This is a genomic window from Pseudomonas cavernicola (assembly GCF_003596405.1).
Taxonomy (GTDB): Bacteria; Pseudomonadota; Gammaproteobacteria; order Pseudomonadales; family Pseudomonadaceae; genus Aquipseudomonas; species Aquipseudomonas cavernicola.
Window position 1 is genome coordinate 2565590 of record NZ_QYUR01000002.1, and the last position, 55351, is coordinate 2620940.

The following is a 55351-nucleotide window of genomic DNA, read 5'->3' on the forward strand; positions in this document are numbered from 1 at the left end:
TTGCTCGGCAGTTTGCTCATCAGCAACCGGCTGGGGAGCGACGGCAACCTGCGATTTCGGCGAGTGGCCGGCGCAAGCGACCAGGAAGAACGAGAGTGCGAGAGGCACGAGGGGTGCGAAGCGTTTTAGCATGGGCACGGCCGTGTCGGATTTTTATGAAGCCGCGACTATGCCTTCCACAACCCTTAGATGCAAATTTAATTAGCCGCAATGTGACCTAGCAACTCCGGCAAAACATCTAAGGCCCTACCCCGCAAATGCACATCCACCACCCGACTGAGGTCACTGTTCATCGGGTTGATTTCGGCAATAAAGCCGCCAGCCTGGCGGGTGCGCATGACCGGTTCGACAATGTACGGGAAGCTCGCCGTGGTTCCCACCGCCAGCACCACATCGAAGCCTTTGCGCAGCTCGGCGTAGAGCGTATCGATGGCCTTTTCCGGTAGCATTTCCTCGAACAGCACTACGGGCGGTCGCAGAATACCACCGCACTGCACGCATTTTGGCGGCAGAGGGCGCTGTAGATGCTGCGCCAAATCAGGGCTCTCGGCGCCACATGATTGGCAGAACAGCGGCGCCAGCTCACCATGAATCTCGATCAGCCGTCCCGCCGGGCTACCTGCCGCGCGGTGATAACCGTCGATATTCTGGGTCAGTACCCAGCAGCCGGATTTGCGCCGTTGCAGCTCGGCGATAGCGTAATGACCAGCATTCGGTTTGGCGCCCAGGCAGGCTTTGCCCAGTTCGGCGAGGTATTTCCAGCACAGGGCAGGGTCGCGTTGCAGCATCGGCCCAGAGAGCGCCGCCTCGATCGGCAACCCTTCTTCGGTCGTGCCGTTATACAAGCCACCGAGACCGCGATAGGTCGGCAAACCGGAATCCGCGGAAAGGCCCGCACCGCTGATGATCAAGATGCGTTCGGCGCTCTGAAGGGCCTGAGCGACTCGCTGAACTGAAGCGTCCATCGGGGCCTCCTCTATCCTTTAAGGGCGAGTGCCGAGCCTCGCGATCAGTGATTAACCGTATGCGCCAACATCACCGAAAGCTGGCACAAGGGCCGACCGCTTTCCGCGTGCCACTGATTGAACGCGGCTTGCACTGCGGCAAGTTCCTTCAGGCTGGTTGGGGCCTTTTCGATGATCTCCTGCGCCTTCAGCGCCGCGACCATATCGTCGGTCGGAATAAAAGTATCTTTGCCAACCATGCGCAGCAAGCGTGGCGCCGATAGCCCACCGAGCTGACTGCCGTGCTTGGCCAGGTACTTCCACAGGCCAACAATATCGGTCACCGGCCAATCGGCGACCAGCGCGCCGAAACTGCCCTGCTGCTTCGCCACATCGAGGACAAACTGCGCGTTACGCGGCACGCTTTTCAGCTTGCCAAGGTGACGGATCAGCCGCGCATCCTGCATCAGCCGCTCCAGATGTTCGCCACCCATCAGCACGACTTTCTCCGGAGCGAAACCGAAGAAGACCTCCTCGAAGGCCGGCCACTTGGCATCCACTAAGCTGTGCTTGAGGCCGGCGCGAAAGACCCGCAGGGCGATCAACGACAGGTAACGGTCATCACCGATCTTGCGCAACTCAGCCGCCGATTTTGGCATCGGCAGCCGGGCTTCCAACGCCGCCTTGGAGCCAAAGCGATTGAGACAATACTCATTGAGCCATTTGTAGTCGCGCATCCATTCTCCTCAGGCTGTCCTGGCTGGTTTCAAGATCAGAGATTCATCACATCGACAAAGCGCGGTGTGGCGTTTTCATCGATGCGCAGATTGGTGAAGTCGAACAGATTGCGGTCGGCCAGCTGTGAGGGCATCACGTTCTGCAGAGCGCGGAACATGATCTCGGTGCGTCCGGGCGTCTTGCGCTCCCAATCCAGCAGCATTTCCTTGACCACCTTACGCTGCAGATTCTCCTGCGAGCCGCAGAGGTTGCAGGGGATGATCGGGAACCCTTTGAGCTCAGAGTAGGCCTCGATGTCCTTCTCGCTGCAGTAGGCCAGCGGCCGGATCACCACATTACGCCCGTCGTCGGCGCGCAGTTTCGGCGGCATGGCCTTGAGCGTGCCGCCGTAGAACATGTTGAGGAAAAAAGTCTCGAGAATGTCGTCGCGGTGGTGGCCGAGCGCCATTTTGGTCGCGCCAATCTCGTCGGCGAAGGTATAGAGGGTGCCGCGGCGCAGACGGGAACAGAGCGAGCAGGTGGTTTTACCTTCCGGAATTTTCTCCATCACCACCGAATAGGTATCTTTTTCGACGATGTGATAGTCGACGCCGATGCTCTTGAGGTACTCCGGCAGCACGTGCTCGGGGAAGCCCGGCTGCTTCTGATCCATATTGACCGCGACGATCTCGAACTTGATCGGCGCGACCTTCTGCAGATGCAGCAGGACATCGAGCATGGTGTAGCTGTCCTTGCCGCCGGACAGGCAGACCATGACTTTGTCACCGTCTTCGATCATGTTGAAGTCGGTAACGGCCTCGCCAGCCAGGCGGCGCAAGCGTTTCTGCAGTTTGCTTTGATTAACCGAAAGGGTGCCCATGGTGCGCTGAAGTCCGGGGATTGACGAAAATGGGGGGTAGCGAAAATTAGCTATTTTACCCAGAAAGCGCCTACAGCCCTACCCCACCCATCTTCAGCAGGGCGGTGAAAAGGTAGCGTGCGAAGCCCGCGGTAGTTTTTCAGTGATCTGTTAGGGCTGGTTGAGATTCCAGTCATACCGATAGCGGGTCTTGCCGGTAAAGGCTTTCAGCTGCTGCGCCAAGGCTGGCTCGGCGTAGTGGATGAGATGCGCACGCAGCCCCGTCTCGCCACCGAAGTCCTGAGGATACCAGTCGTAAATCCTCGACAACACCAAGTTGCCATCCTCAAAAGCCACTCCCCGCGGGTGGTTGATATAGGCCCGCGCACCCGCTTCCAGTAGGCGCTCGCTGTTCTGCGCGCTATAGGTTTCGGCCGCCATATTGGGACAACCGAGGCTGGCGCAATTGAGTGCGTAATGCAGACGTGGGTCGCGCCAGAGCGGGCGAAGAATGCGATGTTCAATATCGTTGAGGCTGAGTTTATAGCCGGCGACCTCGGTGACGGCCTTATCCCAGGGACCGAACTGATACCAGGCGCCGAGACTGGTAATTGAATCCACTGGGTATTGCTTGAGCACCAACTGCACGATCAGCGCGTTGTACAGATTGACCCAATAGGCAAACTGCTCGGCACGGGTGAATTGCCGCGGATCGAGAGCACTCAGTTGCTCGACATACACATCCAGCAGGCGGCGGTGGCCTGGATCCACATGGGCGTAGTCGAAACGCGCAATACCGCTCGGATGCTGGCTGTTCAGATAGCGCGTCAGGAGTACCTGCCAGGCGCTGTGGTCGATATGCGCGGCGCGGCTTTCGTCGCTGGCATCCCACACTGCCCAGCGTTCGGCCGACGGCGCAGCGCTCACAGAAGCGGCGAGCAGGATCAGGAAAACAGCTGTCAGCTGGCGCAACAGGCGCATATACATCCTCCGACTTATTAGGTGGGACAGGCCGCACTCCAGTGAGTTCCGCCCCTCAAACCCGCGCTGCCGCTGTGCTAGGCTCGGTCGATGAGCCACGAATTGAATCCCACCCTCGACCTTGCCGAACAGTTGCTCGAACTGCTGCGCGAGGCACCCGACGGCTGCAGCGAATATCTACTGATCCAACAACTCAAAGCACGTCACTCGACACATATCCCGCACCTGGCACTGACCGACAAACTGGTGCTGTTTCGCACCCACTTTCTGCTGTTCAACGCGCTCTACCAACTGCGCGAACGACTCTGGAACGAGCGAACTGCACATCTGCTGATCAGCCCGTTGTGTGTGCAGTTGCAACCCTATCAAGCGGGCAGCGCGGCACTCAGCGAACATGATCCGCTGCGTGACTACTATCTGGATCTGCAACACCTGCGCGATACCAGCGAAAATGACGTGGAGAAGCTGCTGACCAGCTTTTGGAAGCGCATGCAGGGCGGTGACGAAAAACACGCTGCCTTGGAATTGTTCGAACTGGAAGAATCGAACGAACCACTCAACCTCAACATTATCAAGCGCCGGTACCGACAACTGGTGAGCCTGCATCACCCGGATCGCGGCGGCAGCACGACGCGCCTGCAGTCGATCAACCTGGCGATGGAAATACTAGAGCGCTATTACAACTGATTTTTAGAGACTAATTTGCTCTAAAGCCACGCCCAACGCGGCCTCCAGGCCCGACCTATACTGCGACATACGGTCGCATAGGTTCGGCCCTGCACCCGGTAGCGCTACTCACGCGCGCCGGGCGCTACGCTGGGGGGCGGCCGCTATAACAAGAGGAGGTGTTTGGTATGATCCATCACGTTTGGGGGCTCTTCACGCATCCCGATCAAGAGTGGCAAGAGATCCGCGGCGAAGAGGAAAGTATCAGCCACATGTATCTCACCCACGTCCTGATTCTCGCGGCTATTCCGGCTGTTTCGGCTTATATCGGTACCACCCAGGTTGGCTGGACAGTCGGCGGCGGCGCACCGGTTATGCTGACCGAAGGCAGTGCCCTGTGGATGACTCTCATGACCTACCTGGCCATGCTCGCCGGCGTTGCGGTCATGGGTGCTTTTATCAACTGGATGGCGCGCACTTACGACGCCAGCCCGAGCATGGCGCAATGTGTCGTGTTCGCTGCATACACAGCCACGCCACTGTTTATTGGTGGCCTTGCGGGGCTCTACCCTAACCTCTGGCTCGCCATGTTCGTCGGCACGGCGGCCGTCTGTTACACGGCCTACCTGCTCTACGTGGGCATCCCGGCCTTCATGAACATCCCCAAGGACGAAGGCTTCATGTTCTCCAGTTCGGTGCTGGCGGTCGGCCTGGTGGTGCTGGTGGCGATGATCGCGTTGTCGGTGATTTTCTGGGGCCTCGGCGTTGGGCCTGTCTACACCAGTTGATGTACAGCATTTGAGAACCTTCCATTAAGCAAATCCGAAACCGCCGTTTGGCGGTTTCGTCGTTTTAGGGCTGCTGACCGCGACGCGCTTGGGCATAATTCCGCCTGCATTTGGAGGACCCGATGCCCGAACAACTCAATGCCCGTGTCGAAGCTTGCTACCAGCAGGCCGAAGCTTTTTTTAACCGCCGCTTTACCCGCCCCGCGGTCAGCCTCAAGTTACGTGGGCAAAAAGCCGGGGTGGCGCATCTGGATGAAAACCTGCTGCGCTTCAACCCGCAGTTGTACCGCGAAAACAGCGAAGACTTCCTCAAGCAAACCGTGGCCCACGAAGTCGCGCATATGATTGCGCGCGAGATGTTCGGCTCACGCATCCAGCCGCATGGCGAGGAGTGGCAGTTGATCATGCGCGGGGTCTACGAGCTGCCGCCCAATCGCTGTCACACCTACGCCATCAAACGCCGCACCGCGACCCGCTACCTCTACAACTGCCAGTGCCCGGACCACGACTTCCCCTTCTCCGCGCAACGGCATGCACTGGTGAGCAAAGGCCGCCGCTATTTCTGCCGGCGTTGCCGGGCGACCTTGGTTTTTAGCGGGCAGCAGCGACAGGAATAAGGCTTGTGCTGGCGTGCCCCTCGCCCGACCGCTGCAGAAGGACGAGGTGACATGCACGCAACCTCAGCCAATCACCTTCGCTGCCTTCAACTCGGCGATCTGCTCGGCGGCATAACCCAGGCCGCGCAGCACTTCTTCGGTATGTGCCCCCAACGGCGAACCGATATGCCGTGGCGCTGGCAGGCCGCCCGAGAACTTGATCGGGCAGGCGATCTGCTTTTGCGGCGGATTACCGCCACGCGGCACGTCGGTGACCAGACCGCGGGCTTTCAACTGCGGGTGTTCGAGCGCTTCGGCCAGACTCAGCAGGGGCTCGACGCAGGCATCCAGAGCCGCAAAACGCTCGCTCCACTCGGCAAAGTCCCGCTTCTCGAATTCAAGCTGGATCTCACGTTTGAGCGAGCGCTGCTCTTCGGGCTTCGGTGACAAACCAACCGCAGCCAGGTCCGGGCGGCCAAGGCCTGCGCAAAACTGCTGCATAAACTGCGGCTCCAGGCTGCCGACCGATAACCAGCGACCATCGCGGGTGCGGTAGTAGTCATAGAAGCTGCCGCCGTTCAGTGCCTGGCTCTCCATCTTCGGCTCCTCGCCGCAGGCCAGGTAGCCGGCACCGGCCATCGCATGCAGGCTGAAGACGCAGTCGGTCATGCTGACATCGACATACTGCCCTTCCCCGGTCTGCTGGCGTTGGATGACCGCAGCCAGCAGGCCCATCACACCGTGGAAGGAACCACCGGCAATGTCCGCCGCCTGGATACCCAACGGCAATGGCCCCGTTTCGAGGCGCCCGGTCTGATCGGCGATACCGGACAGAGCCAGGTAGTTGATGTCATGCCCGGCGCGGCCCTTGTAAGGGCCGGTCTGCCCGTAGCCGGTGATCGACACATAGATCAGCTTCGGATTGATGGCCTTGAGCGCCTCATAACCCACCCCGAGCTTATCCATCACCCCCGGGCGGAATTGTTCGAGGACGATGTCGTAGTCGCCCACCAACTGCTTAACCACCTCGACCGCTTCGGGCCGTTTGAGATCGAGGGCAATGCTGCGCTTATTGCGGTTGAGGTAGGCATGGCTGGCCGAGACCCCGCCATCATGGGGCGGCAATACGCGCAGCAGATCCATCCGCGTTGGCGACTCGATGCGCAGCACCTCAGCGCCCATATCGGCCAGCAGCAACGAGGCGAATGGCCCCGGCAGCAGGGTGGAGAAATCGAGAATTTTCAGTGAAGCCAGCGGGCCTTTCATGGCGCCTCCTGATCAAAATGGCGGGGCTTCATTCGGCACCTCTTGGTGCCTCGTAGGCTGGGTTTCGCCAAAAAAACGGCTCTACCCAGCCTACGGTTGCTATTAATTACGGTTGCTCCCAATGTAATAGCCGGTCACCCGACAAGCCGCTGACGCGCTCGGCGAAGCGAGCTTCCAGCACATTGCGCCGAATCTTCATGGTCGGCGTCATGCAACCGTTGTCCACCGTCCAGGGCTCGCTCACCAACAGCAGATGACTGATGCGCTCATGCGGCTCCAGTTGGGCATTCAACTCACGCAGGGTATTTTCCAGATCGCTTTCGACCAGCTGTCGCGCCGCCTCATGGGCTGCCGGCGCCAATTCGATCAGCGCCAGCGGTTGATCCAAGCCGCTGCCTATCAGGCAGACTTGCTCGACCCAGGTGTTCTTGGCGATCTCACCCTCGATCGGTGCCGGCGCCACGTACTTGCCCTTACTGGTCTTGAAGATGTCCTTGATCCGCCCGGTGATGGTCAGATAACCCGCAGCGTCGATTTCGCCCTTGTCACCGGTATGCAGCCAACCGTCCTGCAGGGCTTCCGCGGTTTTCTCCGGCTCCAGGTAATACCCCGCCATCAGCGAAGGGCTTTTGAAGAGGATTTCACCGCTGTCGGCGATCCGTACCTGATTCTCCGGCATACCCCGCCCCACGGAGCCAAAACGCACCTGACCGGGCCGATTAAAGGTGCCGTAGGCGAAGTTTTCGGTCATGCCATAACCCTCGCAGAGGGTCAGGCCAATGCTCTGATACCAGTCCAGCAACGCGTGTGGAATCGGTGCCGCACCGGAAACCAGAATCCGCGCGCGATCCAGCCCCAGGCCCCGACGAATTTTGCGCGCGACCAGTTTCCCGAGCAGAGGAACGCGCAACAGGCGGTTGAGCTTGGGCTCCGGCAACTTTTCCAGCACCCCCAGCTGGAAGCGCGTCCACAGCCGCGGCACGGAGAAGAACACGGTCGGCCGTACCAGCTTAAGGTCTTCGGCAAAGGTTTCGAGGGATTCGACGAAGGCCACCGGCGCCCCGGCGTAGAGGCTTTCCAGCTCGACCAGGAAGCGTTCGGCGGCATGCGATAACGGCAGGTAGGAGAAATACTGATCGGTCGGCCCGATCTTCATGTCCGCCACAGCCTGAGCAGCAGCGAAGGCGAAGGCACCCGCAGTCAGCATCACGCCCTTGGGTTGGCCCGTGGTGCCGGAAGTGTAGAGAATACTCAGCAGCTCATCCGGTTGTTGGCGGTGCGCCTCAGCCAATGGCGCATGGCAAGCGAGCAAACTCTGCCAGTCGTACTGCGCCGGCAGCGTCGGGTACGGCAAGGCGATGCGGATCAGCTGTTCGGGAATCGCCGCGGCCAACTTCTGTGGATCATCCAGCTTACCGACGAAAATCACCTTGCACGCGGCATGCCGCAGCACATAGTCAGTAGCCTCGATCGACTGCTGCGGATAGAGCGGCACGCTGACCAGCCCGGCAAGCATGATGGCCAGATCGGCGATAAACCACTCGGCGCAGTTTTTCGAAAACAACGCCACCCGCTCGCCTGGCTCGCAACCCAAGGATTGCAACGCGGCGGCGATACGCCGGGCCTGATCATCGACCTGCCGCCAGGTCAGGTTGTGCCAGACGCGATCGATCGGCTGACTGAGCCAGACCGCATCCGGTCGCGTGACCCGCCAGTGGGCCAAGCGTTGCAACGGCAGTTGTTCGGTCATCCCCTCTCCCCTTCTTATTGTTATTTGGGTTCGGCAAACCCACCCTGCAGCTACCCGGCAAACCCGTCATCCCCGCGAAGGCGGGGATCCTATGAATAGCTCAGAGCTTCATCCCACGGCTGATGATCTCTTTCATGATTTCCGAGGTACCGGCGAAGATCCGCTGAATCCGCGCATTCGCGTACATTTTGCAGATTGGGTACTCCCACATGTAACCCCAGCCACCGTGCAGTTGTACGCCTTCGTCGACGACTTTGCCTAGCAGTTCGGTGGTGAACAGCTTGGCCTCGGCGGCGACTTCCGGGGTGAGCTTTTTCTGGTTGTGGTCCATCACGCAGCGGTCGACGAAAACTTGCGCCACATCGACCTGCGTGCGCATTTCCGCCAGCTTGAAACGGGTGTTCTGGAAGTGCGAAATCGGCCGATCGAAGGCTTTGCGCTCCTTCACATAGTCGATGGTCACTTGCAGCGCCGCTTCAGCCCCGCCGACCGCGCCACAGGCGTTGGTCAGGCGTTCCTGGGCGAGCATGTTCATCAGGTAGAAGAAACCGGCCTTGGCATCACCGAGCAGGTTAGCCTTCGGTACTTTGACGTTATTGAAGAACAGCTCGGCGGTGTCCTGGCTCTTCATGCCGAGTTTCTTCAGGTTGCGCCCGCGCTCGAAGCCTTCCATCCCGCGCTCGACCAGAAACAGGCCCATGGCGTGTTTGTTCGCCGGGTCAGTCTTGGCCGCGACTATCACCACGTCAGCCAACAGCCCGTTGGAGATAAAGACTTTGGAACCGTTCAGCTCGTAATGATCGCCCTTGTCGACTGCCGTGGTACGCATCCCGGCCAGGTCGGAACCGGCGCCCGGCTCGGTCATCGCCACTGCGAGGATACTTTCGCCACGAATGATTGCCGGCAGGAAACGGGCCTTTTGCTCAGCATTGCCGTAATCGGCGATATAGGGACCGCAGAGCGCCGAGTGCAGCGGCAGCATGAAACCGGCCTCGTTAATGTTGGCCAGCTCCTCGCACATGATCTGCTCGTAGCGGAAGTCCTTCAGCCCGCTGCCGCCGTATTCCTCATCGGCCCACGGCAACAGGAAGCCCATCTCCCCGGCCTTGAGCCAGACCTCGCGACTCACCACCCCGGCCTCCTCCCAGGCCTCCTGGTGCGGCACCACTTCCTTCTGCAGAAAGGTGCGGAAGGACTCGCGGAACATGGCGTGCTCGGTTTCGAAATGAATGCGGTGCATGGTGGGCAGCTCCCTGCGGATTTGATCGTCCCGCAGGGTAGGCGCCGCCGCCACAACTGCTCAATGACCCAAGCGCTCAGGCTCGATTGACCCATTCGGTCAAACACCGGGCATAAAAAAAAGCCCGTCACTCGACGGGCCAGAGGAGCTGCCTCCCTCGTGAGGAGGCAGTAAAGGTTTAAGCCGCTTCGCGAGCAGTATCCACCAGCAGATCGGCTTTACCGCCACCGGCCAGCTCGCGCTGCAAGGTGTCTTCGTCCAACTGCTTGCACCACTTGGCGACCACGATGGTCGCAACGCCGTTGCCAACCAGGTTGGTCAAGGCGCGCGCTTCGGACATGAAGCGGTCGATACCGAGGATCAGCGCCAGCCCCGCCACCGGCAGATGGCCGACCGCAGACAAGGTCGCCGCCAGGACGATAAAGCCACTACCCGTAACGCCCGCAGCGCCCTTGGAGGCGATCAGCAGCACGGCGATCAGCGCGATCTGATGGGAGAGGTCCATGGGCGTGTCGGTCGCCTGAGCGATGAACACCGCCGCCATGGTCAGGTAGATCGAGGTGCCATCCAGGTTGAAGGAGTAGCCGGTAGGAATCACCAGACCCACCACCGACTTGTTCGCACCGAGCTTCTGCATCTTGTCGATCATGCGCGGCAGCGCGGTTTCGGAAGACGAAGTGCCCAGCACGATCAGCAGCTCTTCACGGATGTAACGGATGAACCGCAGGATGCTGAAGCCATGCAGACGGGCAATCCCACCCAGCACGAGCAGCACGAACAGCACGCAAGTGATGTAGAAGCACAGCATCAACTGACCGAGCTGAACCAGCGAACCCACACCATATTTGCCGATGGTGAAGGCCATGGCGCCCAACGCACCGAGCGGCGCTACCTTCATGATCACGCCGATGATGCTGAAAAACACTTGCGAGATACGCTCGATGAAATCGAACACCGGACGGCCGTAGTCGCCGGCGCGGTGCAAGGCGTAACCGAATAGCACGGAGAAAAACAGCACCTGCAGGATGTCGCCGCTGGCGAACGCCCCGACCACGGTGCCTGGAATGACGTTGATCAGAAACTCGATAGTGCTTTGCTTCTCGCCAGCCGCGGCATAGGCAGCGATGCCAGACGTATCCAGCGATGCTGGATCGATATGCATGCCGGCACCCGGCTGCACGACGTTGACCACGACCAGGCCGATCAGCAGCGCAATGGTCGAAACGATTTCGAAATACAGCAACGCATAGCCGCCCGTCTTACCGACCGCTTTCATGCTCTGCATACCGGCGATACCGGTAACCACGGTGCAGAAGATGATCGGCGCAATGATCATCTTGATCAGTTTGACGAAACCATCCCCGAGCGGCTTCAGGGCGACGGCGGTATCCGGATAGAAATGCCCGAGAAGCACACCGATGGCGATGGCCACCAGCACCTGGACATAGAGAACCTTGTAGAACGGTTTACGGGTCATGGCATGTTCCTCAAGGGCATCGCGCCACATCATTCCTCGATGCGCGCGCTGCCAAAGCGCTAACCCTCCTGCACTGGAGGGATTTGTTGTTTGCCTGCCGACTACGCAGGTCTACAGCGCCTATCGCAAAGGCCATGCCAGCCTTATAAGTTCAGATAAAACCCTTTAAAAACATACACTTGACTTAAATAATCGCTCTCAAAAGCAGATCAACTTGGCGGATTCCCGCCCACTGCCTGGCGGATATCCCCCATTCTTTCGCGCACCGCTGGCCTCCACCCGCCTCATCGGCGTGGGCGCTTGTTCCCAACCGCACGGCATGCTTACCATCGGCCAGCCTTTTTCTATGAGCCTGCCCCATGCGCGAGCGCACCATTGCCAGCCATTTCGTCCGTGCCGCCCTGCGTGGCGCCGAGCGGCATGGCCTGGATTGTTCGTCTATCCTGCGGCAACTGAACATCCAGCCGGCCCTGCTGGAGGAGCCGCGCGCGCGCATAGCCCCGGAACAGTTCGCCCGCTTGATGCAGCTGCTTTGGGAGAAGCTGGACGACGAGTACATGGGGTTTGGCAGCAACCGCAGCAAACCCGGCACCTTCGCCATGATGTGTTACGCGCTCATCCACTGCCACACGCTGGAAAAAGCCCTCGCCCGCGGCACCCTGTTCTACAGCCTGTTCCCGGACGGACCGAGCATCACCCTGACCCGCGAAGGCGAATGGGCGCGGCTGACGCTGGACGACTCGAGCCTGTGGGACCCCGATCACTTCCTGGTAGAAAGCCTGCTGGTGATCTGGCACCGCCTCGCCAGTTGGCTGATCGGCCAGCGTATCCGCCTGGAGGAGGCCACCTTCACCTACCCCGAACCTGAGCACAGTGCCGAGTACGACCTGCTCTTCCCCAACCCCCGGCGCTTTGCCGCTGACAGCATCAGCCTGCGCTTTCAGGCCCGTTACCTGAGCATGCCGCTGCTACAGGACGAGCGCACCCTCAAACACTTCCTCGAACGCTCGCCCGCCGATCTGCTCGCCCGCCCGGACGGCGGCGACAGCCTGATCAGCCAGATCCGCCGCCTGCTCGGGCGTGACTGCAGCAGTTGGCCGGATCTGGAGGCGGTGGCCAAACAGCTGCACATGAGCCCGCAAACCCTGCGTCGGCATTTGCGCGAGGAGGGTTCGAGCTTTCAGGAACTGAAGGATCACCTGCGCCGCGACCTGGCGATCTACCACCTGGGTCGCGACAACCTGCCGATTCAGGATATTGCCGAACAGCTCGGTTTCTCCGAGCCCTCGGCCTTTCACCGTGCGTTCAAGAAGTGGACCGGGCTGACACCTGGCACCTATCGCGCGCAAGAGAGCTGAATAACACCGAGGCCCCGATCGCGAGCTGAGCTCGCTCCTACGGCAAACAGGCGCGGCGCGATTGCTCCGATTGCGCTGAGTGGCCTCGAAGCTGTTCTCAGAGGCTCAGCTCATCTGAAAACGAATGCGAATGCTTGCTCAACCCTCTCTGAACCGCAGCTGAACGAGAGCCAGACTGGTACTTTCGTGTAGCAGCTCCCCTTCTGGATTAAACCGGTGAAGGTTTCGTTGGCCGTGCAATCCTGGTTTAACCTGCTGGAGCGTGTTCACCTTTGACTGTGCTTTAACGGCTACGGCCTAATGCGCATTCGCGTGTGAGTAACTGCACGCCCGCCTGTAACCAGTCAGTTGCAGGCGCCCTTCTGCAACTACCAGAGTGTCGCCATGCTCGTTCAGCCCCCTTCTCCCGCTATCGGTCGCGCAAGCACCCTGCACTTGCCGGCGGGCGCGTGGCTCACCGTGCTGGATTGCCTGTGCGGACACTTCACAGCGATCAGCCGCGAGACCTGGCTTGAGCGGATGGCGCGTGGCCGCGTGCTGGATATGCAGGGTATGGCCATCGGCCCACAGCACCGCTATCAAGAGGGGCTGCGCATCCGCTATTTCCGCGAGGTGGCTGATGAGGTGGTGATCCCTTTCGTCGAATCCGTGCTGTATGCCGACGAGCATCTGGTGGTGGCGGACAAACCGCACTTCTTGCCGGTCACGCCTGCCGGCGAATACGTGGAAGAGACTCTGCTGGCACGACTCAGCCGGCGGTTCGACAACCCCAATCTGGTGCCATTGCACCGCATAGACCGCCTGACCGCCGGGCTAGTCCTGTTCTCGAGCAACCCGAAAAGTCGCTCCCGGTATCAGGGGTTGTTTCTCCAACGGCAGATCAGCAAACGCTACGAGGCTATTGCCCCGGCGCTGCCCGCCGTGAATTTCCCCCAAGTGCGCAGCACCCGCCTGGCGGCCAGCGAGCCGTTCTTTCTAATGCGGGAAGTCGCCGGCACGCCGAACAGCGAAACCCGGATCGAAGTATGCGAACGCCAAGGCGAATATTGGCGTTATGCCTTGTATCCGATCACGGGGAAAAAGCACCAGCTACGCCTGCACATGGCCGCGCTCGGTGCGGGCATCTGCAATGACCCCTTCTATCCACAGCTGACGGAGCAAGCTGTCGATGACTACGCGCGACCGCTAAAGCTGTTGGCGCAGAGCCTGACGTTTGCCGATCCGCTGAGCGGTGCAGAACGCCACTTCGAGAGCCAGCTCAGCTTGAGTTGGTGAGCGCAGGCATATTTAGTGGCGCCCCAACCTCGGCGCAGACGCTTTAGCGCTGTCGCAATGGAACCAGCAGCGATGACAGGCCGTTATGGTCGATCTCCTGCATCAGTGCCAAGAGACGACCGATCTCGCCGTTCGGAAAGCCTTCGCGGGCAAACCAGTTGAGATAATGACCGGGCAAATCGGCAATCAAGCGACCTTTATATTTGCCGTAGGGCATGGCGCGGGTAACCAGGAGCAGGAGGTCTTTAGGGTTCATCGTATCCTTGCCTTCGATGCGGTTTGAGCCGTTTGAAGTTCGCCGTTAAACAAAAGGGGAACCGCGCGCATTGTGCCAAAGCTTGCACACGCTTGGGCAGCTTGCCCCCCAAACCGGCGTTCGGATATACGCCGTTTAGTCATGTAGGGCGGGTGTAACCCGCGTAATAATTCAGAGTCCAGCAGCGCGGGTTTCACCCGCCCTACATGGCTTGGGCCGTTCGTCTGGTGTGGAGGTCATGTGTAATATGCGCCCCCAGTGGCGATGCACTGGGCCATATCCTGGTAGAGCTGTAACTCTTATATAGCAGGGAAGCCATATGCGTTCGATCACCATTCTTTTGCTCGCTGCCATTCTGACCGGCTGCTCCTTGATTTCCTACGAGACCCAAGAGGCAAAATGACAAGCGCAAAGATGCGAGTCCTAGTATTGGGTGGACTCGGCAATTTTGGTGCCCGCATCTGCCGAAGTCTTTCGCTGGATGTGGGCCTGGAAGTAATAGCCGCAGGCAGAAGTGTCGCCACTTCAGATAAACACACCTTCGATCAAGGGCAGACTGTTAGCACTGCAAGACTTGATATCGACTCTCCTGACCTTGAACAGCAACTGATCAAGCTAAGCCCCGATATTGTCATTCATTGTGCCGGCCCATTTCAGTCTCAAGACTATCGAGTCGCTGAAGCAAGCTGTGCTGCAGGAGCTCATTACGTCGATATATCGGATGGGCGAACCTTTGTTTCCAATTTCGCTCGTAACCTAAATGATAAAGCCCAGGCCGCCGGAGTCTGCGCCATCTCTGGCGCCAGCAGCGTCCCAGGTCTCTCTTCGGCAGTAGTCGATAGCCTTTCAAAGCGTTTTTCGCGTATCGACGAAATCAGCATCGCTATTGCCCCAGGCCAACAAGCACCCAGAGGTACGGCTACGCTCGAGGCAGTGTTCAGTTACGCCGGCAGACCATTTCAACGCCTATATAACGGGCGCTGGAGCGCATCCCATGGATGGCAGGATATGCGTGCCATTCGGTTCTCTCGGCTAGGTGTACGCTGGTCCGCTGCGTGCGACGTGCCGGATCTTGAGCTCTTTCCCGCTCGCTACCCGTCGGTGAAAACCGTTGAGTTCAGGGCCGCTCTTGAACTGCGAGCCCAGCACCTGGCTCTCTGGCTCGCAGCAGCCATGCGCAGGGTGGGTGTACCGCTGCCCATAGAAAGATGGGCGTCCCAACTCAATTCAATCGCAAACCATTTTCTGGATCGTTATGGAAGTGATTGCGGCGGGATGATGGTCAGGCTATCCGGTACTCGACTCGATGGTACACAGGGAGCCTGTACCTGGCATCTGACCGCTCCCGACAGGCACGGCCCGGAAATTCCCTGCATGGCCGCATTGCTCGTAACCCGCAAGCTTGTGAAAAGAGAGTTGAACCTGGCGGGCGCCTTTGCCTGCATAGGACTGCTCGAACTCGATGAGTTCGAGCCAGCGTTTCGCCGATGGGGGATTACCACAGAAATCGAGGAGTCCAGCTAATGGTTCAGCGTCGCCTCTTACTCAGGATGCCCGCCTCAGCTGAGGCAGCCTTCGAGGCATTTCACAATCATGCAAAAAGACTCGAATGGGACACGCTACTATCCGTTGCCTATGTCGAAGGTGGTGGTACTCACCCCTATGTCGGTGCCATTACCACGAACCGTGGCCGTGGCTGGAAACGCCATCTTGCGATGCGAACGCGTTTCGTCAATTACGACCCTCCGCGGATCGCAGCAGCGGTGATTCAGGAGCCTGTTGGTCTATTTGAACTATGGGCGGCCTCGATGCGTCATCGTGATTTGAACGATGGAACATCTGAGCTGATCTACACATTCAATATCAGGCTGCGCCCACGTTGGCTGGGCTACTTCCTCGACTCAATCGCCATCAAGGTGTTTGAAATCGAAACACGACGGCGCTTCGCTGCCATGGCCAGATACCTGGAAGCGAAGCATCAACTCACTACGACCTGACCTACTTAAAAGCCAAAGTCGAGCGATAACTACTCCGCCACTTGTGCCGTTCCGGTTTGGCGAAGTTGCAGATTCTTTTGTTTTTTGTAGCTCTTAGCCACTGCCGGAACCGGGCTACTTTTACCGGTTTCCATCCACTTGCGCAGGCGATTGGCGTCGGCAAAATGGGTGTACTTCCCAAATGCATCCAGCACAACAAATGTCACTGGGCGGTTCGCCATTACAGTGCGCATTACCAAACAATGGCCAGCCTCATCTGTAAAACCAGTCTTGGTCAGCTGAATATCCCAATTGGCCTTGTAGACCAAATGGTTGGTATTGCGAAAACCAAGTGTGTAATTAGGCTTACGGAATGCAACAGTTTTACCTGGAGTGGTGCTCAGCTCGCCGATCAATGGGTATTGTTTCGTAGCAATCAATAGTTTGGTCAAGTCTCTGGCGGTGGAGACATTGTTGGTGGAAAGGCCTGTCGGCTCAACAAAGTGGGAGCTATTCATACCGAGTGACTTGGCTTTAGCGTTCATCGCCGCCACAAACGCAGCATGGCCGCCAGGATAATGGTGCGCCAAGCTCGCCGCAGCTCGATTCTCCGATGACATAAGTGTGATCAATAACATTTCTTTGCGGCTAAGTTTGCTGTTGACTCGCACGCGGGAAAAAACGCCTTTCAACTCCTTAGTGTCGCTAATAGCAACGGATATTGTTTCATCGAGAGGTTGCTTGGCGTCCAACAGCACCATGGCCGTCATCAATTTGCTGATTGAAGCGATGGGTACGATTACATCCGGGTTGCTGGCAAAAAGCACTTCGTCGGTTTGCAGATCCACTACCATGGCACTGCCTGAGGCGAGTTCCAACTTGGACGGGGCCCGGACAACTACAGTGTTCTCACGAACATCAGTGTTCGCCGCTAATACAACGCCGGTATATAAAAAGAACAGACTGACTATCGAAAGATGGATTTTCACGAACATTATTCACTGGGTTGAATGGTTTAACGGCAAAGACCGGGCTGTTTATCAGCAACCGCACATTTTATGAGCATGCGCTACGCACTGTCGACTCTTCTTCTAAAGCGCGCGCGGGCCTCCCTCCTAGGTACCGCGCATCCTGAGCGCCAACCCGCAATGCCTGCTCCTTGCCGGACAGCAACCGTTTGGAGGCCGCCGACATAAGCGTTCACACCTCAGTCTAGTCTGCCATTTCCAGCGCATCATCCACTTCAATACCAAGGTGACGGGCAGTACGTTCAAGCGTCGTATGGCCGAGCAAAATCTCCACTGCGTGCAGACTCCTCGCTCAGTGATAGCTCAATGACGTCTTGGTTCGCTGCATCGCGCGCGAGACCCGCAGCAGCTTTCACACCGTCAGCCCCCCCTAGCCGCAACTGCTTTCCCCACATTGCATAGCCCCTCCGATGGGGCTTTTTTATCGGCTTTCTTAGGAGTAATGTAGAGACAGCTACTATTTATGTCGTTATCTCTATATGAAAAATTGGCTATCTCTCATCATCGGCTTACCGACGGCAAACGCCACAGCCCGCATGCGAGCCTGGCGGGCACTGAAAGCCAGTGGTGCCGCCGTACTGCGTGATGGCGCCTACCTGCTGCCGGAAAACGAAGCGTGCCGTGAGGCCCTGGTTGCCGTCGAACGCGACATCCTTTCGATCAATGGCACGGCCTATCTGCTGCCGATCAATGATCCTGACGGTGAGCGCTTCATCGAACTGTTCGACCGTAGCGAGGAATACGCCAAGCTGCGTGTTGAGATTGAGGAATGCCGTGGCCAACTGAACGCCGAGAATGCACTGGCTAGCACCAAACAGATTCGCAAACTGCGCAAATCTTTCGCCCAGTTGGCGAGCATCGATTTCTTCCCCGGCGAGGCCAAGCAGCAACTCGATATCGCATTGCAGGAGCTTGAGACCGCCGTCAGTCGAGCCTTGTCTGCGGATGAACCGAGCAGCCACGACCAGCCGATAGCGATGCTGAGTCGCAACGACTATCAAGGGCGTGTCTGGGCCACCCGCAAGCGCCCGTGGGTCGACCGCCTCGCCAGTGCCTGGCTGATCCAGCGTTTCATCGACCCCGCTGCCCGCATCCTCTGGCTGACCTCGCCCTTGGACTGCCCGCCTGACGCCCTCGGATTCGACTTCGATAGCGCGACCTTCAGTCATGTCGGCAATCGCGTCACTTTCGAAACCCTTCAAGCAAGCTTCGACCTGCATGAGCCAGGTCTCAGCCGGATCGCGGCGCTGGTGCACTACCTCGATGTCGGCGGTATCCAGCCGGTGGAAGCCGCCGGCATTGAACGAGTGCTGGCTGGGCTGCGCGAAACCATACCCAATGACGACCACCTGCTGACTGCCGCGAGCGCCATCTTCGATGGGCTGCTGGCGGCGTTCGTGAAAGAAGAGAACCCCGATGAGTGAAACCGCCGCGCCGTCAGTGGAGCCGGATCTCCCCCGCACCGAGCCCGTCAGCCTGTTTCAGGCATTCTTGTTCTGGCTGAAGCTCGGCTTCATCAGTTTCGGTGGCCCAGCCGGGCAGATCTCGATCATGCACCAGGAGCTGGTCGAGCGGCGGCGCTGGATCTCGGAGCGGCGGTTTCTGCACGCCCTGAACTACTGCATGTTGTTGCCGGGGCCAGAGGCGCAGCAGCTGGCCACCTACATCGGCTGGCTGATGCATCGCACCTGGGGTGGAGTCATTGCCGGCGTACTTTTCGTGCTGCCGTCCCTGTTCATCCTGATTGCGCTGTCGTGGGTCTACATCGCCTTCGGCGACCTGCCGGTGGTAGCCGGGTTGTTCTACGGCATCAAGCCGGCGGTGACCGCCATCGTGGTGCAGGCGGCCCATCGGATCGGCTCGCGGGCGCTGAAGAACAATCTGTTGTGGGCGATTGCGGCGGCCTCCTTCGTGGCCATCTTTGCGCTCAACGCGCCCTTCCCGCTGATCGTGTTGGGAGCAGCCCTGCTCGGGTATCTGGGTGGGCGCCTGGTGCCGGAGAAATTCAGTGTCGGCGGCGGTCACGGCGCGGCAAAGCAGTCTTTCGGCCCGGCGCTGATCGATGACGACACGCCTACACCCGAACATGCGCGCTTCCGTTGGTCGCACCTGGTCTCGTTGGCGGCGATTGGCTCCTTGCTGTGGCTACTGCCGATGGGCCTGCTGACCGCGCTATACGGCTGGGAGGGCACGCTGACGCAGATGGGCTGGTTCTTCACCAAGGCGGCGCTGCTGACTTTTGGTGGGGCTTATGCGGTGTTGCCCTATGTCTACCAGGGCGCTGTCGGTCACTACGGCTGGCTGACGCCGACACAGATGATCGACGGCCTGGCCCTGGGCGAAACAACACCGGGGCCGTTGATCATGGTGGTGGCCTTCGTCGGCTTCATCGGTGCCTATGTGCAGCAGGTGTTCGGCGCCGACCAGGCGTTCCTGGCTGGCGCGGTGGCGGCGAGCCTGGTCACCTGGTTCACCTTCCTGCCGTCGTTCCTGTTCATCCTCGCCGGCGGCCCGCTGGTGGAGTCGACCCACAACGAACTGAGATTCACCGCGCCTTTGACCGGTATTACCGCCGCCGTGGTGGGGGTGATCCTCAACCTTGCGTTGTTTTTCGGCTATCACGTCCTCTGGCCAGAAGGATTCAGCGGCAGGTTCGATTGGCCCTCGGCACTGATCGCGCTGGCCGCCGCCATCGCCTTGTTCCGCTTCAAAAGAGGCGTGATCCAGGTGCTGCTCGCCTGCGCCCTGATTGGATTGGTAGTGCATCTATTGCAGAACTGAGAGGTGTGCGATGAGCCGTATCTCTATTTGCGAACTGGCGGAATGGCAAGCCACAGGCCGGCTATTCACCCTGCTGGATGTGCGTCGCGCGAGTGTGCGGCTAGCCGACGCAGCGGAAATCCCTGGGGCGCAGTGGCTCGACCCGGAATCGGTGTTCACCTGGAAGGATCAGATCCCACGGGATAGGCCGGTGATGCTGTATTGCGCCCAAGGGCACGAGATCAGCCAGGGGATTGCCGCCACGCTGTATGCCATGGGGCTCGACGCACGCTACTTGATTGACGGTTTTGCTGGCTGGCGCAGTGCCGGCCAGACCACCCAGAGCCTATAGACCTAGGCAGGAGGTGCTGCATGAAGTGGATAACCCGTGAGCGGCCCAAGATTGATCGGATCGCCTGCCCTTGGCTGATTACGCGCTTCATCGATCCGCAGCCGGAGTTTCTCTACGTCCCCAGCAGCGAGGTGCTACGCATGGCCCGCGAGGAAAATGCGACGCCGTACGACATTCCTGGCGTCGAGCTCTCCCATGACGGAGAGCTGTGCAGCTTCGATGCATTCCTGAAAAGGTACGAACTGGACGATCCGGCCTTGCAGCAGGTGGCCAAGATTGTGCGCGGCGCCGACACTTCCCGCCTCGACCTCACGCCGCAATCCGCGGGGCTGTACGCCATCTCGTTGGGGCTGTCGCATACCTTCGCCAATGATCACGAAATGCTCCGCCACGGCTTGGTGATCTATGACGCGCTGTATGTCTGGTGCAAGAACTGCCAGGGCGAGACGCACAACTGGCCACCGCAGATGTGAGGTGGCCAACGCCGATCGGAGCCTTGCGCTAGGGCAGCTCAGCCACAATCCGATGCATTTGCAGGGCAATCGGGTGTCCGGGATAAAACAGCGATTCCCAACGCTGAACCGGCCACACCTGGAAGGTGACTGCTAGTGGCCTGTGTGGCTAGTTCCATTAGTCAATTTCGGCGCCTGAAGCCCCGATACTGCGTTGCCGCTCCTCGCCATAGCCCAGCTATGACTCGTCACGGCGCCTTGTCTCAGGGCTCCAGGCATCCGAACTTGAGTTAACCAACTAGCCGTACAGGCCACTAGCGCAGAAGCCAGCGGCAGAATTCAGGTGCACCCAGAGTCAGCAAGGGATAGACCTGCAACCCAGCTGCTCCGCTCAGCAAATGACTACGAGCAATGGCAGCAGTCATCCTGCCCACCCCAGGGTGAGTGACGCGAGCACCAGATAGCGTGCGCCCTTGGCCAATAGCACAATCAACAGAAAGCTCCAGAACGGCTCTCGCATGACGCCAGCCATCACGGTGAGCGGGTCTCCGATGATCGGCACCCAGCTCAGCAGCAGCGACCAGCGACCATAGCGGTGATAGGCCTGCTGGGCTTGCTCCAGCTTGCTTTCGCTGACTGGGAACCAGCGCCTATGGCGCAAGTGCTCGATGTAGCGGCCAAGCAGCCAGTTCACCGCCGAGCCCAGCACATTGCCTGTAGTCGCAACGGCCAGCAGCGCCCAGACGGCATAGTTGTCAGTGAGTAGCAGCCCGACCAATACCGCTTCCGACTGCAAGGGCAACAAAGTGGCGGCACCGAATGCCGCCAGGAACAGGCCGAAATAACCGGAAAAATCCCACATCGGCGGCAGCGCTACGCGCTCAGACCAATCCAGCCATGGATGCCGACGTAGATCCCCACACCGATGATCAGCAGACTGGAAAGGTAAGGGGCGCGGCGAGCCACAGTGCCGAACCAGGGCCAGCGGTTCGAAGCTTGCCGTGCCCCCAAGGCAGCTGCCGCACCAACGGTTACCAAGGTGATTGCTAATCCGATGCTGAAGCACAGCACGAGGACAGACCCTAGTGCGACTTCTTTCACCTGCAGACACAGCAGCAGAACGGTGATGGCCGCAGGACAAGGGATGAGGCCGCCAGTCAGGCCGAATAGGATGATCTGCCCAGTTGTCACGTCGCGGTTGTTGAAACGCTTGCGAATGTCATTGGCATGCGCTCGTTCATGGGCATCCTGATAACCATCCAGCGACAGCTCCAGACCTTCCAGTTCGGCATGCTGGTGATCATGCTCGTGCTCATGGAAGTCCAGGTCATAGTCATGCGAGTGACCGGCATGCCCGAGGCTCAGGCGAGTGGTGAACTCATGGGGTTCGGGGATTTCATCCACCGACTCGAGATAACTGCCGCGATCCGCGAAGCTGAACTGCTGGGTCAGCCCATCGGGTCGGGCAGTCAGCAGGCTCACTTCAGCGGCCAGCCAGCTGTGGCCACTCAATACCTTCATGCGCCAGCGTGGCGGTACACCCTCCTCGAATATCGACAGTTCGATGCGCCCGTGCCCGGTATCGATGCGATGGGTCTCGTCATGATGGTCGTGGTGATGATCGCCACCCTCCTCGAAGCGCCACATTTGCTCGCCACGCCAGGTGCGCCAGAGCATCCACACGGCAATGGCGATGATGATCACGCCGGAGGCGAGCTGAAAATAGGGCTCGGTGGTTTCAGCATCCAGATTCTGGCCAAGGTACATGCCACCTAAAGCAACCAGCCAGACCACTGCGGTGTGCGAAACCGTGGCCGCCAAACCCAACAGAATGGCCTGTTTCACCGTGCCACGAATGGCCACGATGAAGGCCGCCATCATGGTTTTCGAATGTCCTGGCTCAAGGCCGTGTAAGGCACCCAGCAAGATCGCGCTGGGGAAATACAGCCAGGCGTGCGATGCACCCTGTTGCAGAAGTTCAGCGAAGCCCGACATGTCTCGTCCTACAGATACTTGGTGATTTGCTTGAACTCTTCCAAGGGCGCGCGCTCACCGCTGGCAAGGGCTCCGACCGAGTGTTCCAGGCAGTGATCGATATGATCCTGAATCAGCGTGCGCTTGGCCTGGCAGATAGCCTTTTCCACCGCATGCAGCTGCTGAGCGATGTCCACACAGGTACGGCCATCCTCGATCATGGTGACGATGCTGCGCAGGTGCCCCTCGGCTCGCTTGAGCCGCTTGATGATGGCACCGTGGCTCTGGTGGAGGTGACCGTGTTCGCTCATGGCTTGGGCCTTTTGCCGAATGATTTGCGCCAATATCCTATCCCCCGGGGAGGATACGATCAAGCCCACAGCCACAGCAAAAACTGGGGCTCTCAGGCGTTACAGAAGTTCGGAATGATCAGCAAAGCCATCACAACGAAGGGACGATTTGCGCAGCTCTAGCCATGGTGATGGCGCAGACTGGGAATGCCTTCGCGCTGCTGGCGGTGTAGGCGGCCCCTCAATGGATTACTCCAACCGAGCAATCCCAATCAGGGACAGGCAGCCCCCCCTGGTCAGATGGCCCGTCTGAGCAGTTGGCCCCAGCAGAACATCCCGGTCTAAAGCGTACGCGCTCGCCAGCCGGCGAACAGGAAGAGCGCCACCAACACCGCCAGCAGCGGCAACCAGCCCGCGTGCTCCCAGACATAACCAGCGCCGTAACCGACCACACTGGAGCCCAGGTAATACGCGCCGAGATAGAGCGCCGAAGCCTGGGCCTTGGCGCCTTTGGCGCGCTGGCCGACCTGGCCGCTGGCCACCGCATGGGCGGCGAAAAAGCCCAAGGTGAAGAAAGCCAAGCCGAGTACCGCAGCACTCAACCAAGGCATGGCGCACAAGGCCACACCGAACAGCATGATGCCGATACCGCCCTGCATGACCCGCCGCGCGCCCAAACGTAACACCAAACGCCCGGCCCAACCGGCGCTGAAAATTCCGACCAGATAGACGCTGAACAACAAACCGATCGCCGTCGAAGACAAGCTGAACGGCGGCGCCGCCAGGCGAAAGCCAACGTAGTTGAACAACGCCACAAAACCGCCCATCAACAGGAAAGCCTGCAAGAACAACCCACGCAGCTCCCGATTGCGCAAATGCTCGGCAAAATTACCCAACAGCCCGACGAGGGACAGCGGCTGCGCCTTGAAATGCCGCGAGGCCGGCAGCAACCAAATAAATAGACCCAGGGCGATAAAACCCAACCCGGCGATCCCGCCCAAGGCCAACGGCCAGCCGCCGAGGTCACTCAACAGACCGGCCAGCAAGCGCCCGAGCAAACCACCCAAGGCGGTGCCGCCGATGTACAGCCCCATCGCCGCCGGCAAGGACTCCGGGGCGAACTCCTCGCCAACATAGGCCATGGCCAAGGCCGGCAAACCACTCAGGGCCAGGCCCAGCAGAGCGCGCAGCACCAGCAGCCAGTGCCAGGACGCCACCAGCGCACTGCCCACGCCGAACACGCAGGCCAACCCGAGCGCAGCCAGCATCACCGGTTTACGCCCCCAGCTCTCGGCCAAGGCGCCGGACACCAGCAGGCAAAGCGCCAAACTCAAGGTGGTCAATGACAACGCCAGACTGCTGCTGGCCGCCGACACCGCGAAATGCGCAGCCAGCAACGGTAACAACGGCTGCACGCAATAGAGCAAAGCAAAGGTGGCAAAGCCGGCGCAGAACAGTGCCAAAGTGGCACGTCGATAAGCCGAGGTGCCACGCGTCAAATGCACGGACGGAATTGCAGTTGAATTCATCACGGGGTTCCCGAATGCCCGACCCAGACGGGTCGCGCGCTAGCTAGGCTAGCATAGGGCGACCCTCACCTAGCCTGCTTACTCGGCGCTATTAATAGCCAGCTTTAGCCTGGACCTGAATGCGACATTAGATGAAGTGGTTGGGTGGGTGACGGCTTTCCCACACCGCCATCCGGCCCGCCGACCTAAGGTTTTTTGGGCATATAGTCATTCGATGATGTTCTTAAACAGGACCTTGAACCCAGGCCTTCCCGGCAACATGTTTATTAATGTCGCGACTTGGGGTCTCGGTCTTGAGCACCGCAACCGAGTCGATGATCAATTCGCCAAAAGGAGGTTTGCGATGTACGAATCCCTTCTGAATTTTCCCGACAGCCCGTTCGACGAGCTCGAACGCATGCAGCGCGAGCTGCAACAAGCGTTTGGCAATGCGGGCCGGCCAGGCAGTATTCGTGCGCTTGCCAGTGGCGCATTTCCGCCAATCAACGTCGGCAGTACGCCAACGGCTATCGAAATCTATGCCTTCGCACCGGGTATTGACCCGGCAACACTGGATGTCCAGATCTACCACGGCTTGCTGTCGATTTCCGGCGAGCGTGCCAGCCCGGAGAACAGCGAAATGCACTCGGTCTATGCCAACGAACGCTTTGCCGGCCGCTTCAAGCGCACCGTGAGCCTGCCTGAGGATGCCGATCCCGATAAGGTCGAGGCGCACTACCGCGATGGGGTGCTGCATATCACGGTGGGGCGACAAAAATCGGCCCAACCCAAGCGCATTGCGATCCAGTAAGCGCATCCGTCTTGCGGGAGGAAACCGCTATGAACGACAAGCACCCAGTGACCAGAACCGAACGTAAGGAAGCCCCCGCAACGCTGCTGCCGCGGGTGGATGTGTACGAGGACAACGACGGCATCCTGCTCGTCGCCGATCTGCCCGGTGTATCTAAGGACAAACTCGAATTGCGGGTCGAAAGCGACACGCTGCAGATCGAGGGTGACATCGCCCCGGATACGCCGGAAAACATGGAGGCGATCTATGCCGAGGTGCGGATAGCGCGCTATAGCCGGGCCTTCAGTCTGAGCGCCGAGTTGGATACGACGCGGATCGATGCCCAGTTTCGCGACGGCGTGCTGAAGCTGCGCATTCCGAAGCATGCCCACGCGCAACCACGGAAGATCAAAGTGAAAACGGCGTGAACTGAATGACCGACCGAGCCAGCGGAGGCAACTCGGTTAGTCGGTCTAGGGAGGCCAATCCATGAACAAGCTTTCAGAGTTGAAGCACGGGCTGGAAGAAACCTGGAACTCGCTCAGCGAAGGCTGGCGGCATCTGCGCGATCGAACCAACGGTGCGCTGACCCGCTTTACCCCTTCGGCCAAGGCGACGGAATCCGCGCCTTCACCTGCCGAGTTGCAGTTCCCCCCGGCGGGCTGGGCGCTGCTCGCCGGTGACCTGTTCGAGGACAACGACAAGTTCGTCGTGCGCCTTGAAGCGCCCGGCCTGGACAAGCAGGACTTCGATCTCGAAGTGCGCAGCGATGTACTGATCGTGCGCGGCGAAAAGCGCTATGCGCAAGAGTCCGGTTCAGGTCGCTACCGGGTCCGTCAGTGCGCCTTTGGCAGCTTCCATCGCAGCATTCCGCTGCCAATACCGGTGATTGCCGAAAAGGCCACGGCAAACTATCGCAACGGCGTACTGCGCATCGAACTGCCCAAGGCAGAACACGCCGGCGGTCGGCGCATTGAGGTCAGGCCCGGCTAGATCCGGGCAGCCCCGCCGGCGTCTCACCAAAAGCCGGAGCGGGAGTGAGGAATAGCCCGCCGAACATTCAATACGGATGATCACTGAAGAAAAAGCGGAGCGTAAGCAGCCGCCAAACTCAATGCACCGTGCGGGATGAGGATGATCCCGCACGGTGCATTCTTCTGCTTCGCAGGCTGGCCTGCGGCAAAACTCATCATCGGCTTCCGAACGCCCCAGCCAGACAAGGCAAGCGCGAGCCTTTGCCAGGCTGGGCGACGCATCTCTATTAATCGCACTCTTTAGCCCTGGTCTGAACTCGGCCGCCACCGGGGATTACTTGCACTGCCTGCAACTCAAAAAAAGCGCACAAAAAAAAACGGGAGCCCATCCGGGCTCCCGCACTCAAATTCAGAGACAAATGGATAGAACCGACTTCAGCTAATGCTCTGGTTCTAAACTACAACCTCACCTGCGCTCCTAATGAAACGCGGCGGCAGTCTGGCAAATGTAGGCCGTGCTATCCGTTTAGCTTTGTTGCTGTTCTGCAAAGAAATGTAAACGCCGCCCACGACTGGCCGCTCTGCCCGCGACACGGCAGAATGCCGGCATGAGTAGCCATCCCCTCCCCACCTGCTGCGCCCCGCTGGACGACCATTGGCCGCTGCCCCAGCCGCTAGCCACTGCTCGACTGATCAGCACGCACTTCGATCCCGCGTTGCTGCACGCGGAGGACTTCAACCGCAGCCGAATCCCCCCTACCAAGGGCGTAGCCAAGCGTCAGGCGGAGTTTCTGGCCGGTCGCCTGTGCGCGCGCGAGGCGCTGCAGCGCCTCATCGGTAGCGACGCAATACCCGCCGTCGGAGCAGATCGCGCGCCGCAGTGGCCAGCGGGAGTGACCGGCTCGATCACCCACAGCAATGGTTGGGCCGCCGCCATCGTGGCGCGCCGTGAAGACTGGCGTGGGCTTGGCCTGGATGTCGAAACGCTGATGAGCAACGCACGCGCAGAGCGCTTGCTCGGCGAGATCCTCACCGCCGCTGAACAGCAGCGCTTCATCGGGCTTGCGCCTGAACAGCTGGGTTTTATCGTGACCCTGAGCTTCTCCCTCAAGGAAAGTCTGTTCAAGGCGCTCTATCCGCTGGTGCAACAGCGTTTCTATTTCGAGCACGCCGAGCTGCTGGCGTGGTCCGACTCGGGCCAAGCCCGCCTGCGCCTGCTCAAGGATCTGTCGCCAGAGTGGTCACACGGGCGTGAGCTGGTCGGTCAGTTCAGCCTGTTCGACGGGCGCTTGCTCAGCCTGGTTGGCGTACCGGGTTGAGCGGCCTATTCCGTAGGGTGGAATCCCCGGAGGGGCTTCCACCGCCTGCCGCGAACCCACTGGCCGCTGGGGCTTCGGATCGATCGAGCGCCTCGCCTTATGCGAGGCGATGATTGTTTGCCCGGTTTGGTGGATTACGCTGCTGCGCGGCTAATCCACCCTACCATTGCCCGGATTAGCTCCAGGCGAGGGCGTCATTCGGCGCAGCAACGGGCAGTGCTCGCAATGCTCGATGCCTGCTACCCGGTGCCGTAAGCAGCACACCCGTCGCTCTCGGCGCGGTTGCAAAACCCCGGCCTGCGGCACATAGCGTATCGGCGCGAATAATGGATTGTCGGTTCCATCCGGGCACCGCCGAGCCTCTAGCACGGCATAACCCGGCGTCAGCGAAGCCGCCGTCAGCTCAGCCAGCCGGCGCAGCGTGGTCTCGAAATAATCCCCGGCATTGCCCCACAGCACTTGCGGCGCGACTTGACCATCGGCCGCCAGGGTGTGGATGAACGGCTGCAAATTGCCTTCAACCAGCTCAGCAAATCGCAAGAAAGGATCGTCCGGCACATCAGGCCAGCGCTCTCCCTCATCTGGCAGTTGAACGGCCTGTGGCAGGCCGTTATCGCTGAGCACCACGCGCAGTGCATCCGGCGCCAGCGGCAAACGCCAGTCGTGCAGCAGGCTGGCGGCCAGCACCGGCGGGATCAGTGCCATGAAATAGTATTTCGAGTACTGCGAAACCAGCACGCTGCGCTGGCTTTGCATCAGCTCCAGACCGTAGAGGCGGCTCAGCCGCTCATCCAGCCCGGCGGGCTCCAGCAGCGCCGCCACACTCACCGCGGGACGCGGATCGTCCGGCAAGGCCAGGGTCTCGGCGAAGCACGCCAACTCGCCAGGGAACAACCGCTCGAGAATGCTCTGCATCGCAGTCATTGCCGGCGCGGCCAGACCAGGCTGAAGCGCGCGCCACCCAGGCTGTCGCTGTGGCCAATCTGTGCGCGGCCACCGTGCCAATAAATAATCCGCCGGACGATGGAGAGGCCCAAACCATGCCCGCCCGAAGCGCGGGTGCGGCTGTCGTCCAAACGCAGGAAGGGGGTAAACAGGCGCTCCCACTCGGCCTCGGGTACGCCGGGGCCGTCGTCCTCGACATCCAGCCGACAGCGCTGATGACCGATCCGATAGCTCACCTGCACCCGTGATTCGGCATGGCGCATGGCGTTGCTCACCAGATTTTGCAGCGCGCGATGCAAATAGCGCAGCTCTGCCTCCACCAGCGCACTACCATCCGGCGCATTGATCGTCGGGCCCCGCTCCACCCGCACTCCCGGGCGCAGCGGGGCCAGTTCGGCGATCACCTGATCGAGCAGCGCACCCAGGTCGACTTGTTGAAAATTCAGCGCCGGCGCGCCCTGCTCCAGCCGCGCGTAGGTCAACATCTCGTCCACCAGCTTATCGAGCTCCTGGATATCGCTATCCATGCCGTCCATATACTTACGTCGCGCCCGCTCTGTTTGCGCATTGCCAATCATCTCCAGGCCGAAACGCAAGCGCGCTACCGGCGTGCGCAGTTCATGCGACACCGCACGCACCATCTCGCGCTGAATCATCAACGAGCGCTGCAAGTGCTCGGCCATCGCATTGAACGCCGCCGCCAGGCGCCCTACCGAATCCGCCCCACCGGCCGGCACCCGCGCCTCCAACTTACCGAGGGCGATGCGCGTGGCGGCGCCTTCGAGGCCGAGCAAACGCTGTTCTAACTGGCGCACCAGCAAATAGACAATCAAGCCGATCAGGCTCAGCCCGAGGGCACCGATCAGTACCAGCAACTCCGGGGGATAAGGGTTCATCTGATACAGCGGCCCGATCTCCAGCACCCAGGGCGTGCCGACAATCCCGGAGAACACATGGATCGAATCGCCGCCCTTGCCCAGCGCCATTACGGTGTCGCCTTCGTCCACTCGACGGCGCTGATCCGTATCGAGGTTCGCCTCATCGAGGCGGACCAGCCGCAAGTCGAAGCCAAACTGCTTGGCCTCTTTTAGCGCAGCCAGGCGTTGCGGTTGCTCGGCCACCGGGAAGCGCACCAACTCGTCGATCAATAAATACACCGTGGCGCGAGCCAACTGCTCACTGATCTGCTGCACCTCAGCCATCAGCAGCAGTTGCTCGCTCGCGCTGATCAAGCCGTAGACCTTGGCCGCGTGCGGGCCGGTCTGTTGCACCAATACCTGATCACGCAGCAGGCGCTTACGCATGCCACTGTCAAAGCCCTGCTCCGCCAGCGGTTGCAGTGCCAACGGGATACCCAACAGCCGCCCCCACACCACCACCGCTCGGCGGCGCTCGACCGGGCTCATTTGCTCCAGGTTGCCGGCCATCAAGCTAAAGGTTCCGCGCGCGAGGCGCTCACGGTACTGGTCAGAGCGCACCTCGTTGACCAAGTGCAAGGTCAAGACACCCAGCACTGCCACCAGCACCAGCGCGGCCAACATGCCGCCATAGATACGCAGGAAGATGGAATTCATGAGTGCTGCGTCCTCAACAAACCGTACTGATCCACACTGAGCGGGCGCCCGCCCTTCCATTCGCAGTCGCGGCGCATGCCTTCGTGAACGAAACCAAGCTGGCGCAGCAAACGGCTGCTCACGAACAGCGCACGCCTCTCGCCACGTCCGTCAGTTCGCCAAAGCTTCAGCCGCCTCGGCAACGAACAGATAGCCCTTGCTGCGCACCGTTTTGATCAACCGCGGGTGCATCGGGTCGTCACCGATCTTCGGGCGGATGCGCGAAATACGCACATCGATGGAGCGATCCAGACCGTCATATTCGATACCACGCAAGGCAGTGAAGATTTCCTCGCGGGAGAGGATGCGCCCGGCGTTAGACGCCAGTAACCAGAGCAAATCGAACTCGGCACTGGTCAGCTCGATACTCTGCTCACGCAGCCACGCCTCACGCATCGCGCTGTCGATCACCAAGACGCCGAACTCCAGGCGCCGCTGACTTTCCACCGTCAGCACCTCGGCGCCTTCGCTGCGCCGCAGCAGGGCACGGATACGCGCCAGCAGCACCCGCGGACGCACCGGCTTGCACACGTAGTCGTCGGCGCCCATCTCCAGGCCGAGCACCTGATCCATATCATCGCTGCGCGCCGTCAGCATCAGAATCGGGCCGTCATAACGGCCGCGCACCTTGCGACAGATGGACAGACCATCCTCGCCCGGCAGCATCAGGTCGAGCACCACCAGATCCGGTTGTTCTTTAAGGATGCGGGCAGCGGCCTGCGCGCCATTGGACTCGATCGCCACTTTCAAGCCGTTGCTCTCGAGGTATTCCCGAGTCAGCTCGGCCAGGCGCTGATCGTCTTCGACGATAAGAATTTGCCAGGCTTCTTGCTCCACCACTGCCTCCTAAGAACACGTTGCTACAGCTAACGAAACGGCCAGCATTGTAACAACGGTCGGCGTTCTGCATAGCGCATGCCAAACCGCAACAAAAAACACAACATATAGTGTTGGCTTGAGAAGCCTTCAGCATCTTCAAACGGTGTTGTCAAAGCCATTTAACTGGCGACGAATGGTACGAAATGGTCAATCCCAGCGACCATGCGGGCTACGCAAAGTTACCCAAGGTTAACCCACAGCTTTATCCACAGGCAGCGGATAACAGTCGCCTTGCAATGCCCCCGATAGCGCTCTATCTTGTATCCCAATCGCGCCAAATACCTACATGTTGGGTTTTGGCAGACCACCGGACACAAGAAGAATGACCCGCAGAGGCCCTTTCGCAGGCCACCACCGGTGCGTCGAATCGCTCTTTTAATGACCCATCCACCGCTACGGCGGTGAATACAGATCAAGACCCAAAAAGTACGTGACTGTGGTCTTGATTCGGTGTAGCGCTACCAAGCGAACACCACTAGGTATTGTGGTTCTGACGCCTGCCGTCATGACCTGTGACTTTAGAGCCAGGGAAGTGCTTGAGTCGTGCCCTTTTCTGACCTGTGTGCAAGTCCCTGTGCGTCCGGCGTTTTGCCGTGCGTATGGCGTTTTTGAAAGCTCTGGTTTTTGAGAACAATGGAATGAACGGCAAGCACGCCAAGTGTCCAACTAGATAAATACAGAACACGGAGACATTCATGCAGACCGACACCACTCGCGAGAACCCGCTGGCCGCTGCGCCGCAGGCCGCCGATTCATCTCAGGATCTGGCCGCCACCGCACCCGGCCAACTGCGCGTGATCAAACGTAACGGCACCGTGGTGCCGTATACCGATGACAAAATCACCGTAGCCATCACCAAGGCGTTCCTCGCTGTGGAAGGCGGTACTGCTGCCGCCTCGTCGCGTATCCATGAAACCGTTGCCCGCCTGACCGAACAAGTCAGCGCCACCTTCAAGCGCCGCATGCCATCGGGCGGCACTATCCACATCGAAGAGATTCAGGATCAGGTCGAACTGGCCCTGATGCGCGCCGGCGAGCAGAAAGTCGCCCGTGACTACGTGCTCTACCGTGACTCGCGCGCCCAGGAGCGTGCCAAGCGTGGCAGCCATGAGCCGGCTCAGCCGCACCCGAGCATCCGCGTTACCCACGCCGACGGCAGCGTTGCACCGTTGGACTTGGGCCGCCTGAACACCATCGTGACCGAAGCCTGCGAAGGTCTGGCCGAAGTCGACGGCGAGCTGATCCAGCGCGAAACCCTGAAAAACCTCTACGACGGCGTAGCGCAGAGCGACGTCAACACCGCCCTGGTGATGACCGCCCGCACCCTGGTAGAGCGCGAGCCGAACTACTCCTACGTCACCGCTCGCCTGCTGATGGACACCCTGCGTGCCGAAGGCCTGGGCTTCCTCGGCGTGGCCACCAGTGCCACTCACCACGAGATGGCCGACCTGTATGCCAAGGCTCTGCCGGCCTACATCGCCAAAGGCATCGAGTTCGAACTGCTCGACCCGAAACTGCAATCCTTCGACCTGGAAAAACTCGGCAAGGCGATCGACCACGAGCGCGATCAGCAGTTCACCTACCTCGGCCTGCAGACGCTTTACGACCGCTACTTCATCCACAAAGACGGCATCCGCTTCGAACTGCCGCAAGTGTTCTTCATGCGCGTGGCCATGGGCCTGGCAATTGAAGAGAAGCAGAAAGAAGACCGTGCCATCGAGTTCTACAACCTGTTGTCGTCCTTCGACTACATGAGCTCGACCCCGACCCTGTTCAACGCCGGTACCCTGCGTCCGCAGCTGTCCAGCTGCTACCTGACCACCGTGCCGGATGACCTCTCGGGCATCTACAACGCTATCCACGACAACGCCATGCTCTCCAAGTTTGCTGGCGGCCTGGGTAACGACTGGACTCCGGTTCGCGCACTCGGCGCCTACATCAAAGGCACCAACGGCAAATCCCAAGGCGTTGTGCCCTTCCTGAAAGTGGTCAACGACACCGCAGTAGCAGTCAACCAGGGCGGCAAGCGCAAAGGCGCGGTCTGCGCCTACCTGGAAACCTGGCACATGGACATCGAAGAGTTCATCGAGCTGCGTAAGAACACCGGTGACGACCGTCGCCGCACCCACGACATGAACACTGCCAACTGGATTCCTGACTTGTTCATGAAGCGCGTCTTCGACGACGGCCAGTGGACCCTGTTCTCGCCGTCCGAAGTACCGGATCTGCACGACCTGACCGGCAAGGCCTTCGAAGAGCGCTACGAGTACTACGAAGCCCTGACCCAGTACGGCAAGATCAAGCTGTTCAAGACCATCCAAGCCAAAGACCTGTGGCGCAAGATGCTCTCCATGCTGTTCGAAACCGGCCACCCATGGCTGACCTTCAAAGACCCGTGCAACCTGCGCAGCCCGCAGCAGCACGTCGGCGTGGTCCACAGCTCGAACCTTTGCACCGAGATCACCCTGAATACCAATGCCGACGAAATCGCCGTTTGCAACCTGGGTTCGATCAACCTGCCGAACCACATCGTTGACGGCAAGCTCGACACCGCCAAGCTGCAGAAGACTGTGAACACCGCAGTGCGCATGCTCGATAACGTTATCGACATCAACTACTACTCGGTACCGCAGGCGAAGAACTCCAACTTCAAGCACCGCCCGGTTGGCCTCGGCATCATGGGCTTCCAGGACGCGCTGTACCTGCAACACATTCCATACGGTTCGGACGCGGCAGTCGAGTTCGCCGACAAATCCATGGAAGCGGTCAGCTACTACGCCATCCAGGCCTCCTGTGACCTGGCCGACGAGCGCGGTTCCTACGAGACCTTCCAGGGTTCGCTGTGGTCCAAAGGCATCCTGCCGCTCGACTCCCAGCAGATCCTCATCGAGGCCCGTGGCCAGAAGTACATCGACGTCGACCTGAGCGAGTCCCTGGACTGGGCGCCGGTTCGTGCCCGCGTACAGAAAGGCATCCGCAACTCCAACATCATGGCCATCGCACCGACCGCCACCATCGCCAACATCACTGGCGTATCGCAGTCGATCGAACCGACCTACCAGAACCTGTACGTGAAATCGAACCTCTCCGGCGAATTCACCGTGATCAACCCCTACCTGGTTCGCGACCTCAAAGCACGCGGCCTGTGGGACTCGGTCATGATCAACGACCTGAAGTACTACGACGGTTCCGTACAGCAGATCGAGCGCATCCCGCAGGAGTTGAAAGACCTCTACGCCACCGCGTTCGAAGTCGACACCAAGTGGATCGTCGATGCCGCCAGCCGCCGCCAGAAGTGGATCGACCAGGCCCAGTCGCTGAACCTCTACATCGCCGGCGCCAGCGGCAAGAAGCTCGACGTCACCTACCGCATGGCTTGGTACCGTGGCCTGAAAACCACCTACTACCTCCGCGCCCTGGCCGCCACCAGCACCGAGAAGTCCACCGTGACCACCGGCAAGCTCAACGCAGTCTCCAGCGGTGGCAACGACGGCCTGAACGCAGCACCTTCAGCAGCGGCAGCACCAGCCGCAGGCCCGGCACCAGTGCCCAAGGCCTGTGCCATTGACGAGCCGGATTGCGAAGCCTGCCAGTAAGCGGCAACGCACGAAGCTGAGCGGCGCCCGCGTCGTTGCCGCGCCACCCGACCCCAGTCACGTACAAAAGTACGCTCCCGGGGCCGGGCGGCCCGGCGCCTAGCGCTCACTCGCTCAGCTTCGCGCTGATAGATGCGAATTTATTGCAAGACACAGATCGATCCCCTCGCCCCCTTGGGGAGAGGGTTAGGGAGAGGGGGGCCCGGCCTAGAGCCATACACGGGGCCTCACCCCACGAAGAATGAAAGAACAGGCAGAGGCAAACCATCGCCCTCCTGTGTGCGACCAACGGCAACCGTTTTGCTTTGTGTGCAGCGAGCAACGGACTAGAATTAACTGTATATCCATACAGGCCAGACAAAGCTCTGGCCCTCAAGCAGGAGCTAAACCATGCTGAGCTGGGATGAATTTGATAAAGAAGACGGCGACCTCGCCAAACCGGCCGGCGCCGCAGCATCGGTGGTCGATATGAGCCTGGAAAAACTCGACAAGGACGGCAATGCTGCCGCCCACGAAGCCCGCGCCGTCAGCGACAGCGACTCCGCGGCCGTAGCCCGCGCCAAGGCGGCCCTGGACCAACTCGACGTCGCCGAAGGCCTGGCCGAGCTGGAAGGCTCCGCTGCCCGCGTCGCGGTCGATGAAAAGCGCATGATCAACTGCCGCGCCGACCTCAACCAACTCGTACCCTTCAAATACGATTGGGCCTGGCAGAAATACCTCGACGGCTGCGCCAACCACTGGATGCCGCAAGAAGTAAACATGAATGCCGACATCGCCCTGTGGAAGAGCAATGACGGCCTGACCGAAGACGAACGCCGCATCGTCATGCGCAACCTCGGCTTCTTCTCCACCGCCGATTCCCTGGTTGCCAACAACCTGGCGCTGGCCGTGTACCGCCTGATCACCAACCCCGAGTGCCGCCAGTACATCCTGCGCCAGGCCTTCGAAGAGGCGATCCACACCCACGCCTACCAGTACTGCATCGAGTCGCTGGGCATGGACGAAGGCGCGATCTTCAACATGTACCACGAGATCCCCTCGGTCGCGAAAAAAGCCGCCTGGGGCCTCAAATACACCCGCGCCATCTCCGATCCGGAATTCAACACCGGCACCGTCGAGACCGACAAAGAGCTGCTGCGCAACCTGATCGCCTACTACTGCGTACTGGAAGGCATCTTCTTCTACTGCGGCTTCACCCAGATCCTCTCCATGGGCCGCCGCAACAAGATGACCGGCGTCGCCGAGCAGTTCCAATACATCCTGCGCGACGAATCCATGCACCTGAACTTCGGCATCGACGTGATCAACCAGATCAAGATCGAAAACCCGCACCTGTGGGATGCCGCCCTGAAAGACGAAGCCACCCAGATGATCCTCCAGGGCACCCAACTGGAAATCGAATACGCCCGCGACACCATGCCGCGCGGCGTACTGGGCATGAACGCCGCGATGATGGAGGACTACCTCAAATTCATCGCCAACCGCCGCCTGACCCAGATTGGCCTGAAGGAAGAATACCCAGGCACCACCAACCCCTTCCCATGGATGAGCGAAATCATGGACTTGAAGAAAGAGAAGAACTTCTTCGAGACGCGGGTTATTGAGTATCAGACTGGTGGGGCGTTGAGCTGGGATTGATTCCGCTGACCGCTGAATAGATGCGCTTTACCTGAAATGGATGTTTGGGGCAGCGATTAGAAGACTAAAAGCCCCGCCTAGTGCGGGGTTTTTTTTGGAGGATTTATGACTGACGACAAGCCCAATGAAAGCGGAATAGAGAAAACTCAAAAAAGAAGCAGGACAATACGAATATATCCTGCCTGGACATTTGAACAATCCCTCCCACTCGCCCAAGCCATTCAGGAGCATGCCTCAGGTGAAAAAGTAAGTCGCTTAACTTTATTCAAAGCCATTGTAAAATCACCCACATCAAGCGCCTCTCAGAACTTACTTACAAACTCCGCAAAATACGGTCTAACTAAAGGCAGCCACACCTCTGACTACCTTGAGTTAACCGTAGAAGGAAGAGAAATCACAAGCCAAGAAAAAGGCTCAATACCATATATAGAAAGGTGCTTCGAATGTGCAATTGAAAAAATAGGTCCATTCAAGACACTGTACGATATATACAAAGGGAAAAAGCTACCTGCCCACGCTGTATTTTCAGACTCCTTAAGAGAAATCCATCCTGATATTGGCGACACTCAAGAGTGCATAGATGTTTTCATAGTTAACTGTAGATTTCTTGGATTACTTCAAGAAATTGCCGGAACTGAAACACTCGTATCAATAGAAACCCTAATTGAGGAAACTCAACGAAACTCTGCAAAACTGACACCAGCAAAGAATACCCGCGCGCCGCATACACGAACAATCAGTCAACCAAGCAGCCACAACAAAGGCGCGCAGACTGAAGACTGGGACTCCATCTGTTTCTATGTCACACCGATAGGCGAGCAAAATAGCGCTCAAAGAAAACATTCCGATCTTTTCCTAAGCTACATAGTAGAGCCTGCTATTTCTTCGCTAGGGCTAAAAGTAGTCCGAGCAGACCAAATTGAAAAAGCCGGGATGATTACATCTCAAATAATCGAACACCTCATCAAGGCAAAGCTTTGTGTTGTAGACTTATCATTCCACAACCCGAACGTTTTTTATGAGATGGCCCTAAGACACGCAACAAACTTACCAGTAGTACAAATATGCCGGCAAGCCGACAAAATCCCCTTTGACGTAAATCAAGTAAGAACAGTAATAATTGACGACTCAGACATATACTCCTTAATACCAAAATTAGAAACCTACAGATCCGAAATTGCCACTCAAGCGATAGGAGCATTAGAGGGAGATAACTCCAACCCCATCACTACTTTCTTTCCAGAATTTCAGATCAAATGAGAGGAAAAGGGGACAGATTTATTTTCTGCTGTGTTCTGGCTATTCGTTAAAGGAGCGGTGGTAATTCGCCGCGCTTTTGTTGGCCCCAACTACGGGTTTCGCCCTTACGGCGAGTTACTTTCTCTTGAAACAATCGGGGACAGACCACGGTTTTCTATTGATACAAACGGCGACCTGCTCCCTGTTGTTGTTTGCAGAACTTTTATTGACCCTAACTACGGGTTTCGCCCTTACGGCGAGTTACTTTCTCTTTGCTCGCGCGAAAGCGAACAATCGGGGACAGACCACGGTTTTCTATTGATACAAACGGCGACCTGCTCCCTGTTGTTGTTTGCAAAACTTTTATTGACCCTAACTACGGGTTTCGCCCTTACGGCGAGTTACTTTCTCTTTGCTCGCGCGAAAGAGAAAGTAACCAAAGAGAAAGCGCGCCCGGCATATGGGTCTCGCTGCGCTCGACTCCCCTCCTTCCGGCACTGCTCCGAGGGTCGTCACGAAGGGCCGTCCCTGGCCCATCGTTCCTCGTTTGGCATCCATGCCAAACGCCCCTCTGCACAGCACCTCCACTCGGCCTTCTGACGGGACCGGGGGACCGAGTTGTCTGGCAGATAATTGATTGCCTTTGTAGGAGCGGCTTTAGCCGCGATGCTCTGAAAATCAAAAGCCAACTCGCTGCGACGCCGAACCCCTCTATTCGGGCGGGGATAACGCCCCTTTTAGAAGGCCGAACGGAATCGTTGTGCAGTGGGTTGAGCGGCATGGATGCCGCGAGAGCTGCGATGGGCCAGGGATGGCCCTCCGCAGCGGGCCCACGGAGCAATGATGAAGTGAGGGAACCCGCCGCAGGCGGGCCGGATGGTGGGGCTAGACCTTTTGGTTCCTTTTGGGGCAATGCCAAAAGGAACTCGCCGTAAAGGCGAAACCTTATGCTCAAGCGATGAAAATACCGCGTCGAAGCGCGGAATCCAGCGTTGCGCCCGCTATCGCTTCGCGGCCAAGGCCGCTCCTGCATAGAGCCGTCAAACTGTCAGGAAGCGCCAAGCGCCCCTTCAGCAGGCCGAGCCGAATCATTGACTAAGCGTCCAGAAAGCCGATTCCCGTTAACGTCCGGTGGCAGGCGGCGTATCGTGGGAATTTTTGATCGCTCCCACGCAATACCGTGACGCAGAGCGTCACAAGCTAGGCTCCCACGCTGGAGCGTGGGAGCCATCGACCGGGGCAGCTAAACTCGCAGTGCTCACTGATCGTTCCCACGCTCCGCGTGGGCATGCAGCCCTCGACGCTCCAGCGTCCACCCACCTGATTCAAGGAAGAATCCAATGGGCCGTAGCCGTTACCTCATCACCGAACCGGACAAACTGCATTTCCTCGCCAGCGCGAGGCCGAGCCGAATCATTGATTAAGCGTCCAGAAAGCCGATTTTCGTTAACGTCCGCTGGTAGTCGGCGTATCGTAGGAGTCGTATCCCCCAATGGAGGAGTCGCTATGCTCCAGGTAATGCGAAACGGCGAGAACCGCATCGACGTGGAATTTGCCGGAAAGCTCGACAGCAATGACATGAGAGTCGCGCTTGATGAGCTGAGCCAACAATCCGAAGGCATCGAGCATGGCCGAGTGCTTTATCGAGTCGGCGATTTCGAGCTTCCTACGCTGGGCGCAATAGCCGTCGAGTTGTCGCGCATCCCGCAACTGTTCAGGTTTGTTCGGCGCTTCGACCGCATGGCAGTCGTTGCCGGCAAAGAATGGGTGAGGAAAGCAAGCGAGGTCGAGGGTGCGCTGATTCCGGGTCTGCAGATCAAGGCTTTCGATCTGGGCCAGGAGGCGGAAGCCGAGGCTTGGTTGCAACGTTAGCCACAGGCGGGTTAATCGGGGACAGACCACGATTATCAGCCCCCTTACTCTTGGAATGGGCTGAACGTAGTGTCCGGCCCGGACACGGCGTTCAGCGAGGGAGCCTGGACGTCCCATGGTGGAAAACCGCTTTGCGGATTTTCCACTACCTAGGATCATTAATTGACGTAGGGGGATAACGCTCTTTTATCCACCAGCTTTGATCGTGCCGACGAAACACCGTGTCGCAGAGCGTTACTGGCTGCGTTCCCACGCAGAGCGTGGGAACGATCAATCAAATGGAGTTTGATCGTTCCCACAAAACACCGTGACGCAGAGCGTCACAAGCTTGGCTCCCACGCTGGAGCGTGGGAGCCATCAGTAAGGTTTGCGCCTGGACAGCGCAGCCGAACAGTGCGCGGCTAATTCAGCTGATCAATCATAACCGCGTTGGTATAGATCAAACTGCCATCACTCGCCCGATGCCCGACCAAATGGAATTGGCCGCGTTGGTCGCTTGCGCTCAAATAGACGCGGAATTTGCAATCGGATAAGGGGCCGCATTCCTCCGGCGTGATCAATTCCATCGTCGTCATATCGACATCGACCATGACTTCAGACTCATGGGTCTTCTGCAGCTGTTCTTCGGCCTGCTCTAGACGCAAATGCTCGGCTCCATCGACGTAAAAATGGAAGCTCCCCAATGGGGTGGACTTTTTGTCGTCGCTGGTTTTGCACCAGCCTTCGATGGTCAAAGTAGCCATGGCAAGACCTCCTGAAGTGAACGCCTGGGCACTGTCGCGCCCTCTTACTCAATTTTAGACAACTAGCAGGAGGACGTTGATCCTTTGACCCCGTGCTGGGCCAGGTTAGGCGGTATCGAAACCGACCATCCTACGAAGCTTCGCGGCCAAGGCCGCTCCTACAAAAGCGGGCGAGCCGGATCCCGGCTTTGATCATTCCCACGCTCCGCGTGGGAATGCAGCCCTCGACGCTCCAGCGTCCACCCGGTGATCGTCCCCACGAAACACCCCTACGCAGAGCGTCACAAGCTCGGCTCCCACGCTGGAGCGTGGGAGCCATCAGTAAAGACTATCCTGGCCCATCGTTTGAATAGCCCCCTGATTGCGGTAGGCTTTGCAGCTTCTTTGAAAGGAGTATCCCCATGGCCAAAGCCACTGCCCGTCACATCCTGGTTGCAACCGAAGCCAAGTGCAACGAACTGAAAGCCGCTATCGAAGCTGGCGCTGACTTTGCTCAGGTTGCTAAAGACAACTCCACCTGCCCGTCCAGCCGCGACGGTGGCAACCTCGGCTCGTTCGGCCCAGGCCAGATGGTGAAAGAATTCGACGCCGTGGTGTTCAGCGCCCCGCTCAATGTCGTGCAAGGCCCGGTGAAAACCCAGTTTGGTTACCACCTGCTCGAAGTCACCAGCCGCCAAGACTAATTTGATCGTTCCCACGCAACACCGTGACACAGCGCGTCACAAGCTCGGCTCCCACGCTGGAGCGTGGGAGCCATCGGCCGGGGGTGGCTAAACTCGCATTGACGGCTGATCGACTGATCATTCCCACGCTCCGCGTGGGAATGCAGCCCTCGACGCTCCAGCGTCCACCCTTATGATTCAAGGAAGAATTCAATGGGTCGTAGCCGCTACCTCATCACCGAACCGGACATACCGCATTTCCTCACCTGCACAGTGATGGAGTGGTTGCCGCTGTTCACCCGCCCTGCCCTTGTCGACATCCTGCTCGACTGTTGGCGCTACCAGCAGACGCACCAAAGCCTGAGCCTCTATGGCTATGTGGTGCTGGAAAACCATCTGCATTACGTGGCCCAGGCGCCTGAACTGGCCAAGTGCGTCAGCAACTTCAAGTCCTTTACTGCACGGAGGATCATCGACCACCTGGAAAGCAAAGGCGCAGATCTTGTTCTAGAGCGCTTGCGCTTTACCAAACGCGCCCACAAGGCCGACCGGGTGTATCAACTCTGGCAGGAAGGCTCACACGCGGAACTGGTGTGCAGCGAAGCGGTGATGCGCGAGAAACTCGACTACATCCATTACAACCCAGTGAAGCGCGGCTATGTGGACTGTGCCGAGCATTGGCGCTACTCCAGCGCACGAAACTATGCAGGGCAGGAAGGACTTATTGCGGTTGATCGCTGGGGATAGCGTGACGCAGAGCGTCACTGGCTGCATTCCCACGCAGAGCGTGGGAACGATCGGAAGCCAATAAAAAACTCGGCCAGTGCCGCAATGCTGTTCACTTAAGCGATGTGCGCCTGAGCTCCCCTCTCCCGTTTACGGGAGAGGGGCTGGGGGAGAGGGTAAATAGCGGGCAAAAGTGAATTCATCTGGCATGCACCCCTCTCCCTAACCCTCTCCCCAGAGGGGCGAGGGGATAAAAGGCGAAGACGTATGCTTAAGTGAACAGCATTGCGGCCAGTGCCGGGCTTTGAAGGGCGGTAAAGTGACCTGGTTCAAACCACGCCACGGGCTTCCAGCAGACGGTCAGAACCACCTTCGGCAACGCGGATGCCGGTGCGGTCGGAACCACTCTCAGCGACACGGCGGCCGTATGCTCGGAGCCGTTTTCGGCGACACGATCCAGCACCATGTAGGAGCCTTCACCCGCTACGCGGAAGCGCTCTTGCCGTCGGTCTGAACCACCTTCGGCGACGCGGATGCCGGTGCGCTCGGAACCGTTTTCAGCGACGCGGTCCAGCACCATGTAGGAGCCTTCACCCGCTACGCGGAAGCGCTCTTGCAGCCGGTCTGAACCACCTTCGGCGACACGGATGCCGGTGCGATCGGAACCGCTTTCAGCGATAACGGTGTTGGCTTTGGCTGTGACCGAGTGATCGGCCGGCAGTGCGAAAACACTGGCAGACAGGCTGGCGAAGATCAGTGCAGCGAAGGCTTGGCTTTTCATTTCGGTGGCTCCTCGTGGGGGGCGTAAGTGAGTACGGAGCCCATCTTACGGATAGCCAATCGATTAAAAAGTGAACACTCGCGATAGCGAATATTGACGCCATTGATAGGGGAAAAAACTCCTAGATATCAATCGCTTAATTAATCTCAGCCGCCGAAATACGGCGACGCAGAGCGTCACTGGCTGCATTCCCACGCAGAGCGTGGGAACGATCATTGCGGTTGATCGCTGGGCCAAAAATGAGTGCCGGGCAAGCCTGGCGCCCGCTTATTGATCCAGAGCAAGGTGAGCCGGCAGCCAGGCCTTAGCATCCAGGCACATAACCATTCCGCGGCCGCAAAGGCCCGCCCTACCCTGCGTGTGCCCCCAAATACCCGAAGTAATTACGACTCACGTGAGAGGTTTACCATGAGCATCACATCCGCCAGCATCTGCGAGGCCGCCGAGTGCCTGAAGGGCTTTGTCGGTTTCAATGCCAAGACCGGCCGGCACATTGTCCGCTTCAGCGAAGACTCTTTCGGCCTCGATGTGCCGGAAGCAAGCATCACTCCGACCTGCGAGTTTGTCTGGCGCCCGCTCGAAGGTGAGTTGATGACCCTCAAACGCGAACATATCCAACTCTTGCTCGACCAGAATATCGACGACCGCCTCAATATCACCGAGCCGCTGCGCGTCTATATGCGCCGCCAGGATTTACCGGAGATCAGCGCCCAACGGCGCGTGCAGCGGAGTTGTGGCGGGGATTGCCAATCGGGTGGGTGTAAGAAATCGGGCCAATGACCAGGGCTGCTTCCATGCCTCTAGCCTGGTAGGGCGATCAGCGGGAATCGTGACGCGGAGCGTCACAGGCTGCGTTCCCAGGCGGAGCGTGGGAACGATCAGTAAACGGAGCGATTCAGAGCATGGCCTTCCCGGCCAGGCCCACGGCCATCGCCACCACAAGCGCCAGCAACCCCAGCAATACCTTGCTCAGCGGTTTCTTCGCCTGCGCAACTGGCGCGCTACTCTTCTGCGCGGCATTGGCCGCCGCCACCCGTAGCGGATTGACGGTTGCCGGCTGGCTGACGGGTTTTGGCTTGGCCGGTTTAGGCAAGTCGATGGCGCGCATGAACAGGGTGGCGTCTTCGTCTTCGGCCTGGGGCACCTCGACCTTGGGCCCGATCACCAGCAGAGTCACCGAGCCCATTCGTACCTGATCGCCAGGCTGCAACACGGCCGTGCTGAGCTTCTGGTGGTTGACGAACACGCCGTTGGCGGAGGCCAGGTCTTTGATCTCCAGCACGTCGTCCTTGAGGAAGAACTCGCAGTGCCGGCGCGACAGTTCCACATCGCTGAAGCACAGCTCGCACTTGACGGAACGGCCGAAGGTCATCGAGCCGGTCACATGGTACTTGTGGCCCTGATGCTCGCCCTTGATCACCTGCAGAAACCAGCGCGCGGGCGCCTCGGCCTTCGGCTTGCTCTTCGCCGGGTCAACCAACAGCAGCTCCAGCGAACCGAGCCGCACCTTGTCATCCGGGCGCAGTTGGTAGCGCACGCCGATGCGCTCATTGTTGACGTAGGTACCGGCCTGGGTGCCGCAGTCGGTCAGGTAGTAGAGGCCGTGATCCTGGCGGATTTCGGCATGAAAAGGGCTGATCTCCGAATCTGTCAGCACCAGGTTGTTGCGGCTGTCCTGACCGATGGTGAAGCGTTCATCCACCAGCCAGATGGGCGCCTGACGATTGTCCGCGAAGTGGATCCTTAGCATGTTCAGTGTCTACCTTGAGAAAGTTGCGCCAAGCCACTTCAACCCGTGACCTTATTACTCAAACCACCTGCGCCTCGACACCGGTAGCGGTCACTGCACCGACCGCTCGGCTCTGCGCTCTCAATTATCGAAGAGCTGATTCCACAGGCGCTTGATGGCGTTCGGTTGCTTTTGCTCCTGGCTGCTCGACGAGTTCGCGGCGCGGGGGCGGGGCGCCCGGGCCTTGCGCACGCGTTGCTCATGGTCATCGTAAAGCTTGAGCAGCACTTCGTTGTCGGGCTGCGCTTCCAGGCCATACTCGATGTACTCCAGCGCCAGGGCGTACTTCCGTTTGGCATAGGCGCCTTCGCTCTGGTCGATGTAGTGTTGCGCCACGCGCTGCAGCCCGGCCAACGCCTGCTCATGCCCCGGCACCCAACCCAGCACCTGGCGATAATAGAACACCGCGCTGTTGTCCTCGGGCAGCAGCAGGCGCTCCTCGGCGATGCTCTGCTCGGCGAGTTGCAGGTAGCTGGCGATCCGCGCCTCGAGGACCCGCTGGAGGCCGGACTCGGCCTGGGCATTAGTCTCGTCGAGCAGCAGGGCCTGGCGGAAGAAGTAGTCGGCATTGTCCTGCGCCGGCTCGAGCAGCTTGCCTTCGGCCAGACGCTGTTCGCCGTGGGCGAGGAAGTCGGCGATCTTCATTTGCTGCTGGACGTAATAGCCCGCGCCGCCGGCAACGCTGACCAATAGCAGCCCCAGCAGCGCCCACAGCAGGCGCATTGAAGTGCGCCGCGTGCCAGTGGCCGCCCGCTTGCGGGGTTGATCCAGGCTGCGCGCAGGGGCAATGCGCGTGTAATCCAAATCCGCCTCGCTCAGTTCGGCCAGGCTCGCCAGCAGCACCTTGCAGTTGGCAAAGCGCTCGTCGGGGTCCTTGGCCAGCATGCGCTCCAGCAGGTTTTGGTATTGGCTCAGGTGCGCCGGCAGGCTGGGCGGCTCCATCTGCACATGGTTCATCACGGTCTGGGTGTAGCTGGAGCCGCGATAGGGGTTCGCCCCGCTGAGCATTTCCAACAGGATCACGCCCAAGCTGTAGATATCGCTACGCGCATCCAGCGGCTCACACTGCGCCTGCTCCGGGCTGCTGTAGGCCGGGCTGCCGACGGCGATGTTGAACTGGGTGAGCTCGTTGTCCAGCTCCAGCGCCTTGGCGATACCGAAATCGGTGATCACCGCCGTACCGTCGTCACGGAAAAGGATGTTCGCGGGCTTGATATCGCGATGCACCAGGCCTTTTTCATGCACCACGGCGAGACCGCTGGCGATCTGCCGGACGATAGCCAGGGCGCGCTGCGGCTCGAACACCTCGCCCTTGTGCTGGGCGAGGTCACCCCCGGCGACAAACTCCATGGCCAGGTAGTAACGGCCATCGTCCAGTTTGTCGATGTCGTGGATGGTGATGATCGAAGGGTGATGCAGGGAGGCGACGATATGCCCCTCCTTGATGAAGCGCTTGCTGAACGCCTCATCATCGGTGCTGAGCAGAACCTTCACCGCCACTTTGCGGTGCAGCGACTCCTGAGTCGCCAGATAGACCTCGGCCATCCCGCCCTTACCCAATCGGCCATGCACGCTATAGCCGGGTATTTCAAGCAACCTGTCATTCATAGGGAGTCAGTGCGCTTCGTGTGATTAGTGCTTTTTGGATTTCAACAACTTGCTGAGAAAACTGCGCGGGCGGGCTTCGACAACCGGCGTTTCCGGTACGCTGCGACCCAGCACTATGCAGGAGATGTTATCCTTGCCGCCCATCTGGTTGGCCAGCTCGATCAGCTGTGCTACCAGCTCATCGAGCGTGCCAGCTGTGGCGCAGAGCTGCTGGATCTGCTGATCGGTCAACTCACCGGTCAGCCCGTCACTGCACAGCAGGAGCAACTCATCCGGCTCCAGGGTGCCCCGCACCAGGCCAACCTCCAGCGGCTGGCCGGTCTGCCCCACGCATTGGAGGATGATATTTCGTCGCGGATCGCTGCGCGCCTCGTCTGCGCTCATCGCACCGGCATCGACCATCATCTGCACCCAGCTATGGTCCTGGGTCAACGGACTGATGCTGTCGGCGCTGACCCGATAGGCCCGGCTGTCGCCGATCCAGGCCACCGCGAAATCAGCACCGACAAACTGGACGGCAACCACTGTGGTGCCCATGCCGCGCGCGCCGGAGTCCTGCCCGGCCGCCGCGATGACGGCGGCATTCGCCGCGTGGATGGCAGCGACCAGGTCTTCGCCGCGCGCAGTCACTTCATGCAGGGTTTCGAGCGCGGTGGCACTCGCCACTTCGCCACGCTGATGACCGCCCATGCCATCGGCTATGGCCCACAGGTTCAGCTCCGGGCAACAGAGCACAGCGTCTTCGTTGTGCTCGCGAACCCGGCCTACGACAGACTGCGCGGCATATACCAGGGACTCGTTGGTGAGCGTGATTGGCATGGCTTCTTATATAACCTTTTGTACTGCCGGCTGGCATTGTAGCCCCACGGTGATCAGCACGAACCCACCGCAGAAGCTGTTGCAACAGCCCTGAATGATGCGGCCGCCGCCCGATGCTGTCATCGTTCCGCGCAGATTTTCGCGCGAAGTGTTAAGCAGTCGAGGCTTGGCTGCTCTGGCAGCAACTGAACTTGATCGTTCCCATGGAGCACCCTGACGCAGAGCGTCACTGACTGCACTCCCACGCAGTGCATGGGAACGATCAATGCGTCGTTCAGTTCCAGGCGTTGTCTTTGCTTGGCTGTGGGATTTGGGTGGTGCCAGCGAGCATGGGACGGATTAAAATCTGCTGCCTAATCCGTAGGTCTGGATTTCTGCGGTCGCCGCCCGTGTGGACAGGTGATCGCAAGCGATACGACCGACTCCCCCTCCATCCGCACAGATCAAGAGAGCAAACATGGGCGCACAGTGGAAAGCCAAACATAGAGAAGCGGCCGCGAATGCCAAGGGCCGCATTTTCGGCAAGCTGGCGAAGGAAATCATGCTCGCCGCGCGCTCAGGCGCCGACCCGGACATGAACCCGCGTTTGCGTCTGGTGGTGGAGCAAGCCAAGAAGGCCTCCATGACCCGCGAGACTCTGGAGCGCGCCATCAAGAAGGGCGCCGGCTTGCTGGGTGAGGCAGTGCACTTCGAGAAACTTACCTATGAAGGTTTTGCCCCGCATAAAGTGCCGGTGATCGTCGAGTGCCTGACAGACAACATCAACCGCACCGTCGCCGAGATCCGCGTGCTGTTCCGCAAAGGCCAATTGGGCGCCTCAGGCTCAGTATCCTGGGACTTTGACTATCTCGGAATGATCGAGGCCTCTCCTTCCTCCGCCGATGCCGACCCAGAACTGGCGGCCATCGAGGCCGGCGCCCAGGATTTTGAGCCTGCCGACAACGGCGCCACGCTGTTTCTCAGCGATGCCACCGATATGGATGCGGTATGCCGTGCGCTGCCAGCCCACGGATTCACCGTGCTGTCTGCACAGTTGGGTTACCGCCCCAAGAATCCGATGACGCTGACTGACGCCGAAATGGAAGAAGTAGAGGCGTTTCTGGACGCAATCGATGCACACGATGACGTGCAGAACGTCTATGTGGGCCTGGCTGGCTAACGGGTAACCCGTAGCAAGCGGCTTGAATAACGCCATGCTCAGCGGCGAATGACGCAACTCGTTATTCGCCGCAGCTGGGGTTAACGCCACGAGCTCTCGATACGAACACCAAGCGAGCGCACCGAGTAACTCGACAGCCAACGGCAGATCGAAGCTTTGCGGTTATTCGCCTTACCGGCTGGCTGACGAATGCGGCAACGCACGGGGCCGGCTAGGTATACTGCCGGGCTAGGCGCGCGTCAGCTCCCCCCTCCTTCATCACTTCATTTCTACAACCCGGATTTCTTATGACTTCGACTAAACATTCGCCTAATCAAACAACGGTTAGCCAAGACCAACCGAGCGAAGTGGAAACGGTTGCTTCAGCGCCGGTGGATGGTGAGAAGTCAGAGGGTATTCCAGCCTTTTCTTTCCCGTTTTCGCCTGCGGAATTCGCTAATGCGAAAAGCAAAGATCAGCCCTGGTATCAGAAATCCAATAAGTCCAATCACCATCAAACACCCGGCCGCGCCCCGAATGGCACACGCCGCTCTATGGGCAAGCGCTAACCACGGCGATTCAGCCACCGAACACCAGGAAGTGGAGCCGCAATGATAGTCACCGGGATGCTGTTAAAAGCCAACGAAGCTCGCATCGTGACGCTCGATGGCAGCAGAGCAACGCACTCGCTCATCGCTGAAAAATTCAACAAATTGCAGCTCCCGAAGAATCCCACCCAGGAGGATGTTGCGGCCTTCTCGCAAGCTTTCAGCGCTCACTGCCTGGCCAACAAAGTCGACAAGCTGGTTATCAATCGCCGCGCCACTGCCGGCCAGGGCGCGGGCGGCGCAGGCACCTTTCTGCTTGAGGGGGTGCTATTGGCAACGTCCCCGGCTGAGGTTTCGTTCGCGCACCCGCAAACGCTGAAAGCCACCGACCGGCGTGCCGGCGACAGCAAGCAGCAAAAGCCCACGACCGTCGACCTCGGCAAGGCTTATGACATTGCCTATGAGGGCCTGGAATAGCTTTTCCGCCCGTGAGCGACAGCGCAGCCCTCTCGCGAGGAGCGCTGTGCAAGAAAGCCCGGCGCCTACACCCGCTCCACCACATCGCCACGCTGCGCTTGCGATGCCCCCGGCCTGCTCCCGATCCAGCCTCTGAACGCGCGATGGAACAACACACTCGAATCGAAGCCCAGGCCTTCCGTGCCCCCTTGGCACGCAAAGCCCTCACCCATGCCCATCAGCGAGCAACTGGCTAACGCCCAACGAGACTGCGGGCAATGACCTCTTGCATGATTTCCGAAGTCCCGCCATAGATCGTCTGTATCCGCGCATCGCGATAGAAGCGCGAGATCGGGTATTCATCCGTGTAGCCGTAACCACCGAACAGCTGCAGGCACTCGTTAATTACCCGCAGCTGCATTTCCGTAGCGGCAAACTTCAACATGGCGGCATCGGTCACGCTCATTTCGTCGACGACGAATTTCGCCATGCATTTCTCCAGCAATGCGCGACACAGCTCCAGCTCGGTTTTTGCCTGAGCTAATTTGAACCGGGTGTTCTGGAATTGGCTGATTGGCTGACCAAAGGCTTTGCGCTCGGTGACGTAGGCGACCGCCAGGTCCAATGCACCCTGAGCGTGACCAATGGCTTGCACCGCGACACCCAAACGCTCACGCGGCAGTTCTTGCATCAGGTAGGCAAAGCCGCGCCCTTCCGCGCCCAACAAGGCATTGGCCGGCACTCGCAGATTGTCGAAGAACAGCTCAGCCGTATCACTGCAGTGCTGGCCCATTTTTTCGATCTTTTTGCCGCGGGCGAAGCCCGGTAAAGAGGCATCCACCAGAAACAGGGAAATGCCTTTGGCGCCGGCGCTGCTATCGGTTTTGGCGCAGACCACCACCATGTCAGCATGGATGCCATTGGTGATGAAGGTTTTCGAGCCATTGATGATGTAACTATCGCCATCGCGCACGGCACTGGTGCGCATGCCGGCCAAGTCACTACCGGCACCCGGCTCGGTCATGGCAATCGCGGTGACCACCTCGCCGGTGACCATGCGCGGCATCCACTGCTCTTTCTGCTCGGGCGTGCCGATGTTGTTGAGGTACAGCGCCACGATGTTCGAATGGATGTTGTAACCGCTGGCCAACCCATGAAAGTTCAGACGGCACAGCTCTTCCTGGATCATTTGGCAGACATCGAAGCCGGCCCCGGCAGCGCCATATTGCTCCGGCATATCCACCAGCAACAGGCCCGCCGCGCCCATTTTGCGCCAGAGCTCCCGCGGAACAATATGGGCACGCTCCCACTCGTCGTAATAGGGGGTAATTTCCTGCGCAAAAAAGCGCAAGGTCATTTCCCGAAACAGCGTCACCTCTTCCTGGGTGCTAGTAGTGACTGCAGTCATGGCAACTCTCTTATAGGTATAAAGGCTCTAGACGCGGATTGACTCGGTTATTCCCACCAGGGATAGAACGCTGGCATATCGCTAGAGGCTTTCTCTGTATACCTGGCAGGGCGTTTCTCAAGAAATGACTGCACGCCCTCTTTGCCACTGCTCAGGCTCGTGTAAAACATCGCCAGGGAATCCACCTTGTGCGCTTCAAGCGGGTGCACTTGGGCTGAGTTGCGGTACATCATCTGGCGGGTCAGCGCGATCGCCACCGGGCTGTGCTGGGCAATCCGCCGAGCAATCTTGTAAGCCTCTTCGAGCAGTTGCTCGGCGGGCACTACGGTTTTGACAAAACGCCCCTGCAGCGCTTCCTGCGCGCTGAGAATATCGCCGCTGTAGGCCCACTCCAACGCCTGGGAGACACCGACAATGCGCGGCAAAAACCAACTGGAGCAGGCCTCCGGCACGATGCCGATCTTGTTGAAGACAAAGCCGACCCGGGCCTTTTCCGAGGCCAGCCGAATATCCATGGCGCAGGTCATGGTGGCGCCAATCCCGACGGCCGCACCGTTGATGGCGGCGATCACCGGCTTCTTGCAGTCATAAATCGCCAAGGTGACCCGGCCACCGGTATCGCGCACGCCGTCGATGATTTCCGGCTCATCCAGGCGCAGCTGCATATCCGCCAGGGTTGGAGTCAGCTGCTCGTTGAGACCGAACACATTGCCAGCCTCCGACAAGTCCATCCCGGCACAAAAGGCCCGACCAGCACCGGTCACCACAATCGCCCGCACTTCGTCATCTTCGCTGGCACGGGTAAACGCCTCTATCAGCTCATTAGCCATCTGCACGGTGAAGGCATTCAGTTGTTCTGGGCGATTGAGCGTAAGGGTCAGAATCTGGTCGCTTACCTGATAACTGATGGTGCTGTAGGGCATGTTCGCTCCGTCATCTCATGGGCTATTCGGCAGTAACCTGGCCATTTCATGCGCTGAATGCAGCACGCGGCCGGGCATATCGGAGCCGTATCATGCCTTCATGCCAAAGCCCTAGGGGGCGCCATCAATAGGGTATTTACGCCAAGGGCTGGGTCAGAACGCAGCACCGTGCAACCAGCCTTCGCAGACAGCCCCCCGCGAGCCGAGCGCGAAAGCAGACGCAGTGATTTAATTGTGCCGCGCGCACAGGCCCCATGAGTTCCCCTTCGCTATGACCGACATCCAGTACGGCCCTCTCCCCCAGGTCATGCGGCCTCTGCTCAACAAGTTCTACCGGGCCCACCACGCCCCTATGCGTGCAGGAAGCGCGGAACAACTCTGGGTAGCCAAGAACAACGACATTCTCGCCGCCCTCTGCCTTAAGCCGATTGCCCAAGGTCATTGGCTGACCGGTCTGTTTGTCGCGCCGACCGAGCGGCGGCAGCACATCGCCAGCACGTTGATCGGCCATGCAGTCGCACAAATCTCCGGGCCCATCTGGCTGTTTTGTCATCCCGAGCTGGTGGCCTTCTATCAGCGCCTGGGTTTCCAGCCGTGCTCGGTATTGCCCGAACCGCTTGCCGATCGGCTGACACGCTATAGCCAAACCAAATCCTTGGTGGCTTTAGCCCGATAGAAGGCACTCGCGATACAGGCGCAACACGCCGGGCCTCGCTACGCCCCTCACACGCCGCCGTTGGTCGTATGGCCTATCAGTGATGCCAACCGTGCCTGTAACGCCGCAGTTTTTCGGCAGTCTACTTTTTGCACCCTCCTGCGGGAGTTACCCATGAACCGACGCACCTTGCTCCAGGGCTTTGCCCTCCTCTCCACGCTGCCACTGTCCGGCGTCTATCTACGCACCAGAACGGCCGCTGCCCAAGCCAATGTCGAAGCCAACGTGATACCACTCGACAAACCTCACAGCGCCTGGCGCGAGCTGGTACCACCGGCCGCTTACGCGGTGCTGTTCGAAGAGGACACCGAGCCGGCAGGCAGCAGCCCGCTGAATGATGAACACCGCGACGGCTCCTACATCTGCGCCGCCTGTTATTTGCCGCTGTTCGACAGTCAGCACAAGTTCGACAGTGGCACCGGCTGGCCCAGCTTCACTCAGGACATTCCCGGCCACACGGCCTTCAGTCGTGACTTCAAGCTGTTCTATCCACGCACCGAATACCACTGTGCGCGCTGCGGCGGACATCAGGGCCATATGTTCGACGATGGCCCCCCTCCGCGTGGCGAGCGCTGGTGTAATAACGGCGTGGCGCTGCGCTTTATCCCGAGGAGCGAACCACTACCGGCACTGCGGAGCTAAGCATGAACAGGCAAACTTCACAGCCAGCGCGCTGGCTAAGGCGCAACGCCGCACTGACCCGCACGCTGCTGCTAGCAACGCTGCTGGCGGCCTCCGGGCAAGCCTCAGCGCAAACCGCCGCCACCGACAACAGCGCCACGGCAGCCAGCGCTGAAGGGGTGGCGGTCTTCGCCGGCGGTTGCTTCTGGTGCACCGAATCGGATTTCGACAAGGTGCCAGGAGTGCTGTCGACGACCTCCGGCTACATCGGCGGAACGCTCGCTGATCCGACCTATGAGCAGGTGTCGTCCGGCACCACCGGCCACCTGGAGGCGGTGCAGGTACGCTTTGATCCGGGCAAAACCAGCTACGCCAAGCTGCTGGAGGCATACTGGCCGAGCATCGACCCGATAACGCCCAACCAGCAATTCTGTGACCATGGTTCGCAGTACCGCAGCGCGATCTTCTATAACAGCCCGCAACAGCAGCAATTGGTCGAAGCGTCCAAGGCGGCGCTGGTGGCCTCGGGGCGTTTTTCGCAGCCGATCGTGACCGAGATACTGCCGGCCACCACTTTCTATCCCGCCGAGGAATACCACCAGGATTACTACATCAAGAATCCTATTCGCTATAACTTCTACCGCAGCCGTTGTGGGCGCGACGACCGGCTTGCAGAGCTATGGGACAAAAAAGCCTGAGCGCACCTTGATCCCCGAACCCGGGCACACGCTCGCAAGCACTAGCTGGCTGTTACACTGGCCAGCTAAGGCGCCGCGCCACTAGCCGGCCAAAGCTCTAGCCCCATATTGTCAGCGTGTTAGGAATGCTATGAAAATCGACAAAAAGGCAGCCATCGCTCGCCGCAACCAGCAACTCGGCTCAGCGGTGCTTGGCGTCAACAACACGCATTTCGCGACGATCAATCTAAATAAAAAAATCTGGTGGTTCGACATCCCGGTCAGCCGCCTGAAAATTGGGCAATACGAGTGGGTACACTTACTGCTGCACAACCACGTCACCGATGAGCTGCATCATCTGCGCGTACCGACGCTGTATTTCCGCACCCATGAAGATGGCTTGGTCACACGCAATAAAGGCGAACGTAAAGCCACCCTCAGCCTGGAGCTTTCCGCCGACAAGGACTCGCTGTTCCAAGACGTCCGGCCAAGCGGTACTGGCGTGCGCTTTGCGCAGTTCGTGCAGCAGTAATGAGGGGCAATGACTTGGCTTGGCATAGCAAGAAGGCAGCCGCAAAGGACTGCCTTTTCAATATGCGATGATGCCGTTGAGAGGAATTTAACCCCCGACCTACTGATTACGAAGCAGCTTGTCCGCTAGTCGTCCAACCCTCCACTGCCGCCACCAGTCAGAGAATGCTCGTAGTGCTCTTTGAAAGTCTCCGCAGCCACAATCGCAGCGCTTTGGACCTCCCAGTAGTCAACCCTCACATCCTCGTCGCTCAAGTCTGGTCCAGAACTGAGGAAATCCCCAACTGCATTGAACGCTTTGGCAGCCTCGCGCGCGAGCCTGTCGGCTTTCTGCCAGTAGTTTTCACCCGCCATACTCTGATCCTCCAGGAATAGAACCAAGAGAGTTAGGCACAGCATCATGCGGTGCGCCACCCTATCCGGCCAGCATCCTTGCCCGATGCGCAGGCCGAGTGGGCGGTGAAAGCGCAGTAAATCACGGACCCGTCAGTCAGGTCGAAAGGAGCGCGGCTTACTCAATATTAGCTTTCATCAAGCCGAAACTTGATATCCAAAGGACCGCCAGGTGATCGACTGCTCGACACCTCAACGTGTCTGGCCCCGCAATGCGGGCAAATCAAAACCAGCTTTCCTACTTTCGGATCGTCATGCGTTTCGGGCTTGAAGGCTTTCCCGCAGTTAGCTGCTTGGCAAGTGAACATGGCAGGCACCCTTGGTGCTGTGACTGTCACTCCAGCATAGAACCATCGGGCCCACCCTACCCGGTCAGCATCGCTGCCGAGTAGACACTGCTATGCCCTATGCCTCTTTATGAAATAGACCAGATCACCTGCCGACCTTCATGTTCGGGCCGCTTTTGCGCACCGGTGTAGCCCGCATCGCCGCACACATGAGTTTCCTTGCCATGCAGCAACTGATCGACCTGGGTGACGTCCGCGACATTGGCCGCCGTGCCGACGACGCTGTGCACCAGCCCCGAATTGGCATCGACACCAATGTGCGCCTTCATGCCGAAATAGTATTGATTGCCCTAATGAGATGGTCAGCCCGGCCGAGAAACCCGGCGAGTCTAGACTTACCGGGTTTCTCTCTTTTGCAAAGGAGGATCTCTCATGGCTACCGTGGCACTTCTGGGTATCGACATCGGCAAACACACATTCCATCTGCACGGCCAGGATCGAAAAGGGCATCAGGTGCTGCGCAAGAAGTTTTCTCGCAGCCAACTGCTGCAACACCTGGCTCAGCTACCGGCCTGCACTGTGGCGATGGAATCCTGTGGTGGCTCCCATTGGTTGGCTCGAAAAATCACGGCCCTGGGCCATCGCGTGAAGTTGATCGCGCCGCAGCATGTGAAGCCCTTTGTCACCGGCAACAAGAACGACTACATCGATGCTGAGGCAATCTGCGAGACTGCGTCTCGTCCGAAAACCCGCTATGTGGCAATGAAGACCGTCGAGCAGCAGATCCTTTCGACCCAGCATCGGATGCGCACTTCACTGGTGAGCCATCGCACAGCGACGATCAACCAGATCCATGGCTTTCTGCTGGAGTTCGGCATCTGCTTGCCCGTGGGATATGCCGCTCTAGAGCGTGTTCCGGCCTTGCTCGACAACCCGGAGCACGACCTGCCGCTTCGCTTCAAGATACTCATTCAGCGCTTGCTGGAAGACATCCAGCACCTGAAGGACGAAATCAAGACCATCGACGCCGAGATCAAGAAACAATTGAACGCCGATGATGCCGGCAATCGCCTGCTGAGCATCCCCGGCATCGGCCCCATCACTGCTAGCGCACTGGTGGCCGACGTCGGTGACGCTTCGAATTTCCG

The 55351-nt window shown here is 59.3% G+C and carries 55 protein-coding genes and 2 pseudogenes (2 of these 57 cut by a window edge); 30 read left to right on the forward strand and 27 right to left on the reverse strand.

What is annotated here, in order from left to right:
* The 5 genes from D3879_RS12205 to D3879_RS12225 form a co-directional block, all read right to left on the reverse strand.
* Positions 1-132, reverse strand: partial view of a C40 family peptidase gene (locus tag D3879_RS12205; protein WP_119954496.1) — the start only. Its footprint begins 459 nt before the window's first position; the window shows 132 of its 591 coding nt (coding positions 1-132); its start codon is at positions 130-132; its stop codon lies beyond the left edge, outside the window.
* Positions 133-197: 65 nt separating this feature from the next.
* Positions 198-965, reverse strand: coding sequence for an NAD-dependent deacylase (locus D3879_RS12210; protein WP_119954497.1), 768 nt, complete (start codon positions 963-965; stop codon positions 198-200).
* Between the two features lie 44 nt (positions 966-1009).
* A complete protein-coding gene (locus D3879_RS12215; RefSeq protein WP_119954498.1) occupies positions 1010-1681 on the reverse strand; it encodes a DNA-3-methyladenine glycosylase I in 672 nt (223 codons plus the stop codon).
* Between the two features lie 35 nt (positions 1682-1716).
* Positions 1717-2541, reverse strand: a complete 825-nt coding sequence (gene ttcA / locus D3879_RS12220; RefSeq protein ID WP_119954499.1) for a tRNA 2-thiocytidine(32) synthetase TtcA — start codon at positions 2539-2541, stop codon at positions 1717-1719.
* Between the two features lie 150 nt (positions 2542-2691).
* The gene (locus D3879_RS12225) at positions 2692-3501 is read right to left on the reverse strand and encodes a DUF547 domain-containing protein (RefSeq protein ID WP_218567825.1); all 810 of its coding nucleotides are present in this window, start codon (positions 3499-3501) and stop codon (positions 2692-2694) included.
* Positions 3502-3591: 90 nt separating this feature from the next.
* On the opposite strand from D3879_RS12225, the gene D3879_RS12230 reads away from it, so the two are divergent.
* The 3 genes from D3879_RS12230 (at position 3592) to D3879_RS12240 (ending at position 5572) form a co-directional block, all read left to right on the forward strand.
* On the forward strand, positions 3592-4188 hold the full coding sequence (locus D3879_RS12230; protein ID WP_119954500.1) for a DNA-J related domain-containing protein: 597 nt from the start codon (positions 3592-3594) through the stop codon (positions 4186-4188).
* 167 nt (positions 4189-4355) lie between these two features.
* A complete protein-coding gene (locus tag D3879_RS12235; RefSeq protein ID WP_119954501.1) occupies positions 4356-4955 on the forward strand; it encodes a Yip1 family protein in 600 nt (199 codons plus the stop codon).
* 122 nt (positions 4956-5077) lie between these two features.
* Entirely contained in the window at positions 5078-5572 is a 495-nt protein-coding gene (locus D3879_RS12240; protein WP_119954502.1) for a SprT family zinc-dependent metalloprotease, read from the forward strand.
* 63 nt (positions 5573-5635) lie between these two features.
* Here the strand turns inward: D3879_RS12240 and D3879_RS12245 are convergent, their stop codons facing one another.
* The 4 genes from D3879_RS12245 to D3879_RS12260 form a co-directional block, all read right to left on the reverse strand.
* Positions 5636-6817 (reverse strand): CaiB/BaiF CoA transferase family protein, encoded by a 1182-nt coding sequence (locus D3879_RS12245; RefSeq protein ID WP_119954503.1) that lies wholly within the window; start codon positions 6815-6817, stop codon positions 5636-5638.
* Positions 6818-6923: 106 nt separating this feature from the next.
* Complete coding sequence (locus tag D3879_RS12250; RefSeq protein WP_119954504.1) at positions 6924-8567, reverse strand: AMP-binding protein; 1644 nt, start codon at positions 8565-8567, stop codon at positions 6924-6926.
* Positions 8568-8667: 100 nt separating this feature from the next.
* A complete protein-coding gene (locus tag D3879_RS12255) occupies positions 8668-9807 on the reverse strand; it encodes an acyl-CoA dehydrogenase family protein (RefSeq protein WP_119954505.1) in 1140 nt (379 codons plus the stop codon).
* Positions 9808-9985: 178 nt separating this feature from the next.
* Positions 9986-11284, reverse strand: a complete 1299-nt coding sequence (locus D3879_RS12260; protein WP_119954957.1) for a dicarboxylate/amino acid:cation symporter — start codon at positions 11282-11284, stop codon at positions 9986-9988.
* Positions 11285-11643: 359 nt separating this feature from the next.
* On the opposite strand from D3879_RS12260, the gene D3879_RS12265 reads away from it, so the two are divergent.
* Together D3879_RS12265 and D3879_RS12270 are read left to right on the forward strand one after the other, a co-directional pair.
* Positions 11644-12642: an AraC family transcriptional regulator gene (locus D3879_RS12265; RefSeq protein ID WP_119954506.1), complete on the forward strand. Its 999-nt coding sequence runs from the start codon at positions 11644-11646 to the stop codon at positions 12640-12642.
* Positions 12643-13026: 384 nt separating this feature from the next.
* Positions 13027-13917 carry an RluA family pseudouridine synthase gene (locus D3879_RS12270; protein WP_119954507.1) on the forward strand — a complete coding sequence of 297 codons (891 nt, stop codon included), beginning with the start codon at positions 13027-13029 and terminating at the stop codon, positions 13915-13917.
* 43 nt (positions 13918-13960) lie between these two features.
* On the opposite strand, the gene D3879_RS12275 is transcribed toward D3879_RS12270, so the two are convergent.
* Positions 13961-14173 carry a DUF3820 family protein gene (locus tag D3879_RS12275; RefSeq protein ID WP_119954508.1) on the reverse strand — a complete coding sequence of 71 codons (213 nt, stop codon included), beginning with the start codon at positions 14171-14173 and terminating at the stop codon, positions 13961-13963.
* Positions 14174-14572: 399 nt separating this feature from the next.
* On the opposite strand from D3879_RS12275, the gene D3879_RS12280 reads away from it, so the two are divergent.
* The gene (locus D3879_RS12280; RefSeq protein WP_238474228.1) at positions 14573-15697 is read left to right on the forward strand and encodes a saccharopine dehydrogenase family protein; all 1125 of its coding nucleotides are present in this window, start codon (positions 14573-14575) and stop codon (positions 15695-15697) included.
* On the forward strand, positions 15697-16170 hold the full coding sequence (locus D3879_RS12285) for an SRPBCC family protein (RefSeq protein ID WP_119954509.1): 474 nt from the start codon (positions 15697-15699) through the stop codon (positions 16168-16170). The genes D3879_RS12280 and D3879_RS12285 overlap by 1 nt, the downstream gene beginning before the upstream one ends.
* Before the next feature lie 29 nt (positions 16171-16199).
* Here the strand turns inward: D3879_RS12285 and pbpG are convergent, their stop codons facing one another.
* Positions 16200-17138: a D-alanyl-D-alanine endopeptidase gene (gene pbpG, locus D3879_RS12290; RefSeq protein WP_218567826.1), complete on the reverse strand. Its 939-nt coding sequence runs from the start codon at positions 17136-17138 to the stop codon at positions 16200-16202.
* 518 nt (positions 17139-17656) lie between these two features.
* On the opposite strand from pbpG, the gene D3879_RS12295 reads away from it, so the two are divergent.
* The 4 genes from D3879_RS12295 to D3879_RS12310 are packed head-to-tail and all read left to right on the forward strand — an operon-like array spanning position 17657 to position 20762.
* Positions 17657-18601, forward strand: a complete 945-nt coding sequence (locus tag D3879_RS12295; RefSeq protein ID WP_119954511.1) for a chromate resistance protein ChrB domain-containing protein — start codon at positions 17657-17659, stop codon at positions 18599-18601.
* Entirely contained in the window at positions 18594-19958 is a 1365-nt protein-coding gene (gene chrA / locus D3879_RS12300; protein WP_119954512.1) for a chromate efflux transporter, read from the forward strand. The genes D3879_RS12295 and chrA overlap by 8 nt, the downstream gene beginning before the upstream one ends.
* A gap of 10 nt (positions 19959-19968) precedes the next feature.
* On the forward strand, positions 19969-20289 hold the full coding sequence (locus tag D3879_RS12305) for a rhodanese-like domain-containing protein (RefSeq protein WP_119954513.1): 321 nt from the start codon (positions 19969-19971) through the stop codon (positions 20287-20289).
* Positions 20290-20309: 20 nt separating this feature from the next.
* Positions 20310-20762, forward strand: coding sequence for a chromate resistance protein ChrB domain-containing protein (locus D3879_RS12310; protein ID WP_119954514.1), 453 nt, complete (start codon positions 20310-20312; stop codon positions 20760-20762).
* A 400-nt stretch (positions 20763-21162) separates the two neighbouring features.
* On the opposite strand, the gene D3879_RS12315 is transcribed toward D3879_RS12310, so the two are convergent.
* The 4 genes from D3879_RS12315 to D3879_RS12330 form a co-directional block, all read right to left on the reverse strand.
* Entirely contained in the window at positions 21163-21603 is a 441-nt protein-coding gene (locus D3879_RS12315; protein ID WP_119954515.1) for a YqaA family protein, read from the reverse strand.
* Positions 21604-21614: 11 nt separating this feature from the next.
* Complete coding sequence (locus D3879_RS12320) at positions 21615-22736, reverse strand: nickel/cobalt efflux protein RcnA (protein WP_119954516.1); 1122 nt, start codon at positions 22734-22736, stop codon at positions 21615-21617.
* Between the two features lie 8 nt (positions 22737-22744).
* On the reverse strand, positions 22745-23026 hold the full coding sequence (locus D3879_RS12325; protein WP_119954517.1) for a metal-sensing transcriptional repressor: 282 nt from the start codon (positions 23024-23026) through the stop codon (positions 22745-22747).
* Between the two features lie 320 nt (positions 23027-23346).
* On the reverse strand, positions 23347-24534 hold the full coding sequence (locus D3879_RS12330; RefSeq protein ID WP_177412397.1) for an MFS transporter: 1188 nt from the start codon (positions 24532-24534) through the stop codon (positions 23347-23349).
* A gap of 343 nt (positions 24535-24877) precedes the next feature.
* On the opposite strand from D3879_RS12330, the gene D3879_RS12335 reads away from it, so the two are divergent.
* From D3879_RS12335 to D3879_RS12350, 4 genes are all read left to right on the forward strand, one after another.
* Entirely contained in the window at positions 24878-25324 is a 447-nt protein-coding gene (locus D3879_RS12335; protein ID WP_119954518.1) for an Hsp20/alpha crystallin family protein, read from the forward strand.
* Between the two features lie 29 nt (positions 25325-25353).
* Entirely contained in the window at positions 25354-25731 is a 378-nt protein-coding gene (locus tag D3879_RS12340; protein ID WP_119954519.1) for an Hsp20/alpha crystallin family protein, read from the forward strand.
* Between the two features lie 61 nt (positions 25732-25792).
* Complete coding sequence (locus tag D3879_RS12345; RefSeq protein WP_119954520.1) at positions 25793-26296, forward strand: Hsp20/alpha crystallin family protein; 504 nt, start codon at positions 25793-25795, stop codon at positions 26294-26296.
* A 589-nt stretch (positions 26297-26885) separates the two neighbouring features.
* The gene (locus D3879_RS12350; RefSeq protein ID WP_119954521.1) at positions 26886-27596 is read left to right on the forward strand and encodes a 4'-phosphopantetheinyl transferase family protein; all 711 of its coding nucleotides are present in this window, start codon (positions 26886-26888) and stop codon (positions 27594-27596) included.
* Between the two features lie 150 nt (positions 27597-27746).
* Here the strand turns inward: D3879_RS12350 and fhuF are convergent, their stop codons facing one another.
* The 3 genes from fhuF to D3879_RS12365 all read right to left on the reverse strand — a co-directional run bounded on the left by fhuF (position 27747) and on the right by D3879_RS12365 (position 30991).
* A complete protein-coding gene (gene fhuF / locus D3879_RS12355) occupies positions 27747-28520 on the reverse strand; it encodes a siderophore-iron reductase FhuF (protein ID WP_238474229.1) in 774 nt (257 codons plus the stop codon).
* Positions 28517-30115, reverse strand: a complete 1599-nt coding sequence (locus tag D3879_RS12360) for an ATP-binding protein (protein ID WP_119954522.1) — start codon at positions 30113-30115, stop codon at positions 28517-28519. Before D3879_RS12360 ends, fhuF begins: the two co-directional genes overlap by 4 nt.
* A 150-nt stretch (positions 30116-30265) precedes the next feature.
* Positions 30266-30991, reverse strand: a complete 726-nt coding sequence (locus tag D3879_RS12365) for a response regulator (RefSeq protein ID WP_119954523.1) — start codon at positions 30989-30991, stop codon at positions 30266-30268.
* A 737-nt stretch (positions 30992-31728) separates the two neighbouring features.
* On the opposite strand from D3879_RS12365, the gene D3879_RS12370 reads away from it, so the two are divergent.
* The 4 genes from D3879_RS12370 to D3879_RS12385 all read left to right on the forward strand — a co-directional run bounded on the left by D3879_RS12370 (position 31729) and on the right by D3879_RS12385 (position 39378).
* Positions 31729-34629 (forward strand): ribonucleoside-diphosphate reductase subunit alpha, encoded by a 2901-nt coding sequence (locus D3879_RS12370; protein WP_119954524.1) that lies wholly within the window; start codon positions 31729-31731, stop codon positions 34627-34629.
* 390 nt (positions 34630-35019) lie between these two features.
* The gene (locus D3879_RS12375) at positions 35020-36267 is read left to right on the forward strand and encodes a ribonucleotide-diphosphate reductase subunit beta (RefSeq protein ID WP_119954525.1); all 1248 of its coding nucleotides are present in this window, start codon (positions 35020-35022) and stop codon (positions 36265-36267) included.
* A gap of 105 nt (positions 36268-36372) precedes the next feature.
* Entirely contained in the window at positions 36373-37527 is a 1155-nt protein-coding gene (locus tag D3879_RS26295) for a hypothetical protein (protein ID WP_147411133.1), read from the forward strand.
* A 1485-nt stretch (positions 37528-39012) separates the two neighbouring features.
* Positions 39013-39378 (forward strand): SpoIIAA family protein, encoded by a 366-nt coding sequence (locus D3879_RS12385; RefSeq protein ID WP_119954526.1) that lies wholly within the window; start codon positions 39013-39015, stop codon positions 39376-39378.
* A gap of 401 nt (positions 39379-39779) precedes the next feature.
* On the opposite strand, the gene D3879_RS12390 is transcribed toward D3879_RS12385, so the two are convergent.
* Complete coding sequence (locus D3879_RS12390) at positions 39780-40121, reverse strand: hypothetical protein (protein WP_119954527.1); 342 nt, start codon at positions 40119-40121, stop codon at positions 39780-39782.
* Between the two features lie 401 nt (positions 40122-40522).
* Between D3879_RS12390 and D3879_RS12395 the strand changes: the two genes are divergently transcribed.
* Entirely contained in the window at positions 40523-40804 is a 282-nt protein-coding gene (locus D3879_RS12395; protein ID WP_119954528.1) for a peptidylprolyl isomerase, read from the forward strand.
* Between the two features lie 192 nt (positions 40805-40996).
* Complete coding sequence (locus D3879_RS12400) at positions 40997-41530, forward strand: REP-associated tyrosine transposase (RefSeq protein ID WP_119954529.1); 534 nt, start codon at positions 40997-40999, stop codon at positions 41528-41530.
* 308 nt (positions 41531-41838) lie between these two features.
* On the opposite strand, the pseudogene D3879_RS12405 reads toward D3879_RS12400, so the two are convergent.
* A pseudogene (locus tag D3879_RS12405) lies at positions 41839-42290 on the reverse strand (phage infection protein).
* A gap of 408 nt (positions 42291-42698) precedes the next feature.
* Here D3879_RS12405 and D3879_RS12410 point away from each other — a divergent pair.
* Entirely contained in the window at positions 42699-43070 is a 372-nt protein-coding gene (locus tag D3879_RS12410) for a DUF2025 family protein (RefSeq protein ID WP_119954530.1), read from the forward strand.
* Positions 43071-43185: 115 nt separating this feature from the next.
* Here D3879_RS12410 and D3879_RS12415 read toward each other — a convergent pair whose 3' ends face one another.
* From D3879_RS12415 to D3879_RS12425, 3 genes are all read right to left on the reverse strand, one after another.
* Positions 43186-44040: an FHA domain-containing protein gene (locus D3879_RS12415; protein ID WP_119954531.1), complete on the reverse strand. Its 855-nt coding sequence runs from the start codon at positions 44038-44040 to the stop codon at positions 43186-43188.
* Between the two features lie 120 nt (positions 44041-44160).
* Entirely contained in the window at positions 44161-45687 is a 1527-nt protein-coding gene (locus D3879_RS12420) for a serine/threonine-protein kinase (protein ID WP_119954532.1), read from the reverse strand.
* Between the two features lie 24 nt (positions 45688-45711).
* On the reverse strand, positions 45712-46506 hold the full coding sequence (locus tag D3879_RS12425) for a PP2C family protein-serine/threonine phosphatase (protein WP_119954533.1): 795 nt from the start codon (positions 46504-46506) through the stop codon (positions 45712-45714).
* Between the two features lie 457 nt (positions 46507-46963).
* Between D3879_RS12425 and D3879_RS12430 the strand changes: the two genes are divergently transcribed.
* The 3 genes from D3879_RS12430 (at position 46964) to D3879_RS12435 (ending at position 48669) form a co-directional block, all read left to right on the forward strand.
* Positions 46964-47665 carry a YebC/PmpR family DNA-binding transcriptional regulator gene (locus D3879_RS12430; protein WP_119954534.1) on the forward strand — a complete coding sequence of 234 codons (702 nt, stop codon included), beginning with the start codon at positions 46964-46966 and terminating at the stop codon, positions 47663-47665.
* Positions 47666-47952: 287 nt separating this feature from the next.
* Positions 47953-48213, forward strand: a complete 261-nt coding sequence (locus D3879_RS26300; RefSeq protein WP_147411135.1) for a hypothetical protein — start codon at positions 47953-47955, stop codon at positions 48211-48213.
* Between the two features lie 42 nt (positions 48214-48255).
* On the forward strand, positions 48256-48669 hold the full coding sequence (locus D3879_RS12435; protein WP_119954535.1) for a DUF3010 family protein: 414 nt from the start codon (positions 48256-48258) through the stop codon (positions 48667-48669).
* 232 nt (positions 48670-48901) lie between these two features.
* On the opposite strand, the gene D3879_RS12440 is transcribed toward D3879_RS12435, so the two are convergent.
* Positions 48902-50056: an acyl-CoA dehydrogenase family protein gene (locus D3879_RS12440; RefSeq protein ID WP_119954536.1), complete on the reverse strand. Its 1155-nt coding sequence runs from the start codon at positions 50054-50056 to the stop codon at positions 48902-48904.
* Positions 50057-50103: 47 nt separating this feature from the next.
* Positions 50104-50979 (reverse strand): crotonase/enoyl-CoA hydratase family protein, encoded by an 876-nt coding sequence (locus tag D3879_RS12445; protein ID WP_119954537.1) that lies wholly within the window; start codon positions 50977-50979, stop codon positions 50104-50106.
* Positions 50980-51250: 271 nt separating this feature from the next.
* Here D3879_RS12445 and D3879_RS12450 point away from each other — a divergent pair, with 271 nt between their 5' ends.
* The 4 genes from D3879_RS12450 to D3879_RS12465 all read left to right on the forward strand — a co-directional run bounded on the left by D3879_RS12450 (position 51251) and on the right by D3879_RS12465 (position 53524).
* Positions 51251-51655 carry a GNAT family N-acetyltransferase gene (locus D3879_RS12450; protein ID WP_119954538.1) on the forward strand — a complete coding sequence of 135 codons (405 nt, stop codon included), beginning with the start codon at positions 51251-51253 and terminating at the stop codon, positions 51653-51655.
* A 153-nt stretch (positions 51656-51808) separates the two neighbouring features.
* Positions 51809-52336, forward strand: a complete 528-nt coding sequence (gene msrB / locus D3879_RS12455; protein ID WP_119954539.1) for a peptide-methionine (R)-S-oxide reductase MsrB — start codon at positions 51809-51811, stop codon at positions 52334-52336.
* Positions 52337-52338: 2 nt separating this feature from the next.
* Complete coding sequence (msrA, locus tag D3879_RS12460; RefSeq protein ID WP_119954540.1) at positions 52339-53013, forward strand: peptide-methionine (S)-S-oxide reductase MsrA; 675 nt, start codon at positions 52339-52341, stop codon at positions 53011-53013.
* A gap of 130 nt (positions 53014-53143) precedes the next feature.
* Positions 53144-53524, forward strand: coding sequence for a hypothetical protein (locus D3879_RS12465; protein WP_119954541.1), 381 nt, complete (start codon positions 53144-53146; stop codon positions 53522-53524).
* 125 nt (positions 53525-53649) lie between these two features.
* Here the strand turns inward: D3879_RS12465 and D3879_RS12470 are convergent, their stop codons facing one another.
* Both D3879_RS12470 and D3879_RS12475 read right to left on the reverse strand, forming a co-directional pair.
* The gene (locus D3879_RS12470) at positions 53650-53877 is read right to left on the reverse strand and encodes a hypothetical protein (protein WP_158592080.1); all 228 of its coding nucleotides are present in this window, start codon (positions 53875-53877) and stop codon (positions 53650-53652) included.
* A gap of 457 nt (positions 53878-54334) precedes the next feature.
* Positions 54335-54553: pseudogene (locus D3879_RS12475) on the reverse strand (transposase); the annotation flags it as partial.
* Between the two features lie 82 nt (positions 54554-54635).
* On the opposite strand from D3879_RS12475, the gene D3879_RS12480 reads away from it, so the two are divergent.
* Positions 54636-55351, forward strand: partial view of an IS110 family RNA-guided transposase gene (locus D3879_RS12480; protein ID WP_119954543.1) — the 5' portion only. The gene runs 307 nt beyond the window's last position; the window shows 716 of its 1023 coding nt (coding positions 1-716); it begins with the start codon at positions 54636-54638; the stop codon falls past the right edge of the window.

What these genes read in the sequence shown, in the direction of transcription:
- D3879_RS12210 (WP_119954497.1), bottom strand. Translation starts at nt 965, where the DNA reads ATGGACGCTTCAGTTCAGCGAGTCGCTCAGGCCCTTCAGAGCGCCGAA.
- D3879_RS12215 (WP_119954498.1), bottom strand. Translation starts at nt 1,681, where the DNA reads ATGCGCGACTACAAATGGCTCAATGAGTATTGTCTCAATCGCTTTGGC.
- ttcA (WP_119954499.1), bottom strand. Translation starts at nt 2,541, where the DNA reads ATGGGCACCCTTTCGGTTAATCAAAGCAAACTGCAGAAACGCTTGCGC.
- D3879_RS12225 (WP_218567825.1), bottom strand. Translation starts at nt 3,501, where the DNA reads ATGCGCCTGTTGCGCCAGCTGACAGCTGTTTTCCTGATCCTGCTCGCC.
- D3879_RS12230 (WP_119954500.1), top strand. Translation starts at nt 3,592, where the DNA reads ATGAGCCACGAATTGAATCCCACCCTCGACCTTGCCGAACAGTTGCTC.
- D3879_RS12235 (WP_119954501.1), top strand. Translation starts at nt 4,356, where the DNA reads ATGATCCATCACGTTTGGGGGCTCTTCACGCATCCCGATCAAGAGTGG.
- D3879_RS12240 (WP_119954502.1), top strand. Translation starts at nt 5,078, where the DNA reads ATGCCCGAACAACTCAATGCCCGTGTCGAAGCTTGCTACCAGCAGGCC.
- D3879_RS12245 (WP_119954503.1), bottom strand. Translation starts at nt 6,817, where the DNA reads ATGAAAGGCCCGCTGGCTTCACTGAAAATTCTCGATTTCTCCACCCTG.
- D3879_RS12250 (WP_119954504.1), bottom strand. Translation starts at nt 8,567, where the DNA reads ATGACCGAACAACTGCCGTTGCAACGCTTGGCCCACTGGCGGGTCACG.
- D3879_RS12255 (WP_119954505.1), bottom strand. Translation starts at nt 9,807, where the DNA reads ATGCACCGCATTCATTTCGAAACCGAGCACGCCATGTTCCGCGAGTCC.
- D3879_RS12260 (WP_119954957.1), bottom strand. Translation starts at nt 11,284, where the DNA reads ATGACCCGTAAACCGTTCTACAAGGTTCTCTATGTCCAGGTGCTGGTG.
- D3879_RS12265 (WP_119954506.1), top strand. Translation starts at nt 11,644, where the DNA reads ATGCGCGAGCGCACCATTGCCAGCCATTTCGTCCGTGCCGCCCTGCGT.
- D3879_RS12270 (WP_119954507.1), top strand. Translation starts at nt 13,027, where the DNA reads ATGCTCGTTCAGCCCCCTTCTCCCGCTATCGGTCGCGCAAGCACCCTG.
- D3879_RS12275 (WP_119954508.1), bottom strand. Translation starts at nt 14,173, where the DNA reads ATGAACCCTAAAGACCTCCTGCTCCTGGTTACCCGCGCCATGCCCTAC.
- D3879_RS12280 (WP_238474228.1), top strand. Translation starts at nt 14,573, where the DNA reads ATGACAAGCGCAAAGATGCGAGTCCTAGTATTGGGTGGACTCGGCAAT.
- D3879_RS12285 (WP_119954509.1), top strand. Translation starts at nt 15,697, where the DNA reads ATGGTTCAGCGTCGCCTCTTACTCAGGATGCCCGCCTCAGCTGAGGCA.
- D3879_RS12295 (WP_119954511.1), top strand. Translation starts at nt 17,657, where the DNA reads ATGAAAAATTGGCTATCTCTCATCATCGGCTTACCGACGGCAAACGCC.
- chrA (WP_119954512.1), top strand. Translation starts at nt 18,594, where the DNA reads ATGAGTGAAACCGCCGCGCCGTCAGTGGAGCCGGATCTCCCCCGCACC.
- D3879_RS12305 (WP_119954513.1), top strand. Translation starts at nt 19,969, where the DNA reads ATGAGCCGTATCTCTATTTGCGAACTGGCGGAATGGCAAGCCACAGGC.
- D3879_RS12310 (WP_119954514.1), top strand. Translation starts at nt 20,310, where the DNA reads ATGAAGTGGATAACCCGTGAGCGGCCCAAGATTGATCGGATCGCCTGC.
- D3879_RS12315 (WP_119954515.1), bottom strand. Translation starts at nt 21,603, where the DNA reads ATGTGGGATTTTTCCGGTTATTTCGGCCTGTTCCTGGCGGCATTCGGT.
- D3879_RS12320 (WP_119954516.1), bottom strand. Translation starts at nt 22,736, where the DNA reads ATGTCGGGCTTCGCTGAACTTCTGCAACAGGGTGCATCGCACGCCTGG.
- D3879_RS12325 (WP_119954517.1), bottom strand. Translation starts at nt 23,026, where the DNA reads ATGAGCGAACACGGTCACCTCCACCAGAGCCACGGTGCCATCATCAAG.
- D3879_RS12330 (WP_177412397.1), bottom strand. Translation starts at nt 24,534, where the DNA reads ATGAATTCAACTGCAATTCCGTCCGTGCATTTGACGCGTGGCACCTCG.
- D3879_RS12335 (WP_119954518.1), top strand. Translation starts at nt 24,878, where the DNA reads ATGTACGAATCCCTTCTGAATTTTCCCGACAGCCCGTTCGACGAGCTC.
- D3879_RS12340 (WP_119954519.1), top strand. Translation starts at nt 25,354, where the DNA reads ATGAACGACAAGCACCCAGTGACCAGAACCGAACGTAAGGAAGCCCCC.
- D3879_RS12345 (WP_119954520.1), top strand. Translation starts at nt 25,793, where the DNA reads ATGAACAAGCTTTCAGAGTTGAAGCACGGGCTGGAAGAAACCTGGAAC.
- D3879_RS12350 (WP_119954521.1), top strand. Translation starts at nt 26,886, where the DNA reads ATGAGTAGCCATCCCCTCCCCACCTGCTGCGCCCCGCTGGACGACCAT.
- fhuF (WP_238474229.1), bottom strand. Translation starts at nt 28,520, where the DNA reads ATGACTGCGATGCAGAGCATTCTCGAGCGGTTGTTCCCTGGCGAGTTG.
- D3879_RS12360 (WP_119954522.1), bottom strand. Translation starts at nt 30,115, where the DNA reads ATGAATTCCATCTTCCTGCGTATCTATGGCGGCATGTTGGCCGCGCTG.
- D3879_RS12370 (WP_119954524.1), top strand. Translation starts at nt 31,729, where the DNA reads ATGCAGACCGACACCACTCGCGAGAACCCGCTGGCCGCTGCGCCGCAG.
- D3879_RS12375 (WP_119954525.1), top strand. Translation starts at nt 35,020, where the DNA reads ATGCTGAGCTGGGATGAATTTGATAAAGAAGACGGCGACCTCGCCAAA.
- D3879_RS26295 (WP_147411133.1), top strand. Translation starts at nt 36,373, where the DNA reads ATGACTGACGACAAGCCCAATGAAAGCGGAATAGAGAAAACTCAAAAA.
- D3879_RS12385 (WP_119954526.1), top strand. Translation starts at nt 39,013, where the DNA reads ATGCTCCAGGTAATGCGAAACGGCGAGAACCGCATCGACGTGGAATTT.
- D3879_RS12390 (WP_119954527.1), bottom strand. Translation starts at nt 40,121, where the DNA reads ATGGCTACTTTGACCATCGAAGGCTGGTGCAAAACCAGCGACGACAAA.
- D3879_RS12395 (WP_119954528.1), top strand. Translation starts at nt 40,523, where the DNA reads ATGGCCAAAGCCACTGCCCGTCACATCCTGGTTGCAACCGAAGCCAAG.
- D3879_RS12400 (WP_119954529.1), top strand. Translation starts at nt 40,997, where the DNA reads ATGGGTCGTAGCCGCTACCTCATCACCGAACCGGACATACCGCATTTC.
- D3879_RS12410 (WP_119954530.1), top strand. Translation starts at nt 42,699, where the DNA reads ATGAGCATCACATCCGCCAGCATCTGCGAGGCCGCCGAGTGCCTGAAG.
- D3879_RS12415 (WP_119954531.1), bottom strand. Translation starts at nt 44,040, where the DNA reads ATGCTAAGGATCCACTTCGCGGACAATCGTCAGGCGCCCATCTGGCTG.
- D3879_RS12420 (WP_119954532.1), bottom strand. Translation starts at nt 45,687, where the DNA reads ATGAATGACAGGTTGCTTGAAATACCCGGCTATAGCGTGCATGGCCGA.
- D3879_RS12425 (WP_119954533.1), bottom strand. Translation starts at nt 46,506, where the DNA reads ATGCCAATCACGCTCACCAACGAGTCCCTGGTATATGCCGCGCAGTCT.
- D3879_RS12430 (WP_119954534.1), top strand. Translation starts at nt 46,964, where the DNA reads ATGGGCGCACAGTGGAAAGCCAAACATAGAGAAGCGGCCGCGAATGCC.
- D3879_RS26300 (WP_147411135.1), top strand. Translation starts at nt 47,953, where the DNA reads ATGACTTCGACTAAACATTCGCCTAATCAAACAACGGTTAGCCAAGAC.
- D3879_RS12435 (WP_119954535.1), top strand. Translation starts at nt 48,256, where the DNA reads ATGATAGTCACCGGGATGCTGTTAAAAGCCAACGAAGCTCGCATCGTG.
- D3879_RS12440 (WP_119954536.1), bottom strand. Translation starts at nt 50,056, where the DNA reads ATGACTGCAGTCACTACTAGCACCCAGGAAGAGGTGACGCTGTTTCGG.
- D3879_RS12445 (WP_119954537.1), bottom strand. Translation starts at nt 50,979, where the DNA reads ATGCCCTACAGCACCATCAGTTATCAGGTAAGCGACCAGATTCTGACC.
- D3879_RS12450 (WP_119954538.1), top strand. Translation starts at nt 51,251, where the DNA reads ATGACCGACATCCAGTACGGCCCTCTCCCCCAGGTCATGCGGCCTCTG.
- msrB (WP_119954539.1), top strand. Translation starts at nt 51,809, where the DNA reads ATGAACCGACGCACCTTGCTCCAGGGCTTTGCCCTCCTCTCCACGCTG.
- msrA (WP_119954540.1), top strand. Translation starts at nt 52,339, where the DNA reads ATGAACAGGCAAACTTCACAGCCAGCGCGCTGGCTAAGGCGCAACGCC.
- D3879_RS12465 (WP_119954541.1), top strand. Translation starts at nt 53,144, where the DNA reads ATGAAAATCGACAAAAAGGCAGCCATCGCTCGCCGCAACCAGCAACTC.
- D3879_RS12470 (WP_158592080.1), bottom strand. Translation starts at nt 53,877, where the DNA reads ATGGCGGGTGAAAACTACTGGCAGAAAGCCGACAGGCTCGCGCGCGAG.